The sequence below is a fragment of the Bordetella genomosp. 5 genome (assembly GCF_002261315.1).
Taxonomy (GTDB): domain Bacteria; phylum Pseudomonadota; class Gammaproteobacteria; order Burkholderiales; family Burkholderiaceae_B; genus Bordetella.
This window is the reverse complement of the sequence record NZ_NEVP01000017.1, coordinates 56,039-111,592: the sequence shown is the minus strand read 5'-3', so window position 1 is coordinate 111,592 and position 55,554 is coordinate 56,039. Positions and strand designations below refer to the sequence as shown.

General features: G+C 68.0%; 54 protein-coding genes and 1 tRNA gene (2 of these 55 only partly in view). 27 read left to right on the top strand and 28 right to left on the bottom strand.

The genetic code is table 11. The features are described from left to right. The 3 genes in view from CAL25_RS23600 to CAL25_RS23590 are tightly spaced (at most 16 nt apart) and all read right to left on the bottom strand, a layout consistent with a single transcriptional unit that may run on beyond the window. Positions 1 to 143, bottom strand: partial view of an HAD hydrolase-like protein gene (locus tag CAL25_RS23600; protein WP_094804626.1) — the start only. It extends 484 nt beyond the left edge of the window; the window shows 143 of its 627 coding nt (coding positions 1-143); its start codon is at positions 141 to 143; the stop codon falls past the left edge of the window. After that, the gene (locus CAL25_RS23595) at positions 140 to 724 is read right to left on the bottom strand and encodes a hypothetical protein (RefSeq protein WP_094804624.1); all 585 of its coding nucleotides are present in this window, start codon (positions 722 to 724) and stop codon (positions 140 to 142) included. The genes CAL25_RS23600 and CAL25_RS23595 overlap by 4 nt, the downstream gene beginning before the upstream one ends. 16 nt (positions 725 to 740) lie before the next feature. Beyond that, positions 741 to 1,328, bottom strand: coding sequence for a TIGR00730 family Rossman fold protein (locus CAL25_RS23590; RefSeq protein WP_094804622.1), 588 nt, complete (start codon positions 1,326 to 1,328; stop codon positions 741 to 743). Between the two features lie 244 nt (positions 1,329 to 1,572). Between CAL25_RS23590 and CAL25_RS23585 the strand changes: the two genes are divergently transcribed. Further along, positions 1,573 to 2,145, top strand: coding sequence for a ferritin-like domain-containing protein (locus CAL25_RS23585; protein ID WP_094804620.1), 573 nt, complete (start codon positions 1,573 to 1,575; stop codon positions 2,143 to 2,145). Positions 2,146 to 2,205: 60 nt separating this feature from the next. On the opposite strand, the gene rimO is transcribed toward CAL25_RS23585, so the two are convergent. The 3 genes from rimO to CAL25_RS23570 form a co-directional block, all read right to left on the bottom strand. Next, complete coding sequence (gene rimO, locus CAL25_RS23580) at positions 2,206 to 3,516, bottom strand: 30S ribosomal protein S12 methylthiotransferase RimO (protein ID WP_094804763.1); 1,311 nt, start codon at positions 3,514 to 3,516, stop codon at positions 2,206 to 2,208. 206 nt (positions 3,517 to 3,722) lie between these two features. Beyond that, entirely contained in the window at positions 3,723 to 3,974 is a 252-nt protein-coding gene (locus CAL25_RS23575; protein ID WP_094804618.1) for a helix-turn-helix domain-containing protein, read from the bottom strand. Positions 3,975 to 4,145: 171 nt separating this feature from the next. Continuing rightward, complete coding sequence (locus CAL25_RS23570; RefSeq protein WP_094804616.1) at positions 4,146 to 5,081, bottom strand: LysR substrate-binding domain-containing protein; 936 nt, start codon at positions 5,079 to 5,081, stop codon at positions 4,146 to 4,148. A gap of 130 nt (positions 5,082 to 5,211) precedes the next feature. Here CAL25_RS23570 and argH point away from each other — a divergent pair, with 130 nt between their 5' ends. Both argH and CAL25_RS23560 read left to right on the top strand, forming a co-directional pair. Further along, positions 5,212 to 6,735: an argininosuccinate lyase gene (argH, locus tag CAL25_RS23565; RefSeq protein ID WP_094804614.1), complete on the top strand. Its 1,524-nt coding sequence runs from the start codon at positions 5,212 to 5,214 to the stop codon at positions 6,733 to 6,735. Positions 6,736 to 6,805: 70 nt separating this feature from the next. Continuing rightward, the gene (locus CAL25_RS23560) at positions 6,806 to 7,768 is read left to right on the top strand and encodes a Bug family tripartite tricarboxylate transporter substrate binding protein (RefSeq protein WP_094804612.1); all 963 of its coding nucleotides are present in this window, start codon (positions 6,806 to 6,808) and stop codon (positions 7,766 to 7,768) included. Between the two features lie 15 nt (positions 7,769 to 7,783). Here the strand turns inward: CAL25_RS23560 and CAL25_RS23555 are convergent, their stop codons facing one another. Next, positions 7,784 to 8,413 carry a LysE family translocator gene (locus CAL25_RS23555; RefSeq protein ID WP_094804610.1) on the bottom strand — a complete coding sequence of 210 codons (630 nt, stop codon included), beginning with the start codon at positions 8,411 to 8,413 and terminating at the stop codon, positions 7,784 to 7,786. 299 nt (positions 8,414 to 8,712) lie between these two features. Here CAL25_RS23555 and rsmB point away from each other — a divergent pair, with 299 nt between their 5' ends. The 7 genes from rsmB to CAL25_RS23520 all read left to right on the top strand — a co-directional run bounded on the left by rsmB (position 8,713) and on the right by CAL25_RS23520 (position 18,222). Then, positions 8,713 to 10,053 carry a 16S rRNA (cytosine(967)-C(5))-methyltransferase RsmB gene (rsmB, locus tag CAL25_RS23550; RefSeq protein WP_094804608.1) on the top strand — a complete coding sequence of 447 codons (1,341 nt, stop codon included), beginning with the start codon at positions 8,713 to 8,715 and terminating at the stop codon, positions 10,051 to 10,053. Positions 10,054 to 10,081: 28 nt separating this feature from the next. Next, a complete protein-coding gene (locus CAL25_RS23545) occupies positions 10,082 to 10,657 on the top strand; it encodes a DUF4390 domain-containing protein (protein ID WP_094804606.1) in 576 nt (191 codons plus the stop codon). Next, the gene (locus CAL25_RS23540) at positions 10,654 to 12,948 is read left to right on the top strand and encodes a sensor histidine kinase (protein WP_094804604.1); all 2,295 of its coding nucleotides are present in this window, start codon (positions 10,654 to 10,656) and stop codon (positions 12,946 to 12,948) included. The genes CAL25_RS23545 and CAL25_RS23540 overlap by 4 nt, the downstream gene beginning before the upstream one ends. Positions 12,949 to 12,959: 11 nt before the next feature. Next, complete coding sequence (locus CAL25_RS23535) at positions 12,960 to 13,652, top strand: response regulator (RefSeq protein WP_094804602.1); 693 nt, start codon at positions 12,960 to 12,962, stop codon at positions 13,650 to 13,652. Continuing rightward, the gene (gene trkA / locus CAL25_RS23530; RefSeq protein WP_094804600.1) at positions 13,649 to 15,028 is read left to right on the top strand and encodes a Trk system potassium transporter TrkA; all 1,380 of its coding nucleotides are present in this window, start codon (positions 13,649 to 13,651) and stop codon (positions 15,026 to 15,028) included. Before CAL25_RS23535 ends, trkA begins: the two co-directional genes overlap by 4 nt. A 19-nt stretch (positions 15,029 to 15,047) precedes the next feature. After that, positions 15,048 to 16,517 (top strand): TrkH family potassium uptake protein, encoded by a 1,470-nt coding sequence (locus CAL25_RS23525; protein ID WP_094804599.1) that lies wholly within the window; start codon positions 15,048 to 15,050, stop codon positions 16,515 to 16,517. Positions 16,518 to 16,968: 451 nt separating this feature from the next. Continuing rightward, complete coding sequence (locus tag CAL25_RS23520; protein WP_094804597.1) at positions 16,969 to 18,222, top strand: YbdK family carboxylate-amine ligase; 1,254 nt, start codon at positions 16,969 to 16,971, stop codon at positions 18,220 to 18,222. 87 nt (positions 18,223 to 18,309) lie between these two features. Here the strand turns inward: CAL25_RS23520 and CAL25_RS23515 are convergent, their stop codons facing one another. Then, a complete protein-coding gene (locus tag CAL25_RS23515; protein WP_094804761.1) occupies positions 18,310 to 19,254 on the bottom strand; it encodes a methyltransferase domain-containing protein in 945 nt (314 codons plus the stop codon). A 495-nt stretch (positions 19,255 to 19,749) separates the two neighbouring features. On the opposite strand from CAL25_RS23515, the gene CAL25_RS23510 reads away from it, so the two are divergent. Continuing rightward, entirely contained in the window at positions 19,750 to 20,280 is a 531-nt protein-coding gene (locus CAL25_RS23510) for a ComF family protein (RefSeq protein WP_249279215.1), read from the top strand. Between the two features lie 158 nt (positions 20,281 to 20,438). Then, positions 20,439 to 20,909, top strand: coding sequence for a tRNA (cytidine(34)-2'-O)-methyltransferase (locus CAL25_RS23505; protein ID WP_094804595.1), 471 nt, complete (start codon positions 20,439 to 20,441; stop codon positions 20,907 to 20,909). Positions 20,910 to 20,981: 72 nt separating this feature from the next. On the opposite strand, the gene CAL25_RS23500 is transcribed toward CAL25_RS23505, so the two are convergent. From CAL25_RS23500 to CAL25_RS23480, 5 genes are all read right to left on the bottom strand, one after another. Beyond that, positions 20,982 to 21,959, bottom strand: a complete 978-nt coding sequence (locus CAL25_RS23500; protein WP_094804593.1) for a Bug family tripartite tricarboxylate transporter substrate binding protein — start codon at positions 21,957 to 21,959, stop codon at positions 20,982 to 20,984. An 80-nt stretch (positions 21,960 to 22,039) separates the two neighbouring features. After that, a complete protein-coding gene (locus CAL25_RS23495) occupies positions 22,040 to 23,095 on the bottom strand; it encodes an NAD(P)H-dependent glycerol-3-phosphate dehydrogenase (RefSeq protein WP_094804591.1) in 1,056 nt (351 codons plus the stop codon). Positions 23,096 to 23,099: 4 nt separating this feature from the next. Continuing rightward, the gene (gene secB, locus CAL25_RS23490; protein WP_094804589.1) at positions 23,100 to 23,624 is read right to left on the bottom strand and encodes a protein-export chaperone SecB; all 525 of its coding nucleotides are present in this window, start codon (positions 23,622 to 23,624) and stop codon (positions 23,100 to 23,102) included. A 52-nt stretch (positions 23,625 to 23,676) separates the two neighbouring features. Beyond that, on the bottom strand, positions 23,677 to 23,934 hold the full coding sequence (gene grxC / locus CAL25_RS23485) for a glutaredoxin 3 (protein ID WP_094804587.1): 258 nt from the start codon (positions 23,932 to 23,934) through the stop codon (positions 23,677 to 23,679). Between the two features lie 49 nt (positions 23,935 to 23,983). Continuing rightward, positions 23,984 to 24,406, bottom strand: coding sequence for a rhodanese-like domain-containing protein (locus CAL25_RS23480; RefSeq protein ID WP_170948586.1), 423 nt, complete (start codon positions 24,404 to 24,406; stop codon positions 23,984 to 23,986). Between the two features lie 206 nt (positions 24,407 to 24,612). On the opposite strand from CAL25_RS23480, the gene gpmA reads away from it, so the two are divergent. The 7 genes from gpmA (at position 24,613) to CAL25_RS23445 (ending at position 32,982) form a co-directional block, all read left to right on the top strand. Next, positions 24,613 to 25,365, top strand: coding sequence for a 2,3-diphosphoglycerate-dependent phosphoglycerate mutase (gene gpmA / locus CAL25_RS23475; protein ID WP_094804585.1), 753 nt, complete (start codon positions 24,613 to 24,615; stop codon positions 25,363 to 25,365). 4 nt (positions 25,366 to 25,369) lie between these two features. Further along, positions 25,370 to 26,956 carry a murein hydrolase activator EnvC family protein gene (locus CAL25_RS23470; protein WP_094804583.1) on the top strand — a complete coding sequence of 529 codons (1,587 nt, stop codon included), beginning with the start codon at positions 25,370 to 25,372 and terminating at the stop codon, positions 26,954 to 26,956. A gap of 27 nt (positions 26,957 to 26,983) precedes the next feature. Continuing rightward, positions 26,984 to 28,435 carry a S41 family peptidase gene (locus tag CAL25_RS23465; RefSeq protein ID WP_094804581.1) on the top strand — a complete coding sequence of 484 codons (1,452 nt, stop codon included), beginning with the start codon at positions 26,984 to 26,986 and terminating at the stop codon, positions 28,433 to 28,435. Further along, positions 28,432 to 29,184 carry a HesA/MoeB/ThiF family protein gene (locus CAL25_RS23460; protein ID WP_094804579.1) on the top strand — a complete coding sequence of 251 codons (753 nt, stop codon included), beginning with the start codon at positions 28,432 to 28,434 and terminating at the stop codon, positions 29,182 to 29,184. The genes CAL25_RS23465 and CAL25_RS23460 overlap by 4 nt, the downstream gene beginning before the upstream one ends. A 74-nt stretch (positions 29,185 to 29,258) precedes the next feature. Further along, on the top strand, positions 29,259 to 29,960 hold the full coding sequence (locus tag CAL25_RS23455) for a FadR/GntR family transcriptional regulator (protein ID WP_094804577.1): 702 nt from the start codon (positions 29,259 to 29,261) through the stop codon (positions 29,958 to 29,960). A gap of 43 nt (positions 29,961 to 30,003) precedes the next feature. Further along, entirely contained in the window at positions 30,004 to 31,416 is a 1,413-nt protein-coding gene (locus CAL25_RS23450; RefSeq protein WP_094804575.1) for an FAD-binding oxidoreductase, read from the top strand. A 135-nt stretch (positions 31,417 to 31,551) separates the two neighbouring features. Next, a complete protein-coding gene (locus tag CAL25_RS23445) occupies positions 31,552 to 32,982 on the top strand; it encodes an aldehyde dehydrogenase family protein (RefSeq protein WP_094804573.1) in 1,431 nt (476 codons plus the stop codon). Positions 32,983 to 33,062: 80 nt separating this feature from the next. Here CAL25_RS23445 and thiC read toward each other — a convergent pair whose 3' ends face one another. Next, complete coding sequence (gene thiC / locus CAL25_RS23440) at positions 33,063 to 34,976, bottom strand: phosphomethylpyrimidine synthase ThiC (RefSeq protein ID WP_094804571.1); 1,914 nt, start codon at positions 34,974 to 34,976, stop codon at positions 33,063 to 33,065. Positions 34,977 to 35,303: 327 nt separating this feature from the next. On the opposite strand from thiC, the gene CAL25_RS23435 reads away from it, so the two are divergent. Next, a complete protein-coding gene (locus tag CAL25_RS23435) occupies positions 35,304 to 35,924 on the top strand; it encodes a SecDF P1 head subdomain-containing protein (RefSeq protein ID WP_170948585.1) in 621 nt (206 codons plus the stop codon). Between the two features lie 185 nt (positions 35,925 to 36,109). Here the strand turns inward: CAL25_RS23435 and CAL25_RS23430 are convergent, their stop codons facing one another. Next, entirely contained in the window at positions 36,110 to 36,541 is a 432-nt protein-coding gene (locus CAL25_RS23430; RefSeq protein ID WP_094804569.1) for a helix-turn-helix domain-containing protein, read from the bottom strand. 165 nt (positions 36,542 to 36,706) lie between these two features. On the opposite strand from CAL25_RS23430, the gene CAL25_RS23425 reads away from it, so the two are divergent. Further along, on the top strand, positions 36,707 to 37,483 hold the full coding sequence (locus CAL25_RS23425; protein ID WP_094804567.1) for a response regulator transcription factor: 777 nt from the start codon (positions 36,707 to 36,709) through the stop codon (positions 37,481 to 37,483). A 77-nt stretch (positions 37,484 to 37,560) separates the two neighbouring features. Here CAL25_RS23425 and proB read toward each other — a convergent pair whose 3' ends face one another. From proB to CAL25_RS23400, 5 genes are all read right to left on the bottom strand, one after another. After that, positions 37,561 to 38,697 carry a glutamate 5-kinase gene (gene proB, locus CAL25_RS23420; protein WP_094804565.1) on the bottom strand — a complete coding sequence of 379 codons (1,137 nt, stop codon included), beginning with the start codon at positions 38,695 to 38,697 and terminating at the stop codon, positions 37,561 to 37,563. Between the two features lie 77 nt (positions 38,698 to 38,774). Continuing rightward, complete coding sequence (obgE, locus tag CAL25_RS23415; RefSeq protein ID WP_094804564.1) at positions 38,775 to 39,950, bottom strand: GTPase ObgE; 1,176 nt, start codon at positions 39,948 to 39,950, stop codon at positions 38,775 to 38,777. A gap of 310 nt (positions 39,951 to 40,260) precedes the next feature. Further along, positions 40,261 to 40,521: a 50S ribosomal protein L27 gene (gene rpmA / locus CAL25_RS23410; RefSeq protein ID WP_094804562.1), complete on the bottom strand. Its 261-nt coding sequence runs from the start codon at positions 40,519 to 40,521 to the stop codon at positions 40,261 to 40,263. Between the two features lie 23 nt (positions 40,522 to 40,544). Next, the gene (gene rplU / locus CAL25_RS23405) at positions 40,545 to 40,856 is read right to left on the bottom strand and encodes a 50S ribosomal protein L21 (RefSeq protein WP_094804560.1); all 312 of its coding nucleotides are present in this window, start codon (positions 40,854 to 40,856) and stop codon (positions 40,545 to 40,547) included. Between the two features lie 431 nt (positions 40,857 to 41,287). After that, positions 41,288 to 42,067, bottom strand: a complete 780-nt coding sequence (locus CAL25_RS23400; RefSeq protein WP_094804558.1) for an IclR family transcriptional regulator — start codon at positions 42,065 to 42,067, stop codon at positions 41,288 to 41,290. Between the two features lie 137 nt (positions 42,068 to 42,204). Between CAL25_RS23400 and CAL25_RS23395 the strand changes: the two genes are divergently transcribed. From CAL25_RS23395 to CAL25_RS23385, 3 genes are all read left to right on the top strand, one after another. Continuing rightward, positions 42,205 to 43,392: a fumarylacetoacetate hydrolase family protein gene (locus CAL25_RS23395; RefSeq protein ID WP_094804556.1), complete on the top strand. Its 1,188-nt coding sequence runs from the start codon at positions 42,205 to 42,207 to the stop codon at positions 43,390 to 43,392. A 131-nt stretch (positions 43,393 to 43,523) separates the two neighbouring features. Next, positions 43,524 to 44,489, top strand: coding sequence for an octaprenyl diphosphate synthase (ispB, locus tag CAL25_RS23390; RefSeq protein WP_094804554.1), 966 nt, complete (start codon positions 43,524 to 43,526; stop codon positions 44,487 to 44,489). 171 nt (positions 44,490 to 44,660) lie between these two features. Beyond that, a tRNA-Pro gene (locus CAL25_RS23385) sits at positions 44,661 to 44,737 on the top strand. 43 nt (positions 44,738 to 44,780) lie between these two features. Here the strand turns inward: CAL25_RS23385 and CAL25_RS24145 are convergent. Further along, the gene (locus CAL25_RS24145; protein WP_141217987.1) at positions 44,781 to 45,098 is read right to left on the bottom strand and encodes a hypothetical protein; all 318 of its coding nucleotides are present in this window, start codon (positions 45,096 to 45,098) and stop codon (positions 44,781 to 44,783) included. Between the two features lie 44 nt (positions 45,099 to 45,142). After that, positions 45,143 to 46,111 carry a LysR substrate-binding domain-containing protein gene (locus tag CAL25_RS23375; protein ID WP_094804550.1) on the bottom strand — a complete coding sequence of 323 codons (969 nt, stop codon included), beginning with the start codon at positions 46,109 to 46,111 and terminating at the stop codon, positions 45,143 to 45,145. A 106-nt stretch (positions 46,112 to 46,217) separates the two neighbouring features. On the opposite strand from CAL25_RS23375, the gene CAL25_RS23370 reads away from it, so the two are divergent. The 3 genes from CAL25_RS23370 to CAL25_RS23360 all read left to right on the top strand — a co-directional run bounded on the left by CAL25_RS23370 (position 46,218) and on the right by CAL25_RS23360 (position 49,642). Next, on the top strand, positions 46,218 to 48,050 hold the full coding sequence (locus CAL25_RS23370; RefSeq protein WP_094804548.1) for a gamma-glutamyltransferase family protein: 1,833 nt from the start codon (positions 46,218 to 46,220) through the stop codon (positions 48,048 to 48,050). Between the two features lie 114 nt (positions 48,051 to 48,164). Then, positions 48,165 to 49,136: a Bug family tripartite tricarboxylate transporter substrate binding protein gene (locus tag CAL25_RS23365; RefSeq protein ID WP_094804546.1), complete on the top strand. Its 972-nt coding sequence runs from the start codon at positions 48,165 to 48,167 to the stop codon at positions 49,134 to 49,136. Further along, positions 49,133 to 49,642: a GAF domain-containing protein gene (locus CAL25_RS23360; protein WP_094804544.1), complete on the top strand. Its 510-nt coding sequence runs from the start codon at positions 49,133 to 49,135 to the stop codon at positions 49,640 to 49,642. Before CAL25_RS23365 ends, CAL25_RS23360 begins: the two co-directional genes overlap by 4 nt. 42 nt (positions 49,643 to 49,684) lie before the next feature. Here CAL25_RS23360 and CAL25_RS23355 read toward each other — a convergent pair whose 3' ends face one another. The 6 genes from CAL25_RS23355 to CAL25_RS23330 form a co-directional block, all read right to left on the bottom strand. Further along, the gene (locus tag CAL25_RS23355; RefSeq protein WP_094804542.1) at positions 49,685 to 50,836 is read right to left on the bottom strand and encodes an NAD(P)H-dependent flavin oxidoreductase; all 1,152 of its coding nucleotides are present in this window, start codon (positions 50,834 to 50,836) and stop codon (positions 49,685 to 49,687) included. Positions 50,837 to 50,912: 76 nt separating this feature from the next. Further along, positions 50,913 to 51,608 carry an anaerobic ribonucleoside-triphosphate reductase activating protein gene (locus CAL25_RS23350; protein WP_094804540.1) on the bottom strand — a complete coding sequence of 232 codons (696 nt, stop codon included), beginning with the start codon at positions 51,606 to 51,608 and terminating at the stop codon, positions 50,913 to 50,915. Continuing rightward, a complete protein-coding gene (gene nrdD, locus CAL25_RS23345) occupies positions 51,574 to 51,759 on the bottom strand; it encodes an anaerobic ribonucleoside-triphosphate reductase (protein WP_094804538.1) in 186 nt (61 codons plus the stop codon). Before nrdD ends, CAL25_RS23350 begins: the two co-directional genes overlap by 35 nt. 54 nt (positions 51,760 to 51,813) lie before the next feature. Continuing rightward, the gene (locus CAL25_RS23340; protein WP_094804536.1) at positions 51,814 to 53,805 is read right to left on the bottom strand and encodes a ribonucleoside triphosphate reductase; all 1,992 of its coding nucleotides are present in this window, start codon (positions 53,803 to 53,805) and stop codon (positions 51,814 to 51,816) included. Between the two features lie 184 nt (positions 53,806 to 53,989). After that, the gene (locus tag CAL25_RS23335; protein WP_094804534.1) at positions 53,990 to 54,670 is read right to left on the bottom strand and encodes a response regulator; all 681 of its coding nucleotides are present in this window, start codon (positions 54,668 to 54,670) and stop codon (positions 53,990 to 53,992) included. Between the two features lie 8 nt (positions 54,671 to 54,678). Next, a protein-coding gene (locus CAL25_RS23330) for a type IV pili methyl-accepting chemotaxis transducer N-terminal domain-containing protein (protein WP_094804532.1) crosses the window boundary here: on the bottom strand, positions 54,679 to 55,554 show its 3' end. The gene runs 1,059 nt beyond the window's last position; only the last 876 of its 1,935 coding nucleotides appear in the window; the start codon falls outside the window, past its right edge — the gene reads right to left on this strand; the stop codon is at positions 54,679 to 54,681.

The following is a 55,554-nucleotide window of genomic DNA, read 5'->3' as shown; positions in this document are numbered from 1 at the left end:
TGCCGGCGCAGCGCGCGGCGTTCGGTGGCGGTGGTCTTGCGAAAGCCGTAGCGCTCGGCCACGTCATCCAGAATCGATTCGAACCAGGGCAGCGTGTCGGCCAATGTGCCATCGAAGTCGAAGGCGATCAGCGGGTATTTCATGCCGTGCCACCGTCGGGATGCCGGTCGCGTTCGCCGCGGCGCAGCCAGTGCATCACCGGCGCCAGCGCCTCCACCGGCGGGGCGCCCGAGACCACGCGCGCCGCGTCGGTCCAGGGATACGGCAGCGTGGTCAGCCAGCTCAGCACCGCTTCGGTGTGCTCGATGGGCAGCACTTCCATCGTGTCGATCGAAATCGTCAGGCGGCGCGCCAGGTAGGGTTCTGCCTGGAACTCCCAGTCGTAGCGGCCCGCGCCCACCCGCACGAGGCCGGTCGCCTTCTCGGTCATGCCGACGAACCAGTCGCAGCTATAGCGCTCCAGCCGCGCGTCGTCGGCGGGGCGGTCGAGATAGAAGGTGTAGACGTTGTCGTAGGTCTGGCCGAATTTGCGCACCAGGGTGTCGGTGATGGCTTCCAGGCCGCGCGCCTGCGGCGGGAAAGCGATCGCCTGCGTATTCAGACGCATGTCGAGCTGCGCGTTCGGCGCGAAGGTCCGGGCCATGTAATGCGGCCGGTTTTCGTCCTTGGCGTGGAAGTAATCGCGCAGGCGCGCAAGCGTGGTGGCAGGGCTGGCGGAGGTCATGGGGGCGCAGTGTAGGTCAGTGTTCGCCTTTGTCGATCCACTTGGATACGGTGGGAGGGACATAGGCCGAGAAATGGTCGAGCAGCACGGCGGGATCTCTGTCGATCGCCAGCATGGCGCGGTGCTCGGGCCGCATGAAGCGTTCGTCGACGGTATGGTCGAGGAAGGTGGCGAGCGCGTCGTAGTAGCCGGCAATGTTGAGCAGGCCGCAGGGTTTCTTGTGCATGCCGAGCTGGGCCCAGGTCCAGGTCTCGAAGATTTCTTCGAGGGTGCCGGCGCCGCCGGGCAGCGCGACGAAGGCGTCGGCGCGCTCGGCCATCATGGTCTTGCGCTCGTGCATCGACTGCACCACGTGCAGCTCGGTCAGGCCGCGGTGCGCGAGCTCTTTCTGCATGAGGCTCTCGGGAATCACGCCGATGGCGCGGCCGCCGGCCTCGAGCACGGCGTCGGCCACCGCGCCCATGATGCCCACGGCGGCGCCGCCATAGACCAGCGCGATGTCGCGGCGGACCATCTCCTGGGCGAGCGCCCGGGCCTGGGCTTCGTAGTCTGTCTGGCGGCCGCTATTGGAGCCGCAATACACGCAAAGAGTCTTCAGTGTCATGGATGCTTCAGGCGCCCCGCACGGGACGCGTGCCCCGGGAGGCGCGCCGCCCCTCGGGCGTGGTTACTTTTGGTCTTGGTAGCTAGTGTACGCAAAGTCCCCGGGGGCGTCGCCGCGCCCCGGGCACGGCGCTTGCTGAAAGGGTCGGGCACGGCGCGCGGCGCAGGCAGGTCGATCCCCGAGGTCCCTGCGCGCCCAGGGTCACAGGACGCCGTGCCGAACTCAACGAGAAGGAGCAAACGAAATGGAACAGTCCAATGTGAAGTCGTCCGCGCAGGGCGCCAACGGTCACGCGAAGTTTGACCTGGACATCGAGGCCATTCGTGCCCGCGCCCGCCGCGACATCGAGTCCGGCGCCGTCACCGACACCTATCGCGCCGATCGCGAGACCGTGCTGCGTCTGCTGAACGAAGCGCTGGCCACCGAACTGGTCTGTACGCTGCGCTACAAGCGCCATTTCTTCATGGCCCGCGGCCTGAACGCGGAGCCCGTGGCCGCCGAATTCGCCGAGCACGCCGCGGAAGAGCAGGCGCACGCCGACCGTCTGGCCGAGCGTATCGTGCAACTGGGCGGTGAGCCCGATTTCTCGCCGGACGGCCTGCAAAAGCGCAGCCACGCCGAGTACGTCGAAGGCGACACGCTGCAGGACATGATCCGCGAGAACCTCATCGCCGAACGCATCGCCATCGACAGCTATCGCCAGATGGTCGAGTACGTGGGCGATCAGGATCCCACCACGCGCCGTCTGCTCGAAGAAATCCTGGCCGCCGAAGAAGAGCACGCCGACGATCTGTCGGACTTCCTGGCCAAGAACTGACGAAAAAAAACCGCGAGGCACGCCTCGCGGTTTTTTTGCGGTCACGCGCGGAGCGATCGCTCAGATCTGCTCCGCGTACAGGTCGTATTCGTCGGAGTCGGTCACGCGCACGCGCACGATATCGCCCGGCTTCACGGCCTGATCGGTGGTGACGTACACGCAGCCGTCGATCTCGGGTGCGTCCGCGCTCGAGCGGCCGATCGCGCCTTCCTCTTCGACCTCATCGATGAGCACATCGATTTCGCGGCCCACGCGCTTGGCCAGCCGCGCGGTCGAGATCGCCTGCTGGTGCTCCATGAAGCGCTCCCAGCGGTCCTGCTTGACCTCGTCGGGCACCTGGTCGGCCAGCAGGTTGGCGGGCGCGCCCTCGACCGGCGAGTACTGGAAACAGCCCACGCGATCCAGCTGAGCCTCGCTCATCCAGTCGAGCAGATACTTGAAGTCGTCTTCGGTTTCGCCGGGGAAGCCCACGATGAACGTCGAACGCAGCGTCAGGTCGGGGCACTGTTCGCGCCACTTCTTGATGCGGGCGAGCGTCTTGTCCTCGAACGCGGGGCGCTTCATCAGCTTGAGCACGCGCGGGCTGGCATGCTGGAACGGGATGTCCAGATACGGCAGCACCTTGTTGTTGGCCATCAGGCCGATGATCTCGTCGACGTGGGGATACGGGTAGACGTAGTGCAGGCGCGTCCAGACGCCCAGCTCCGACAGGGCCTCACAGAGCTCGGTCATGCGCGTCCTGACGGGGCGGCCGTTCCAGAAGCCGCTGCGGAATTTCACGTCGACACCGTAGGCGCTGGTGTCCTGCGAGATCACCAGCAGCTCCTTGACACCGGCCTTCACCAGGCGCTCGGCTTCGCTCAGCACGTCGCCCACCGGGCGGCTCACCAGATCGCCGCGCATCGACGGGATGATGCAGAAGCTGCAGCGATGGTTGCAGCCTTCGGAGATCTTCAGGTACGCATAGTGGCGCGGCGTGAGCTTCACGCCTTGCGGCGGCACCAGGTCGAGATAGGGGTTGTGATCGGCGCGGGGCGGGGCGGCGCTATGCACGGCGCGCACCACTTCTTCGTATTGCTGCGGACCGGTCACCGACAGCACGCTCGGGTGCACCTTGCGGATCGCGGATTCTTCCACGCCCATACAGCCGGTCACGATGACCTTGCCGTTCTCGGCCAGCGCTTCGCCGATCACTTCGAGCGACTCGGCCTTGGCGCTGTCGATGAAGCCACAGGTATTGACCACGACCACGTCGGCGTCGGCGTACTCGGCCGTGACCTGATAGCCCTCGGTGCGCAGCTGGGTGAGGATGCGCTCGGAATCGACGAGCGCCTTCGGACAGCCCAGCGAGACGAAGCCCACGCGCGGGATGCGGCCGTCCGCGTTGGCGGCGGCGATGGTGTCGGCCAGCGTCGAGGCGGCGGACGCGTCTGCATTGGCGGGCTTGCCGGGGCCCTTGCCGGGCCGGGACGTTTCGAGAATTTCCAATCTAGTTCACCGTAGGTTCGCGCACCGATCGAGGTCGTGCGGCGGAATTTCGTGGGGCCGGGCCGGCGGGGCCGCGGCGCATTCGGGGTTCAGGCCGGTTCGTTGGCATGCCAGGGAGGCAGACCGCGCAGCGTTTCGGGGTGCAGCATGGCGACCTGCAACAGGGTCTTGGCCGCGCCCGACGGATTGCGCCGGCCTTGCTCCCAGTCTTGCAGGGTGCGCACGCTCACGCCCAGCAGTGCCGCGAAGTCGGCCTGAGGCAGGCCGACGCGGCTACGCGCTTCGCTGATATGCGCCGCCTGCCACCGGGCGGCATGCACCGGCGGGGGGGACTTGTTCATGGGTGGGTCGTTGTGCGGGAGAGCGTCGGGCCGGCGTGTGTCGATGCCGAGGCCCCGCGGCCGGCTCCCGTTCCGGATTCACGCCGCCATGGCGTCCATGGCGGCAGGGGATGGGGCGCCATTATACGGCATTGCCGTAGGAACGCGAGCCTGTCGTCGGGCCGGCCGGGCTCAGGCGCGGCGTGCCCGGCCGGCGCCGCCACGGCGGGTGCGCGGCGCGGCGGGCGGGGCCAGACTCTCGAACACCTGCCGCACGCAGAGCGCGAACTGTTTGGCCAGGTGGCTCATCGGAAAGTGTTCGGACGTGACCGCATAGGTGTGAAAGGGCACCTCCCCCGAGAAGGGGATTTCGCAGAGGTCGGGCAGCGCCAGAATGCGCGACACCACCGGACTCACGATCGAGACGCCCAGACCCTTGGCCACCATGGTGCAGATCGTGGGCGCGTAGGGGGTTTCGATGGCGGGGATGCGGGCGTCGTCGGAAAAATGCCGGTCGATCTCCAGCCGGTTGATGCTGCCGCCCGGCAGCGAGATAAAGGGCTCGCCCGTGAAGTCGGCGGGATGCAGGACGGCGCGTCCGGCCAGCCGGTGCTGGCGCCCGACGATCGCCACGCCTTGCGCCACGTTGATCGATTCGAATCGCAGACCGGGAGACTCGGTGCGCAGCGAGGCGTAGCCGATGTCGCAGTAGCCCGTGGCGGTCCACTTGGCCACCACGTCGGAGCGGCCCATCTGGATCTGCACCGGGATATCGGGATGGGCCTCGCGAAATCGCAGCAGGGCTTCGGGAATCACGCATTGCGTCATCGATCCCACGGCGCCGACGCGCAGCGTGCCGGTGCCGCGGCGGCGGATCGAGCTGGCGCTCTCGCCCAGGGATTCGAGGCCGATGAAGGCGCGTTCCACGTCCTCGTGAAAGGCTTCGGCCTCGGGCGTGGGGATGAGTTTCGTGCCGCTGCGCTGAAACAGCGTGAAGCCGACCGCGGCTTCGAGCAGCGCGATCCAGCGGCTGATGTTGGGCTGCGAGGTATGCAACAGGCCCGCCGCCGCCGTCATGGAACGGGTTTTCATGACGGCCCGGAAGGCCTCCATCTGCTTGAAATTCACGGCGCGGCTCGTTGCGGGAATGAGGTGTTCAGAGCATATCAAAATTGTATGGATAGCTGTAAACGCCTGATTTGACGCATATATCGCGCGCGCCGCACACTGACTTCACGATCACTCACCGCGACGAATCATGGAATCGAAAGTCAGCCGACGCTTGCGGCAAGCCCCCGCGCCCGAAGTCATTCAGTACCTGTTCCAGCCGCGCACCACGCGTGCGTTTTTCGCCAACAATTTCGAGGTGCTCACGCAGATCAACCTGGCGCATCTGCTCATGCTCGACCGCCAGGGTCTGCTCGAGAAGTCCATCGCTCGCACCTTGGCCGGCGCACTGCTGCGCATGCGCGAAGACGGGCCGGACGTCGTCGAGCTCGACCCGGCGCGCGAGGAAGCCTACTTCAACTACGAGGCTCACCTGATCAAGCTGGTCGGGGCCGACGCGGGAGGGCGTCTGCACACGGCGCGCAGCCGCAACGACATCGGCGCCACCAACGACCGCATCCGTGCCCGTGACTACGCGCTGAGCGTGGGGCAGGCGCTGCTGGCGCTCACGCGCACCGCGCTGGATCAGGCCGAGCGCTATGCCGAGCATGTGATGCCGGGCTACACGCATATGCAGGCCGCGCAGCCGATCACCTACGGCTATTACCTCGCGGCGCTGGCCGATGCCTGGCTGCGCGACCTAGACCGCATCCTGCATGGTCTGGTGACGCTCGATGGCTGCCCGCTCGGCGCCTGCGCGCTGGCCGGGACCTCGTTCGCGATCGATCGGGCCGACACGAGTGCCTTGCTGGGCTTTTCGCGGCCGCTGGCCAATGCGCTAGATGGCGTGGCGTCGCGCGACTTCGCGCTCGAGCTCAGCGCATCGCTCTCGATCATGATGATTACCTGCAGCCGCATGGTGCAGGACTTCTATATCTGGTCCACCCCGGAATTCGGCTATCTCACGTTCCCGGACAGCATCGCGAGCACCTCCAGCATCATGCCGCAGAAGAAAAACCCCGCCGTGCTGGAGTATCTGCGGGGCAAGACGGCGCACCTGATCGGACTGACCTCGGGCGCGTTCACCGTCGTGAAGTCCACCCATTTCACGCATTCGGGCGACAGCTCGCGCGAGAGCACGCGCAGTTGCTGGGAGAGCGCCGACGAGGCCCTCAAATGCCTGGCCCTGGTGCGCCTGCTGGTGGAACAGGTGGAGCCGGATGGCGCGCGCATGGCGGCGCGCGCGGCGCAGGACTTCTCCACCGTCACCGATCTGGCCGACCTGCTGGTGCGGCAGGCCGATCTTTCGTTCCGCGAGGCGCATCACATCATCGGCGCGGTCGTGCGTCAGGCGCTCGACGCCGGCCTGGGCGCCAGCGGCATCACGGTGGCCATGATCGACGCCGCCACCCGCGAGCAGCTCGGGCGCGACGCGGGCCTGGCTGCGGCGGATGTCGCCGCGTGTCTGGACCCCGCGCGCAATGTGGCCGGACGGTTATCCGCCGGCGGGCCGGCGCCGCAGGCCGTGCGCGCCCGCCTGGTGGCCCAGCGCGAGGCCGTGCGCGGCGCCGAGCGCGAGTTCGAGGCCATCCAGGAGCGGATCGATGCCGCCGCGCTGGAACTCGCGGAACGGGCGCGCGCGCTGAGCGCGATGCCGGCCGCCGCGGCGCATTGAGCGAGCACGACGCATGCCGGCGGGCGGCCATCGCCAAAACCGGTACAACAGCAGACAAGGGGAAATCAACATGAAGAAAGTCATCGTCGCCATGGCCTTTTGCGGCGCGCTCGCCGCCACCGCCCAGGCCCAGTCCTATCCGACCCGGCCGATCGACGTGGTGGTGCCGTTCGCGCCGGGCGGGACAGTCAACCTGACCGCGCGACTGTTCGCCACGCGCATGGCCGAGAAGTTGGGGCAACCGGTCATCGTGGACAACAAGCCCGGCGCCGGCGGCAACATCGGCGCGGCGTATGCTGCCAAGGCGGCGCCCGACGGCCATACGCTGCTGTATGCCACCATGGGCAATCAGGTCATCCAGCCGCTGCTGAGCAAGAACCTGCCGTACTCACCTTCCCGCGATTTCGTGCCCATCGCGCTGTTCGCCACCGTGCCCAACGTGCTGGCGGTGTCGGCCGATACGCCCGCGCGCAGCATCGAGGAGCTGGTGGCCTATGCGCGCGCCAATCCGGGCAAGCTCAACATGGGGTCGGCCGGCATCGGCTCGGTCAATCACATGCTGGGCGAGTTGTTCATGTACCGCGCCGGCGTCGAGTTCGCCCATGTGCCGTACAAGGGGGCGGGGCCCGCGGCGGCCGATCTGCTCTCGGGGCAGATCCAGGTCCTGTTCGTGAACCTGCCGACCGTGCAGGCGTATATGAAGTCCGGCAAGATCCGCATCCTGGGCGTGGCCAGCGCCGAGCGCAGCCCGGCGATTCCGGACGTGCCCACCTTCGCGCAGGCGGGGGTGAGCGGCGCCGAGACCGAGTCGTGGTCGGCGCTGATGGCGCCCGCCGCCACCCCACCCGCCGTGGTGCAGAAGCTCCAGGACACGGTGCTCGCCATTGCGCGCGAGCCGGCGATGGGAAATCTGCTGGCCGAGCAGGGCGCGCGTCCGTTGCCCGGCGATAGCGCCGAACTCAAGGCGTTGATCGAGTCCGATACCCGGCGCTGGGCCGACGTGATCGAGCACGCCAGAATCCAGCTCGATTGAGCCGGCGGCGGCGGGCTAGGGCGCCTGCCGCCGATACAGCGCCAGCAATGCCGCCAGCCCGATCAGAAGCCCGCCGCAGACCCGATTGAGCCAGCGCAGGGCCCCCGCCCGGAACAGCTGCACCAACCGGGCGCCGAGCACGGCGTAGGCCAGCATCGCGGCGAGGTTGAGCACCGCCAGGATCAGGGCCAGCGTGGCGTACTGCGGCAGCAGCGCCATGCGCGGGTCGATGAATTGCGGCAGAAACGCCGACATGAACAACAGGGCCTTGGGATTGGTGAGGGCCACCAGAAAGCTGCGCAGAAACAGCGCGCGGCGGTCCAGGGGCTGTGACGCGCCAGCGCCCGGCACCACCAGCGCGGCGTCGGCACGCAGAAGGCGCCAGCCCAGATAGGCCAGATACAGCGCGCCGGCCCATTTCAGGGCCTGGAAGGCCACCTCCGAGGCGGCCAGCACCACGCCCAGCCCGCAGGCCACGATGGTGATGAGCAGCAGGTCGGCGAGCAGCGCGCCCGCCATGCCCCAACCCGCGGCGCGCACGCCGTGGCGCGAGCCGTTCGACAGCGCCAGCAGCACGGTCGGGCCGGGGGTGGCGATCAGGACGCCGCTGGTGGCGACAAACAGGATGAGCGTGGCGTCGGTCATAGGGGTCGAAGGGAGGTTGCCTGGGGAGGGGGCGTTCGCGGCGGGACATTCGGCCCGCGCCCGTGGTCACAGTGTGAGCGGCGCGGGCCCCGCCGTCCATCGTGACGTAGCGCAGTCGGCGAGGCGCCGCCGGCGAGGTGCGGCCGGCGAGGTGCGGCCGGCCAGGCGCGGCCGGCGAGGCGCGGCCGGCGAGGTGCGGCCGGCCAGGCCTGCGCGGCCCGACCCGCCCCCACCACATGGGGGCGTCCGGCGGCGGGCTGTCCGCTACCATAGCGGTCTGATCTCTTTTCGGCCGTTTTATGTCCCAGAATCCTTCCGCCAGCCTGGCGCCGCCCCTGTCCTCCGTGCTGACGGCCGCTGCCCAGGCGGTCGCCGCCGTCCAGGCCGGGCGTTCGCTCACCGAGGCGCTCACCGAGGTCGAGCCGCGCCTGCGCCCGGCCACGCAGGCGGTGGCGTTTCACACGATGCGCTATCTGGGCTGGACCGAGGCCGTCGCCGCCAAGCTCGTGCCGCGCTCGCCCGGGCCCTTGCCCGACGCGCTGCTGTGCGTGGCGCTGGGTTTGCTGCGCACCGAAGACGCGCCGCTCGCCGGCATGCCCGTCTATTCGGCCCACACCGTGGTCGACCAGGCCGTGACCGCCGCGGGCGCGCACCGCAGGCTGATGTCCTATAAAGGTCTCATCAATGGCAGCCTGCGCCGGTTCCTGCGCGAGCGGGCCCAGCTCGAGGCCGAGGTGGCGCCGTTTCCGCAGGCCCGCTGGAATCACCCCAATTGGTGGATCTCGCTGCTCAAGCGCGACTATCCCGATCACTGGCAGGACCTGCTGGCCGCGGCCAACGTGCCCGCGCCGCTCACGCTGCGCGTGAATCGCCGGCGCGCCACGCGCGAACAGGTGCTGGCGGCCTTCGAGGCAGCGGGCATCGTGGCCGGCGCCGTCGGCGAGGCCGGCCTGGTGCTGCACCAGGCGCGCCCGGTTACGCAGCTGCCCGGCTTCCAGGAGGGCTGGTGGTCGGTGCAGGACGCCGGCGCACAGCTCGCGGGCGAGCTCTTGCCCGTCGCGGACGGCATGCGGGTGCTCGACGCCTGCGCCGCGCCCGGGGGCAAGACAGCTCACTTGCTGGAGCGTGCCGACGTCGATCTGCTCGCGCTGGACGCCGACGGCGAGCGCCTGCGCCGCGTCGGCGAAAATCTCGACCGGCTTGGCCTGTCCAGCCCACGCGTGCAGTTGCGGGCGGCCGATGCCGCCGATCTCGATGCCTGGTGGGACGGCGTGCCGTTCGACGCGGTGCTGGCCGACGTGCCCTGCACGGCCTCCGGCATCGTGCGGCGGCATCCGGACATCCGCTGGCTGCGCCGCGAAAAAGACATCGCGCGCACGGCCGCGCTGCAGACGCGCATCACGGACGCTCTCTGGCGCACGGTGAAGCCGGGCGGTCATCTGCTTTATGTCACCTGCTCGGTCTTTCCGGCCGAAGGGCGGGATCAGGCCGCGGCCTTCGCGGCCCGCCATGCCGATGCCCGGGCGCTGCCGGCGCCCGGCCAACTGCTGCCGGTTGCCATCGGCGCAACACCCGAAGCGCAACACGACGGTTTTTTCTACGCCTTGTTTGCCAAAGCGGCCCCGAATCGCCAAGAATAGAAAAACAGTGTCGCGTTGAAGCAAGTCGATGAAATTCCGTTCGTTTTCCGCCCTGTTGTTGTGCATTTCCCTGCTGTTCGGCATGGTTGGCGCCTCGATCGCGCAAGCCGCCGAGCCCGTCGTCACGCGGGTCGAACCCGTGATCCGCGACGGCAAGCTGGTGATCGACGCGGATATCGATTTCCCGCTCAACGAGCAGTTGCGTGACGCCGCCAGCCGCGGCGTGTCGCTCTATTTCACGGCCGATCTCACCATTACCCGGGCTCGCTGGTACTGGTTCGACGCGACGGTCGCCGACGAGCACATGACCTGGCGCATCACCTATAACGCGCTCACGCGCCAATGGCGCGCCGGCCGCGACGAGCTATCGCTGCCGGTGTCGTCGCTGGACGACGCGATGGATCTGGTGCGGCGCATCCGCGGCTGGGAAGTGGCCGACGCCAGCGCCTTCGAGGCCGGCGAGCGTTACCAGGGCCAGTTACGGGTCCGGCTCGACACCTCGCTGCTGCCGCGGCCGTTCCAGGTCAACGCGCTCAACAGCAGCTCCTGGTCGCCCACCACGTCGTGGACGCCGTTCTCCTTCACCCTGACCGACCCCTCATGAGACACCTGCTCCGCCTGGCGCTGATCATCGGCGCCATCAGCGGCCTGGGCCTGCTCGGGCTGCTCGTCTGGTCCACCGGCAACGCCTCCCGCTTCGCGCAGTATTACGACGCGCTGCTGGTCCTCAACGGCATCTTCGCGCTGGCCCTGTTCGTGTGGGTGGTCGCGCTCAGCGTGCGCCTGGTGCGCCAGATCCGCCGGCGTCAGTTCGGCGCGCGGCTGACCGCGCGCTTCGCGCTGGCCTTCGCCGTGATCGGCGTGCTGCCGGGCACCATGATCTACACCCTCTCGGTGCAGTTCATGTCGCGCTCGATCGAGTCGTGGTTCAACGTGCGGGTCGACAGCGCGCTGGAGTCCGGCCTCAACCTGGGCCGGGCCGCCCTCGATTCGCAGCTGGCCGACCTCGACGCCCGGGCCCGCGCGATGGCCGTCGAGCTCAACAACATGTCCGACCTCGAAATTCCTGCGTCGCTCACGCGGCTGCGCGAGAACAACGGCGTGCAGGAGGCGCTGGTGTTTACCGGCACGGGCCGCCCGGTCGGGTTTTCCACCAATAAATATGGGCAGTTGCTGCCGCCGGTGGTGCCGCCCGAGGTGCTCAACCAGCTGCGGCTGGCGCGCGGCTATTCGGCCGCCGAGGCCGACGACCCGGCGATTCCGGGTTCCGAAGGCGGGCTGCACCTGCGGGTGGTGATTCCGCTGTCGGCGCCGGTGCGTTTCGATGCGCCGCTGGGCATGTCGGTCGAGCCGCGCTGGCTGCAGCTGGTGCAGAACGTGCCCGAGCAGATCGCGCACAACGCCAACCGCGTGCAGCAGGGCTTTCGCGACTACCAGGAGCTGGCCCTGTCCCGGCTGGGCCTGCGCAAGCTCTATGGCATCACGCTGACCCTCGCGCTGCTGCTCGCCACCTTCGCGGCCATCGCGGTCGCGCTGTCGCTCTCCAAGCGTCTCGTGCGGCCGCTGCTGTCGCTGGCCGCCGGCACGCAGGCCGTGAGCGTGGGCGATTTCCGTCCGCTGCCCGAGCCGCCGGGCCGGGACGAGGTCGGCCAGCTGACGCGGTCGTTCAACGCCATGACGCGCCAGCTCGACGAAGCGCGCCAGATGGTCGAGAGCAACCGGCGCCAGCTCGAGCGTTCCAACGTCTACCTCGAAAGCGTGCTGGCCAATCTGTCTTCCGGCGTGATCGCCTTCGACGAGGGCTTTCGCGTCACCACCGTCAATCAGGGGGCGCAGGCCATCCTGCAGGCCGACCTGCGCTCGGTGATCGGCCGGCCCCTCGAAACCGCCGACGGCATGCTGGAGCTCGCCCACATCATCCGGCAGGCCTTCGCCAACCACGCCGCCGTGGGATCCGAGCGCCTGCACTGGCAGCAGCAGTTCGAGATCGCGCCCACGCAGGAGCCCAACGGATCGACGGTCACGCTGCTGGCGCGCGGCACGCATCTCAAGGTCGATGGCCGCGGCAATGGCTATCTCGTGGTGTTCGACGACATCACCGAGGTGATCTCGGCCAACCGCACCATGGCCTGGGGCGAGGTGGCGCGCCGCCTCGCGCACGAAATCAAGAATCCCCTCACGCCGATCCAGCTGTCGGCCGAGCGCCTCGCCATGAAGCTCGCCGACCGGCTCGAGCCGGCCGACGCGCAGATGCTGACCCGCGCGACCAACACCATCGTCAATCAGGTCGGCTCGCTCAAGCAGATGGTCGACGACTTCCGCGAATACGCGCGCACGCCGCCCGCGGTGATGCAGCCGATCGACTTCAACGGCCTGGTGGCCGACGTGCTGGCACTCTATGGCTGGGATCCCGAGGGCAAGAGCGCCGCGGCGTTCCAGCTCGACGTCGAGCTCGGGGCGGACGTGCCCCTAATCGAGGGCGATCCCACGCAGCTGCGTCAGGTGATCCATAACCTGCTCGCCAACGCGCGCGACGCCGTGGCAGAGCAGGGCCGCGAGGGCCGGGTGCGCGTCGGAACGCAGGCGATGCGCGTCGCCCAGGTCGATGGCAGCGAGCAGTGCACCGTGCGTTTTACGGTCGCCGATACGGGTCCGGGCTTCGCGCCGCAGGTCATGCAGCGGGCCTTCGAGCCCTATGTCACGACCAAGGCCCACGGGACTGGGTTAGGATTAGCCATCGTGCGCAAGATCGTGGAGGAGCACGGCGGACGCATCGATCTCGCTAACCGCAAGGAAGGCGGGGCGCGGGTTTCCATTCTGTTGACCCGTTTGTCGCCCGCGGCCGATACTATGGACGCGACCTTGCAAGAAAAGCATAATGCGGCTACGCAATAGGTGAGAGGTTTATGGCCAGAATTCTGGTGGTCGACGACGAAGTTGGCATTCGCGAGCTGTTGTCAGAGATCCTTTACGACGAGGGACATACGGTCGAACTCGCGGAAAACGCCGCGCAGGCACGCGCCGCGCGCTTGCGTTCGCGCCCGGACCTGGTCCTGCTCGACATCTGGATGCCCGATACCGATGGCGTGAGCCTGCTCAAAGAGTGGGCTTCGCAAGGCATGCTCGACATGCCGGTCATCATGATGAGTGGCCATGCCACCATCGATACCGCGGTCGAGGCCACGCGTATCGGCGCGATGGATTTCCTCGAAAAGCCCATCACGCTGCAGCGTCTGCTCAAGACCATCGCAGCCGGTCTGGCGCGCGGCCGCGTGCCGCATCCGGCCGCCCCGGCATTGAGCGCCGCGGCGCCCATGCCGATCGTGGCGCTCGAAGACGAGCTCGATCCCGCACCGGTCGCGCCGGTGGTCAATGGCGAAGCGCCGGTGGCCAACACCGGCCAGCTCGGCAGCATCTCGCTCGACCAGCCGCTGCGCGAGGCCCGCGACGAATTCGAACGCATCTACTTCGAATACCACCTGGTCCGCGAAAACCACAGCATGACCCGCGTCTCCGAACGCACCGGCCTCGAACGCACCCACCTCTATCGCAAGCTCAAGCAACTCGGCATCGAATCCGCGCGCAAACGAGGAACATGAAGATCCTCATCGTGGGCGCCGGCCGCGTGGGTACCAGCGTGGCCGAAAACCTGGTGTCCGAGCAAAACGACATCACGGTGATCGATTCCGATCCGGCCCAGCTGCGTTATCTGCAGGAGCGCTACGACCTGCGGGTCGTGGCGGGCGACGCCACCCAGGTCTCGGTGCTGGCCGCCGCGGGCGCCGAAGACACCGATCTGCTGATCGCCTGTGCCGCCTCCGATTCGGCCAACATGGTCACCTGCAAGATCGCGCGCCAGCTCTTCAATGTGCCGCGCCGCATCGCGCGCATCCGCATGGCCGAGTTTCCCGACCATCCCGAGCTGATGGGCGAAGACGGCTTCTGTATCGACGCGCTCATCAGCCCCGAGCGCAGCGTCACCACCTACCTCCACAGCCTGATCGAATTCCCCGAAGCCCTGCAGGTGGTCGAGTTCGCCGATGGCCGTGTCAGCGTGGTGACGGTCCGTGTCGGTAGCGGCAGTCCCATGGCGCACCACTCGATCGAGCGGCTGCGCGAGGTCTGGCCCGACGTGAAGGCGCGCGTGGTCGACGTGCTGCGCGATGGCCGGCCGCTCCATGCCGGCGAAGGCACCGTGATCGCCCCGGGCGACGAGGTGGTGCTGGTGGTCGACACCCGCCATGCGCGCCGCGCCGTGCGCCAGCTGCGCGAGGCCGAGCGCAGCGTGCGCCGCGTGATGATCGCGGGCGGCGGCAATATCGGCCTGCGGCTGGCGCGCCAGCTCGCCGAAGAGAATTACAGCGTCCGCATCATCGAGCGCAGCGCCCAGCGCTGCGAGTTTCTTGCGGCCGAGCTGCCGAGCAGCGTGCTGGTGCTGCATGGCAGCGGCACCGACGAAGCCTTGCTCGAAAGCGAAAACATCGAAGACATGGACACCTGGCTCGCGCTGACGAGCGACGACGAAGACAACATCATGTCGTCGCTGCTGGCCAAGCGCATGGGCGCCCGCAAGGTGATCGCGCTGATCAATCGCGCCGCCTATGGCGAGCTGATGCAGGGCAGCCATATCGACATTGCCGTGTCGCCGTCGCAGGCCACCATGAGCGAATTGCTGCGCCACGTGCGCCGCGGCGACGTCGTCGCGGTGCACCGGCTGCGCCAGGGCGTGGCCGAGGCGCTCGAGGCGATCGCCCATGGCGACAAAAACACCTCGCGCGTGGTGGGCCGCAAGGTCGGCGACATCCGTCTGCCCAAGGGCGCCAGCATCGGCGCGATGGTGCGCGGCGACGAAATCATCCTGCCCGATGGCGAGACCATGATCGAGTCCGACGACCACGTCATCGTGTTCGTGCCGAGCCGTCAGCAGATGCCGCGCGTCGAAAAACTGTTCCAGGTCTCCGCGTCGTTCTTCTGAATCCCGGAATCCGCCACTCATGAAGCGCCTGCTGGCCACCCTGTACGTGCTGGGCCTCACCATGGTGGTGTTCGCCCTGACCATGCTGATTCCATTGGGTCTGGCCTGGTTCGGCGACGACGCCGGTTTCATGGCCTTCCTGGAGGGCTTTCTGCTGGCGCTGGGTATCGGGGGCGCGGTGTGGCTGTTCACGCACCGCTGGCGCCGCGAGCTGCACGCGCGCGACGGCTTCCTGCTGGTGGCCACCGTATGGGCCGGCCTGCCGCTGCTGGCGTCGATTCCGCTGCTGCTGTATTTCCACGACGTCGGCACGCCACTGTCCTTCACCGATGCGTATTTCGAGGCCATGTCGGGCCTCACCACCACCGGCGCCACCGTCTTGTCCGGCCTGGACCACCTGCCGCGCTCCATCAATCTCTGGCGAGCCACGCTGGTATGGATCGGCGGCATGGGCATTCTCGTGCTGGCGGTGGCGATCCTGCCGCTGCTGGGCGTGGGCGGCCATCAGGTGGTGCGGGCCGAGCAGCCCGGCCCGATGAAAGACGAGCGCCTCACGCCGCGCATCGCCGGGACGGCCAAGGCGCTGTACGCCGTGTATTTCGGCTTTTCGATTCTGTGCCTGCTGGCCTACCGTGCCGTCGGCCTGTCGTGGTTCGACGCGTGGTGCCACATGGCCACCACCATGGGCCTGGGCGGATTCTCCACCTACGACGACGGCTTCCTGCACTTCGATTCGGTGCCGGTCGAGATCGTCGCCATCGTGTTCATGGTGATTTCGGGCATCAACTTCGCCACCCACTTCAACGCGCTGCGCAGCCGCAGCCTGCGGCCTTACCTCGATTGTCCGCAGACGGTGCCGTATCTGGTCGTGATCCTGGGCGCGGGGCTGGTGATTTCGCTGTTCCTGCTGTTCGAGCGGGTCTATGACGATCCCCTGACCGCCCTGCGCTACGGCATGTTCAACACGATCTCGGTCGCGACGACCACCGGCTATGCCAACGTGGATTACACCGCCTGGCCCCTTTTCGCCCCCCTGACGATGCTGCTGCTCGCCGCCTTCGCGACGTCGGCGGGCTCCACCGGCGGCGGCATCAAGATGATCCGGGTCATTCTGCTGGTCAAACAGGCGCGCAACGAGCTGGTGACGATGCTGCACCCCCATGCCGTCAGCCCGGTGCGCATCGGACAGCGCATCGTCGACTCGCGGGTGATGTTCTCCGTCCTGGCGTTCATGCTGGTGTACGGGCTCTCGGTCGCGGTGATGTGCAGCCTGCTGCTGCTGTCCGGCATGGATCTCACCCTGGCCTTCTCCGTGGTCATGGCCATGATCAACAACACGGGGCCCGCGCTCGGCGCGTTCGGGCCGGTCGGCAACTTCGGCGGCCTCACCGATTTCCAGACCTGGGTCTGCACGTTCGGCATGCTGATCGGGCGGCTCGAGCTGTTGACCGTGCTGGTGCTGTTCACTCCCTGGTTCTGGCGCAAGTAAGCCCGGGGCCCTTCGGGGACACGCTCGCCGTCCCCCCTCCTCCTCGAATGTGACTGCTAAGCATTCGTTACCCGTACGGCGTCCTGTTACAGCACCTCAGGCTATCAATCGCTTCGGGGACGGGTTGCAGTGCAATTGGGGCCGTGTCGAATGCGGCGCCGCATTCCATTTCAGTCGGTTTCGAAACCCGCGCCAATCAAGGCTCTGCGGCTCTGGCCCCGCCACGACCCGCGCCATTGCTTGATTGTGAGTGCTTACTTACTTTTTGCGCTCTAAGAGAAACTCGCGTGTAAGGCCGTTGCGCATAAATGTCACGATTTCACGGCTTTTTGCCACAAAGTAGCGGCTATCATGCATTCAACAGTCGCCCGTTCATGCACCCCGGGAGGTTTCCGGGCTTCAAGGCTCAACGGCGCACCCCACACAACATGAAAGATGCAAGGAGTCGGACATGGACCAGATCCCGTTCGTTTCGTCGGCCCCCAATACCCTGGGCATTGAACTCGAATTGCAATTGATCGATCCGCGGAGCTTCGACCTGACCGCCGCGTCGGACGAACTGCTCGCCCAACTGGCCAACCATCCCATTGCCGACCGGGTCAAACCCGAGATCACCCGGTCCATGATCGAGCTGAATTCCTCGGTGCACGAGCACCCCGTCGGCCTGCTGGCCGAGATGCGTGAAATGCGCGACGCCCTTTGCGAAGCCGCCGACGCGGTCGGTGTGGGCGTGGCGGGCGGCGGCGCCCACCCGTTCATGCGCTGGCAGGAGCGTTCTATCTCCGACACGCCGCGCTTCCAGTATCTGGCCGAGATGTACGGCTACCTGGCGCGCCAGTTCACCGTGTTCGGTCAACACATCCACCTGGGCGTGAAGTCCGGCGACGATGCGATCCGCCTGGTGCAGGGCATCTCGCCCTACGTGCCGCACTTCATCGCCATGTCGGCGTCCTCGCCCTACTGCGAGGGCGTGGACACGCTGTTCTCGTGCTGCCGCCTGAATGCGGTCAACAGCTTCCCGCTGGCGGGCCACATGCCGGCCGAGGTGACCGACTGGTACCGCTTCGAAGCCCATCTGGCCCAGCTGCGCGACAGCGGTCTGGCCGACAGCATCAAGGATTTGTACTGGGATATCCGGCCCAAGCCCGAGTTCGGCACCGTCGAGATCCGGGTGTGCGACACCCCGCTGACCGTCGAGCGCGCCTGCCAGATGGCGGCCTTCGCCCAGGCGCTGGCCGTGCTCGTCGCCCGTGATCCGCAGCCGGATCCCAAGGCCTGGCTGGCCTACCGCAGCAATCACTTCCAGGCCTGCCGTTTCGGCCTGCACGGCAACTACGTCACGCCGGATGGCGAGCGGGTGCGCCTGGCCGACCATCTGCGGGCGCTGTTCACCCGCCTGATGCCGATTGCCGAAGAAATGGGCACGACCGACATGCTGACGGGCCTGCGCGACGAGATCCTGCGCACCGGCAACGACGCGCGCTGGCTGCGCAACCAGTTCCATCGTGTGCGGGAGCTGCCGTTGATGGTCGAGTCGATGACGCGCGCCTGGCGCGGCGAGCGTGCCGGCGTGCAGGGCGCGGAGCAGGGCGCCGTGCGCCGCCGTATCCGCGCCACGTCCGAACCGCTGCAGGCCGCCCTGGCGTCGCCCATGACGCCGGCCCAGGCGGAGGCCACCTCGCCCTGGCCGCCGCGTCTGCACTGAGTGCCCGAGGGCGCGCCCGTTCCGGGTGCGTCTCGCAACAAGCCCGGCTTCGTGCCGGGCTTGTCGTTTGTGGAGCGAGCGGGGCGGCTAGGGCGTGCGGCCGCCGCCGTCGCCGCGACGCCCGCCGATGGCGCTCACCGACAGCAGGGTCTCGTTGGAGGCCGCGCGGCGGGTGGCCGCGCGCCAGGCGTGGCCATAGGCGACTTCGATGGTGAGCGAGATGCGGCCTTCCGGACCGCGCCGCGCCTCGAGCGCGGCGCACAGGCGGTCGCGCCATTCGCGGCCGACCAGGCCGGCACGGCGTCCGCGCGCCGGGTTGCCGCCGAGCGCGCGCACGTCATCGAGCAGGCGTTCGGGGGTGGCGTAGGTGAGCGTGAGCGTCTCCTGGTCCATCACCGGATCCGAAAATCCGTTTTCGACCAGCAGATCGCCGAAGTCGTGCATGTCGACGAAGGCCGGGGTGGCGGTGTGCAGCCCGGCGTCGGCCAGCGCATCGCGCAGCTCGCGCAGCGTGCCCGGCCCCAGACAGGAAAACATCGCCGGCGCGCCCACCTTGAGGATGCGGCGCCACTCGGCCAGCACCGCGTGGGGCTCGGGGTGCCAGTGCAGGGCGAGGTTGGACCACACCAGATCGAGCGATTCGGGGTCCAGGCCGGTCTGGGCAAGGTCGGCCTGCACAAAGCGCGTCGCGGGCTTGCCGCGCCCCGTGAGGCGTCCCAGCAGGTTGCCCAGGCCCGCGGGCATATGGCGGTCACGGGCGATCGCGAGCAAGGGCGCACAGGCGTCCAGCCCGGTGTAACCCACCTCGGGATAGCGCTCGCGCAGCAGCGGCAGATTCGCGCCGGCGCCACAGCCGGCATCGAGCAGCGCGGTGGGCGCCAGCCGGATGTAGCGCAGCCGGTCCATCATGCGGCGCGCCACCTCGCCATACAGGAACTGGGCATCGGCGAGATCGCCGCGGCGGGCGAACTGCCGCACGACGTCGGCCGGAACGAGCGGCAGGGTGGGAAGGGTGGATTGCGGCTGGGACATATCGGCGGCGGGCCGGCTGCGCACGGCAGGGCGGCATGGTGCAATCGGTGCGAACGGTGGCCTCCGTAGCGGCCGCCGGCGCATGGGCACGGAGGATCGATGAGACCGGACATTATGGCGCATCTGCGCCGGGCGACCGCCGTGGCCCGGCGGGGCGCAGGGGCTTTCAGGCGTGTCTCACGAGGCGCGGCAGGGCTGACAGCCAGGGCCCGCGCCGCTGTCGGGCACTTTTCCACCCGGTTCTCCACCGGGTTGTTCACCGGGTTTTCCAAGCGCTTATCCAAAAACTTATCCACAGGCTGCCCCTTGTGCGACATGCCCGCGCACGCCGGTCGGCTGTGCCCCGGCTGCGCGGAAGAGCTGCTGTGCCAGGGCGCCGATGCCGCCCGCTGTCCCCGTTGCGCACTGCCTCTTCCGGCGCCACGCCTGGCTGCGGTCGGCACCGCGGGCCCCGGCCCGGCAGCGCCCGGGCTCTGTGGCGGCTGCGTCAGGCGCTTGCCCGCATTCGAACGCGTGCTTGCGGCTTTCGATTACGCGCCGCCCGCCGACTTCCTGATACGGCGCTTCAAGGATGGGCGGCTGGCCGATGGCAGGGCGCTGGCCGATCTGATGGCGCGCCGCTGGAGGGCCGGCGCGGGGTTCGGGCGCGACGGCGCCGCCTGCGTGATGGTGTCGGTGCCGGCCTCGCGGCAGGGCGTGCGCGAGCGCGGCTTCTGTCCGCCCGCGGAGCTCGCGCGCCTGCTGGCGCCGCGCTGCCACATGGCGCGCGCGCCCTGGGCGCTGCGCCGTCTGCGCGAAGTGCCGCGGCAGCGCGGGCGCGGCGCACGGGGCCGGCGGCGCGCGCTCGCGGGCGTGTTCGGCGCCGATCCGCGTGCCGTGGCGGGACGGCACGTCGTGCTGATCGACGATGTGCTCACCACCGGCGCCACGGCCCATGCCTGCGCCCTCGCGCTGCGCCGTGCCGGGGCGGTGGGCGTCACGGTGCTCGTGGCCGCGCGGACGCCCGCACGCCGGCCCCCTCCCTGACGAGAACAGCTGGGCAGGCCGCCGCTGTGGCCGGTCGCGGGGCGGCCGACCGGACCGCCGGGATGGCGACGGCGGGCAAGGCTTCGACGACGGGCGGCACGCTGCGTCCTGCCGCGTCGCTGGCACAATAGCGGCTGTCCCGCTGAGCCTCCGTTCCCATGTTTCACGTCGTTCTCGTCTGCCCCGAAATCCCGCCCAACACCGGCAATGCGATCCGGCTGTGCGCCAATACCGGTGCCCAGCTGCATCTCGTGCGGCCCCTGGGCTTCGAGCTAGACGACACCCGTCTGAAGCGCGCGGGCCTCGATTACCACGAGTGGCAGCCCATGCAGGTGCACGACAGCCTGCCGCAGGCGCTGGCGGCCACGGGCGCGGCGCCCGACCGGATCTATGCGCTCACCACGCAAGGCGCGCGCGGCATCCAGGGCCTGGCGTTCCAGCCGGGCGATGTCTTCGTGTTCGGCCGCGAGACCGCGGGGCTGTCCGACGAGCATCTGGCGCTCTTCGGGCCCGGGCAACGCCTGCGTTTGCCCATGTTGCCCGGGCAGCGCAGCCTCAACCTGTCCAATGCGGTGGCCGTGACCGTGTTCGAGGCCTGGCGCCAGCAGGGTTACGCAGGCAGCGTGTGAGCGGCGTTCCGCACGCGCCATGCAAAACGGCCGCCCGAGGGGCGGCCGTGTCGTTTTCACGCAGCGACGGAATCAGTCGAGCGTGAGATTCAGGCGTTCGATCACGGCGTCCCAGCGCGCCTTCTCGGCCACGATGCGCTGGGTGAGCGCCGCCGGCGTCGAGGGGGCGGGGGTGAAGTACTGCAGCGCGAGCTGCTTTTTCACGGCGTCGCTGTTGATGATGCGCGCGAGCTCGCTGTTCAGGCGCTCGACGATCGGCGCGGGCGTGCCCGCGGGCGCGAGCACCGCGTTCCACGAAATCGCCTCGAATCCCGGGTAGCCCTGGGAGGCCATCGTGGGGATGCCGGGCAGCAGCGGGCTGGGCTCGAGACTGGTCACGGCCAGCGTCTTGACCTTGCCGTCGCGCGCCTGCGGCAGGGCGATGGCGGGCACCATGAAGCCGGCCTGCACGTCGCCGCCGATGATGGCCGAGATCACTTGCGGAAAGCCCTGGTACGGGATGTGGGCCAGATCGACCTTGGCCTCGCCCTTGAACATTTCCATGGCGAGGTGGGCCGAGCTGCCCGGGCCGACCGAGCCGTAGTTCAGTGCGCCGGCGCGTTCGCGCGCCAGCTTGACCAGACCCTGCACATCATCGACCGCCAGATTGCCCGGCACGGTCAGCACGTTGGGGCTGGTGGCCACCAGCGTGATCGGCGCGAGATCCTTGAGGGGGTCGTAGCCGAGCGTGCGCTTGTAGAGCGTGGGGGCGGTGACCAGCGGGCCGTTGATCGTGTAGAGCAGGGTGTAGCCGTCGGGCTTGGCCTGGGCCACCACGCGCGTGCCGATGTTGCCGCCCGCGCCGGGCTTGTTGTCGACCACGATGGGCTGCTTCAACGCCTGCGACAGCGGCTCGGCGATGGTGCGCGCCAGAATGTCGGGCGACGAGCCCGGCGGAAACGGCACCACGAGATGGATCGGACGGTCGGGCCAGTCGGCGTGGGCGGCGGCCATGGGCATCAGCGCGGTCAGCACGACGGCGCCCAGATGGCGCAGACGGTTGCGGAACATGGAGGGTCTCCTCGGGCGTGCGGGGTATGTTGTTTTATGGGTAGACGTTGCCGCGCGCAAACGGCGCGGCCGGCGCGATTTTAGTCTTCCGCGGCCTCGGCGCGTGCATCCCGGGCCAGCAGGGCCGACACCGCGGTCATGGGCGCGACACCGTCGAACAGCACGGCGCAGACGGCCTCGGTGATGGGAAGCTCGACGCCCAGTCGTTGTCCGCGCGCCAGCGCGGCCCGCGCGCAGCGCACGCCCTCGGCGGTGATGCCGCTGGCGAGAATGTCGTCGAGCTTGCGGCCCGCGCCGATCTCGAGGCCCACGCGGCGGTTGCGCGAGAGCTCGCCGGTGGCCGTGAGGACGAGGTCGCCCAGGCCGGTGAGGCCCGAGAACGTGGCGGCCTGGGCGCCCAGCGCGACGCCGAAGCGGCTCATTTCGGCCAGACCGCGTGTGATCAGCGCGGCGCGGGCGTTGGTGCCCAGCGCGAGGCCATCGGCAATGCCGCAGGCCACCGCGATCACGTTTTTCAGGGCGCCGCCCACCTCCACGCCGACGACGTCGGCGCTGGCGTAGACGCGCACCGCGCCGCCGTGCAGGGCATCGGTGGTGGCCTGGCGCACGCCGGGGCGGTCGCTCGCGATCGTGAGGGCCACGGGCAAGCCGCGCGCCACTTCGCGCGCGAACGACGGGCCGGACAGCACGCCGCCCGCGAACGACGGCAGGCCCGCCATGGCTTCGGCGACGATCTCGTGCGGCAGGCGCGCGGTGTCGGCCTCGAAGCCCTTGCAGGTCCAGACGATGGGCGTGTCGTGCAGGCCCAGCGCCGGCAGGCGGTGGGCCAGTTCGGTGCAGATCGGAGCGAGCCCGGCGACGGGCGCTCCGAGAATGATCAGTGCGGGATCGGTGCCGGCCGCGAGGAACGCCAATGTGCGTTCCAGGTCGGCACCGATCTCGAGCCCGGCGGGCAGGGCCACGCCAGGCAGGTAGCGCTCGTTTTCGCGGGTGCGGGCCATGGCCTGCGCCTGCGCGGCATCACGCGCCCAGAGCTGAGTCGGGTGACGCCGGCTGGCCGCGGCAGCCAGGGCCGTGCCCCAGCTTCCCGCGCCCAGCACGGCGACGCGTAAACGCCGTGCCGCGATCGAGCTCACGGTCTTACTGACGCGTGGCGCCGGCGGGCAGGATGATGCCCGAGTCGCCGCCCTGCTGCTGTTGCTGCTGCTGGGTCATTTCGGCGATGCGCTGCTCGTACAGGGCCTGGAAGTTGACTTCGGCCAGGTGCAGGGCGGGCATCGACGTGCGGGTGATCGCGTCGGCGATGTTGGCGCGCAGGTACGGATACAGCATGGTCGGGCACACGATGCCCAGCAGCGGATCCATCTGCTCTTCGGGGATGTTGGCCAGTTCGAAGATGCCGGCTTGCGTGCCTTCGACGAGGTACAGCGTCTTGTCGTTGATGCGCGTCGTGACGGTGACGGTCACGGTGGATTCGAACACGGTTTCGGCCAGGCGCTGGCCGCCGACGTTGATCGAGACCTCGACCTGAGGTGCTTCCTGCTCGAGGAACACGTGAGGCGCGTTGGGCATTTCCAGCGACAGGTCCTTGAGGTAGACGCGCTGCAGATTGAACGAGGGCGCGTCCGAGCCCGCTTGCTGGTTGGTTTGGTCCTGATCAGCCATGAGAGTTTCCGGGTGTAGTAATTGCTGGGGGGAGGCGTGGGCGCGGGCGCCGTCAGCCGTTGAGCAGGGGAGCCAGGCCGCCGGAGCGGTCCAGCGCCTGCAGGTCATCGCAACCGCCGACGTGCGTGTCACCGATGAAAATCTGCGGCACGGTGCGGCGGCCCGTGCGCTCGATCATGACGTCGCGTTGGGCCGGGTCCTGGTCGATCTGGATTTTTTCCAGGTCGGTGACACCACGGTCGCGCAACAGCTTTTCGGCACGCGAGCAATAAGGGCAATAGTCCTTGCTGTACATGACGACTTTATTCATGAGGATCGCTCCGGCTAGGGTTTTCGGACAGGTAGGGCCTGATCCGTGATTACTTCTGCGTCACGGGCAGGTTGGCGGCGTACCAGGCGCGCATGCCACCTTCCAGGGTATACACATCCGCGAAACCTTGCGAGCGCAGGCGCTGCGCGATGCGCGGCGCCGAGCGGCCTTGTTCGCAGACGAGGATCAGCGGTTTGTTCTTGGGCAGGTTGCCGGCCTTGGATTCGAGATCCTGGGCGGGCAGGCTGCGGGCCTGGGCGATGTGGCCGGCCTGATACTGCTCGGCCGCGCGCACGTCGACCCAGACGGCCTGGCTCTTGTTCACGAGCTGGGTCGCCTGGGCGATGTCGACCGCATGGGCGCCGCCGCGGCCCTTGCGCAGGCCAGGCAGGCACAGCATGACGCCCGACACGACCGCCACGGCGAGAATGAAGATATTGTTCTGGTCGAGCAAGAATTGCATTAAATCCACGGGACATCCTGAAGTGCGGCCGGGTGGGCGCGGTTCGTGGCCGGTCCCGGCAGGCCGGGGGAGAGAGGGCGACGGACCCGCCCTGGCCTGATGACGATGGCCCGGTCGCACGAGTGCGCCGGGAGGGCTAAGCCTGGGGCAAAATCGCTCAATTATAAAATGACCCGATTGTTCAACTTCAATCCGCTGATTTTGCGGCCGATACCATGCACAAACTTGTCCTGATGCGCCACGGCGAAAGCCAATGGAACCTCGAAAACCGCTTCACCGGCTGGACCGACGTGGACCTCACCGAAACCGGCCGTGAACAGGCCCGCAAGGCGGGCGAACTGCTCAAGCAGGAAGGCTTTGTTTTCGACCTGGCCTACACCTCCGTGCTCAAGCGCGCCATCCGCACCCTGTGGATCGCGCTCGACGCCATGGACGCCATGTACACCCCCGTGGGCATCAACTGGCGCCTGAACGAGCGTCACTATGGCGACCTGCAGGGCCTGAACAAGGCCGAGACCGCCGCCAAGTTCGGCGACGAGCAGGTCCTGGTGTGGCGCCGCGCCTACGCGATCGCGCCCGAGCCGCTCGCGCTGGACGACGAGCGCCACCCGCGCTTCGATTCGCGCTACGCCAAGATCCCGGCCGACCAGCTGCCCGCCACCGAGTGCCTGAAAGACACGGTCGACCGCGTGCTGCCGTTCTGGAACGAATCGATCGCCCCGGCCATCCGCTCCGGCCGCCGCGTGCTGATCGCCGCGCACGGTAACAGCTTGCGCGCGCTGATCAAGCACCTCGACGGTATCTCGGACGACGACATCGTCAACCTCAACATCCCGACCGGCCAGCCGCTGGTCTACGAGCTCGACGATGACCTGCGCCCGATTCGCCACTATTATCTTGGCGATGCCGCCGAGATCGAGGCGGCCATGGCGGCCGTGGCCGCCCAGGGCAAGGCTAAGAAGGACTGATTCCATGCGGGTCGCGGCGGGTTTGCTGTTGTTGGGCATGTGGGTGGGAACACCGGCGGCCTGGGCGGTGTCGACCGATCTGGCGGGCCGCCAGTCGGAAGCCGAACGGCAGCAAGCCGCGCTGCGCGACCGCATCGGGTCGCTGCAAAAAGACATCGATGAGCGCGAGGCCGCCCGCAAGGAAGCGGCCGATGCGCTCAAGACGTCCGAATCGGCCATCTCCGCGATCAATCGCCGGCTGCGCGAGCTCGGTGATGCCTCGCATCAGGCCGATCTCGACATCGCCAACCTCGACAAACAGATCGCCAACCAGAGCGCCGTGCTGGCCAAGCGCCGCGCCGAGCTGGCCGACCAGCTGCGCACGCAATACACCAGCGGCCTGTCTCCCTGGACCGAGCTGCTGTCCGGCGGCGATCCCCAGCAGCTGGGCCGCAACCTCGGTTACCTCGACTACGTCTCGCGCGCCCGCGCCGACGCGGTCACCGAAGTGCGCCAGGAAATCGAGCGGCTGGCCAATCTGCAGGGTCAGGCGGACGCCCGCCGCGCCGAGGCGCGCCGGCTGGTCGAAGAAACCACCCGTCAAAAGGCCGAGCTGGTCACGCAGCAGAAAGAGCGGGCCAGCCTGCTGGCCAAGCTCGAAGGCCAGATCAATGCGCAACGCGCCGAGGCCAACCGCCTCGGCCGGGACGATCAGCGCCTGTCGCGCCTGATCGGCGACCTCGACGTGGCGATCGCCAAGCAGGTCGAAGAAGAAGCCCGCCGGCGCGCGGCCGAAGAGGCCCGGCGCAAGGCCGAGGCGGCGCGCCGTGCCGAAGAGGCCCGCAAAGCCGAAGAGGCGCGCAAGGCCGAGGCCGCGCGGCAGGCCGAAGCGGCGCGCCAGGCGCAGCGTCAGGCCGAGGCCGACCGCCAGAAGGCAAAGCAGCAGGCGCGCGAGAAAGACCGCGAGGACCAGGCCCGTGACGCGGCCCAGGCCCGCGAGCAGGCCGAACGGGCCGCCCGCGGGCCGGTGGTCGTGGCCGATCCCGACGCGGCCGGCCTGCGTCCCGTGCCCGGCACCCAGGGACGTCTGACCGGCAATACGCCGGTCGCGCCGCCGCCGAAGACCACGCCGCCTGAACCTGTGCCCGAAAAACCGGTCCAACCCGAAACCCGTACCGCCGCGGCCCAGCCTTCCGAGCCGGCCCGGCCGCTGGTGGGCGGAGGCAATGGCCTGCGCAAGGGTCTGCCGGTGCCGGTGCGCGGCAATGTGCAGGGCCGTTTCGGCGTCGACCGCCCGGATGGCGGCGTGTGGCGCGGCATCGTGCTCCGCACGGCCGAAGGCACGCCGGTCAAGGCCGTCGCCCCCGGCACAGTGGTCTACTCCGAATGGCTCAGGGGTTTTGGCAATCTCATCATCGTGGACCATGGACAGCAATATCTGACCGTCTACGCTTATAACCAGAGTCTGCTCAAGCGGGTAGGCGACAGGGTGGCAACGGGCGATACTATTGCTACCGTGGGGGCGACGGGCGGTCAGGTGGAATCGGGCCTATACTTTGAAATTCGCCATCGTGGCGCTCCGGTGGATCCAGCCCAGTGGCTGGCGCTGTAATCCCGGTATCAAAATCAGGATGTGTGCATGAGCACTCGCAAGTTTCGCGGTTTCGGTCTGGTAACGATCGGCGTGGTGGCCGGCGTATTGCTGAGCGTGGGCGTCACTGCCGTGGCGCAACGCGGCAGTCCGCTGCCGCTCGACGAGCTGCGGCAATTGAGCAATGTGTTTGCCGCCATCAAGAACAACTACGTCGAGCCCGTCGATGACAAGACACTGATCAGCAATGCCATCTCCGGCATGGTGTCCAATCTCGACCCGCACTCGGCCTATCTCGATGCCGAAGCCTTCCGCGACATGCAGACCGCCACGCAGGGCGAGTTCGGCGGCCTGGGCATCGAAGTCGGCGCCGAAGACGGCTTCGTCAAGGTGATCTCGCCGATCGAAGACACCCCGGCCGCGCGCGCCGGCATCATGGCGGGCGACCTCATCATCAAGATCGACGACACCCCCACCAAGGGCATGTCGCTCAACGACGCCGTCAAGCTCATGCGCGGTGCGCCCAAGTCGCCCATCACGCTCACCATCATGCGTGGCGACCGGGCGCAGCCCATCGTCATCAAGATCGTGCGCGACATCATCAAGGTGCGCAGCGTGCGCAGCAAGATGCTCGACGATGGCGTGGCCTATGTGCGTATCGCCCAGTTCCAGGAAAAGACCGGTTCCGACCTCGCCCGCCAGCTCAAGGAGCTGGGTGCCAAGGCCGCGCCCAAGGGTCTGGTGCTCGATCTGCGCAACGACCCGGGTGGTCTGCTGACCAGCGCCATCGGCGTGTCCGGCGCGTTCCTGCCGCCGGATGCCATGGTGGTCTCGACCGACGGCCGCACCCCGGATTCGCGCCACAAGTATCACGCCACGCCTTCCGAGTACGCTCGTGGCGAAGGCAACTACCTGGCCGATCTGCCTGCCTGGACCAAGACCGTGCCGATGGTGGTGCTGGTCAACGTCGGTTCGGCTTCGGCCTCCGAGATCGTGGCCGGCGCGCTGCAGGATCACAAGCGCGCCAAGGTCATGGGCAACCGCACGTTCGGCAAGGGCTCGGTGCAGGTGATTCTGCCGCTGTCCGAAACCACCGCGGTCAAGCTCACCACCTCGCGCTATTTCACGCCGAGCGGCCGTTCGATCCAGGCAACCGGCATCGAGCCCGACTACGTCGTGGCCGACACCGCCGACGGCGATCTGTTCCGCCTGCCGCGCGAAGCCGATCTGCAGCGTCACCTGTCGAACAAGCAAGACCCGGCTTCCGAGGTCAAGTCCGACCCCAACGCGGCCGAGCCGCCGCTGGGCAAGATCTTTGAATTCGGCGGCAAAGACGACTTCCAGCTCCAGCAGGCGCTCAACCTGCTGGCCGGCAAGCCGGTGCAGAAGGGTTCGGCGCGTGCGCAGGCCAAGGCCGATATCAAGCCCAACGCCAGCGGCACGGCCACCCAGCGCATGACGATCACGCCGTCCGGAGTCGAGCCCGCCAAGAGCAAATGAACGACCAGCAGTTATTGCGTTACGCCCGCCACATCCTGCTCGACGATCTCGGTATCGAAGGGCAGGAGCAACTCCTGGGGGCGCGTGTGTTGATCGTGGGGGCGGGCGGCCTGGGCTGTCCCGCCGCGCTCTACCTCGCCACGGCCGGCACCGGCCACATCACGCTGGCCGACGACGACGTCGTCGAGCTGAGCAACCTCCAGCGCCAGATCCTGCACACCACCGCCAGCGTCGGCCAGCCCAAGGCCGAGTCCGGGCGGGACATGCTCGCGCGCTTCAATCCCGAGGTTCAGGTCGTGCCGCTGGTCGCGCGGCTCGAAGGCGATGCGCTGCTCGAGGCCGTGCGCGCGGCCGACGTGGTGCTCGACTGCTGCGACAACTTCGCCACCCGTCACGCCATCAACCGCGCCTGTGTCGCCGCGCGCAAGCCGCTGGTTTCGGGCGCCGCGATCCGCTACGACGGACAGATCGGCGTTTACGATCTGCGCCGCGACGACGCGCCCTGCTACCACTGCCTGTTTCCCGAGGCGGACGAAGCTGAAGAACTCAGCTGTGCCACCACAGGCGTGTTCGCGCCGCTGGTGGGCATCATCGGCGCCATGCAGGCGGCCGAAGCCATGAAACTCATCACCGGTCTGGGCCAGCCCCTGGTGGGCCGTCTGCTGCAGCTCGACGTCCGCACCATGCAGTGGCATAGCGTCAACGTCGGCCGCGACCCCGGCTGCGAGGTCTGCGGCCAGCGGCACTGAGATGCGCGTTCCTGTCGCGCCCTCGCACGGCCAAAGTTATCAGATAACCTGAACAATGATGCTATGATCGCCGCATGCTGACCCATTCCCTCACGCTGACCGACCGCGTCGCCGGCCGCATCGCCGAGCAGATCGCCCACGGCACCTATGCCGTCGGCGCGAAGCTGCCCGCCGGGCGCGACCTGGCGCGCGAGTTCGGCGTGAGCGCCGCCGTGATACGCGAGGCCACCGAGCGCCTGCGGGCGCAGGGCCTGGTGCGCAGCCGTCAGGGCTCGGGCTGCGTGGTGCTGTCGCGCACCGGCAGCCAGGGCTTTCGGGTGCCGGCCGAGGCCGGCATGGATCGCACGCAACTGGCCGAGGTCATCGAGCTGCGCATGGAAGTAGAGGGTGGGGCGGCCGCGCTGGCCGCACGCCGCCGCACCGATGCCGACCTGGCCGCGCTGCGTGGCGCGCTGGCCGAACTGGGCCGGCACCTGGACGACCCCGAGCGCGGCGTCGAGCACGATCTGGCGTTTCATCGTGCGATCGGCCAGGCCACGCACAACCCGTCGTACCAGCAGCTGCTGCAATACCTCAATCTGCAGCTGCGGCAGGCGGTGCACACGGCGCGCAGCAACACGCAGCGTCAGCCCGGCCTGTCGGCGCTGGTGCACCAGGAGCACGAGGCCATTCTGGCCGCTATCGAGGCCGCCGACGAGGCCGGCGCACGGGAGGCGGTGCATCGCCATCTGCGCAACGCCGCGGCGCGGCTGCAATTGCAAGAGGCCGGCGGCTGAGCGCCGCGGCCCGTTTTCGAATTCCACTTCACCGAACCTGATCATGAGCGACACCGACTTTTCCCTGCAGTTGCGCAACGCCCTCGGGCCCGACGTCGTGCTCACCGAGGCCGCCGCTATCGAACCCTGGCTGTCCGACTGGCGTGGCCTGTACCGCGGCCACGCCCAGGCCGTGCTGCGTCCGCGCACCACCGCCGAGGTGGCGCAGGCGCTCGCGCTGTGCCAGGCCGCCGGCGTGCCGGTGGTGCCGCGTGGCGGCAACACGGGGCTGTGCGGGGGCGCCACGCCCGACGGCGGCGCGGCCAACGTCGTGCTGAGTCTGGACCGCATGACGGCCGTGCGCTCGATCGACACCATCGCCAACACCATGGTGGCCGAGGCCGGCTGCATTCTGGGCAATCTGCGCCGCGCCGCGCAGGAGGCCGGACGGCTGCTGCCGCTCAGCCTCGCGGCCGAAGACTCGAGCCAGATCGGTGGCAACCTCGCCACCAATGCCGGCGGCGTCAACGTGGTCCGCTACGGCATGGCGCGGGAGCTCGTGCTGGGCATCGAGGCCGTGCTGCCGACCGGCGAAATCTTCAACGGCCTGCGCACGCTGCGCAAGGACAACACCGGCTACGACCTGAAGCAGCTGCTGATCGGCTCCGAAGGCACGCTGGGCGTGATCACGGCGGTGGCGCTGCGCCTGTATCCGCGCACCGACGTGCGCTCGGTCGTGCTCGCGGCCGTCGAGTCGCCCAAGCAGGCGCTCGAGCTGTACGAGCTGCTGTTCCAGCGCTGCGGCGCCCGCCTGCAGGCGTACGAGTTCTTCACCGGCGATTGCGTCGATCTGGTGCTGGCCCACGCGCAGGGCGTGCAGGAGCCGTTCGCGCAGCGCTATCCGGCCTACGTGCTGATGGAGCTTGCCGATACCAGCGACGAGGCCGCGCTCAACCAGCTGCTCGAAACGGTCGTGGGCGAGGCGCTCGAGCGCGAGCTCTGCCTCGACGCCGCGGTGTCGGCGTCGCTGGCGCAGCTGCAGGCGCTCTGGAAGCTGCGCGAGGAAATCTCCGAGGCGCAGCGCGCCGATGGGCCGCACCTCAAGCACGACGTGTCGCTGCCGATCGAACGCATCCCCGAATTCATGGTGACGGCCGAGGCGCGCCTGCGCGAGCTCGATCCCTCGGTGCGCCCGTTCATCTTCGGGCATTTCGGTGACGGCAACCTGCACTACAACCTGTCGCGCCCCGCCGGCGCGCCGCGCGAATGGGCCGCCGAGAAGGGCGCGGCCGTCACCGATATCGTGCTCGACGAAGTGCACCGCTACGGCGGCAGCATCAGCGCCGAGCACGGCATCGGCCAGCTCAAGCGCGAGCATTTTCTGCATACCAAAGACCCGCTCGAGCTGCGCCTGATGCGTGACATCAAGCGGGTGTTCGACCCCGCGGGGATCATGAATCCCGGAAAGTTGCTATAACAGCGGGCAAGCAAGGGAAGACCGCGGCCGCGCCCAGCGTGGCCAGCACATGCACCGCTCCACAGAAAGAGCGGAAGTGAACGTCAGTCCGCCGCGCGGATTTCCCGCGTGGCTCTTGCACATGGAATTGAGACAATGCACGCGAACTTTATCGGGGGCGCCTGGGTCGACGGCGTCGACGCTCGTCCCAACATCAACCCCTCCAACCTTGCCGATGTGATCGGTCAGTACGCCCAGGCCGACGCGGCCCAGGCGCAGCAAGCGATCGCGGCCGCCGTGTCGGCGTCGCACGAATGGGCGCATTCGACCGGCCAGCGCCGCTTCGACGTGCTCGACGCCGTCGGCACCGAGCTGCTGGCGCGCAAGGAAGAGCTCGGCCGCCTGCTGTCGCGCGAAGAGGGCAAGACGCTGCCCGAGGGTATCGGCGAGGTGACCCGCGCCGGCTACATCTTCAAGTTCTTCGCTGGCGAGGCGCTGCGCATCCAGGGCGAAAAGCTGCCCATGACGCGTCCCAACATCGAAGCCGACATCACGCGCGAACCCGTCGGCGTGGTCGGCATCATCGCGCCCTGGAACTTCCCGATCGCGATTCCGGCCTGGAAGATCGCCCCGGCCCTGGCTTATGGCAACACCGTGGTGTTCAAGCCGGCCGATCTGGTGCCGGGCAGCGCCTGGGCGCTGTCCGAGATCCTGAGCCGCGCGGGCCTGCCGGCCGGTGCGTTCAATCTGGTGATGGGCCGTGGCACCGTCGTGGGCCAGGCCTTCCTGTCCGACAAGCGCGTCAACGCCATCAGCTTCACGGGTTCGGTCGGCACCGGCCGCCGCGTGCTCGAGGCCGCCATGGGCCGCATGGCCAAGGTGCAGCTCGAGATGGGCGGCAAGAATCCCCTGGTCGTGCTCGACGACGCCGACCTCAAGACGGCCGTCGAATGCGCGGTCAACGGCGCATTCTTCTCGACAGGTCAGCGTTGCACGGCGTCGAGCCGCCTGATCGTCCAGAAGGGCATCTATCCGAAGTTCCTCGAGGCCGTGCAGGCTCGCCTCGAAGGCCTGAAGATCGACGACGCGCTGCTGGCCGGCACCGACATCGGCCCCGTGGTCGACCAGAGCCAGCTCGAGCAGGACCTGAGCTATGTGGCGATCGGCCGCGACGAAGGCGCCCGCCTGGTCACCGGCGGCGAACAGGTCAAGCGTGCCACCGAAGGCTTCTACCTGACGCCCGCGCTGTTCGCCGATTGCGACAACAACATGCGCATCAGCCGCGAAGAAATCTTCGGGCCGGTGGCGTCCGTGATTCCGGTCGACAGCTACGAGCAGGCGCTGGAGCTCGCCAACGACACCGAGTTCGGTCTGTCGTCGGGGATCTGCACCACCTCGCTCAAGCATGCCACGCACTTCAAGCGCGAAGCGCAGGCCGGCATGGTGATGGTCAACTGCCCGACGGCGGGTGTCGACTATCACGTGCCGTTCGGCGGCCGCAAGGGCTCGAGCTACGGTCCGCGCGAGCAGGGCCGTCATGCCGCCGAGTTCTACACCACCGTCAAGACCTCGTACACCGCATCCTGATGCGGCAGGCACGATAAAAATCCCCGGCCATCGGCCGGGGATTTTTCGTTGCGCGCGCAACCGATGGGACGGATGGCGCGTCAGGTGCGGTGATACACCTCGGCGCCCTTCTTGACGAACTCGACCGCCTTCTCCTGCATGCCTTGCTGCAGCGCCTGCTGGTCCGACACGCCCTGCGACGCGGCATAGTCGCGCACGTCCTGGGTGATCTTCATGCTGCAGAAGTGCGGGCCGCACATCGAGCAGAAGTGGGCCACCTTCATCGAGTCTTTCGGCAGCGTCTCGTCGTGGAACTCCTTGGCCGTGTCGGGGTCCAGTCCCAGGTTGAACTGGTCATCCCAGCGGAACTCGAAGCGGGCCTTCGAGAGCGCGTTGTCGCGGATGGCGGCGCCCGGATGGCCCTTGGCCAGATCGGCGGCGTGGGCCGCGATCTTGTACGTGATGATGCCGTCCTTCACGTCCTTCTTGTTGGGCAGGCCCAGGTGTTCCTTCGGCGTGACGTAGCACAGCATCGCGGTGCCGTACCAGCCGATCAGCGCGGCGCCGATGCCCGAGGTGATGTGGTCGTAGCCCGGCGCGATGTCGGTCGTCAGCGGTCCCAGCGTGTAGAACGGCGCTTCCTGGCAATGCTCGAGCTGCAGCTCCATGTTTTCTTTGATCATCTGCATCGGCACGTGGCCGGGGCCTTCGATCATGACCTGCACGTCGTGCTTCCAGGCCACCTGCGTGAGCTCGCCCAGCGTCTTCAGCTCGGCGAACTGCGCCTCGTCGTTGGCATCGTAGCCCGAGCCGGGACGCAGGCCGTCGCCGAGCGAGAAGCTCACGTCGTAGGCCTTCATGATCTCGCAGATGTCTTCGAAGCGTTCGTACAGGAAGCTCTCTCTGTGATGCGCCAGACACCACTTGGCCATGATCGAGCCGCCGCGCGACACGATGCCGGTCATGCGATCGGCGGTCATGGGAATGAAGGGCAGGCGCACGCCGGCATGGATGGTGAAGTAATCGACGCCCTGTTCGGCCTGTTCGATGAGCGTGTCGCGGAAGATCTCCCAGGTGAGGTCTTCGGCCTTGCCATCGACCTTCTCGAGCGCCTGGTAGATCGGCACCGTGCCGATGGGCACGGGCGAATTGCGGATGATCCATTCGCGCGTTTCGTGGATGTGCTTGCCGGTGGACAGGTCCATCACGGTGTCGCCGCCCCAGCGGATCGCCCAGGTCATCTTCTCGACTTCTTCCCCGATCCCGGAGCTCACGGCCGAGTTGCCGATGTTGGCGTTGATCTTCACCAGGAAGTTGCGGCCGATGATCATCGGTTCGATTTCGGGGTGATTGATGTTGGCCGGAATGATGGCGCGGCCGCGCGCGATTTCGTCGCGCACGAACTCGGGCGTGATCGCGCTGGGCAGCGCGGCGCCGAACGACTGACCGGGATGCTGGCGCAGCAGGCGGCGCGCCAGCTTCTCGCCATCGGGCCCGCTGGCGCGCAAGGTCTCGATGTACTGCTCGCGGCGCAGGTTCTCGCGTATGGCCACGAATTCCATCTCGGGCGTCACGAGGCCGCGGCGCGCATAGTGCATCTGCGTGACATTGGCGCCGGCGCGGGCCCGGCGCGGCGGACGGCGCAGGTCGAAGCGCATGGCGGTCAGCTTGGGATCGGCGAGGCGCGCCTGGCCGTATTCGCTGGTCGGGCCGTCGAGCACCTCGACGTCGCCCCGCTCATCGATCCAGGCGCGGCGCAGTTCGGGCAGGCCGGCGCGGATGTCGATGCGTGCCGCCGGATCGGTGTAGGGCCCGCTGGTGTCGTACACCGTGAGCGGCGGGTTCTGCTCGCCGCCGAACATCGTGGGTGTATCGGCCTGGCTGATCTCGCGAAAGGGCACGCGCAGATCGGGGCGGCTGCCGGTCTGGTAGACCTTGCGCGATTGCGGCAAGGGGGCCACGGCCGCGGCGTCGACTTCGGCGGTGGCGGCCAGAAACTTGGGATTGGCGTTCATTGAAAAGCTCCAAGAGAAAATGTTGGAGCCGAATCGGGAGATTCCGCGTGCGCGCGCGAGCCGGCCTGAGCCGGTGGGCATTGCGGAAATCGCTCCCAGCATCGGCATTATCCGTACTGGTACGAAGGGACTCTCTCAACACGTGTGCCGTTGCCGGACACGAGTACCCCTGCGAGCCCGCAGTATAGGCGGTATTGGCTATTTACATCTGGAAGCAGTCGGCACTAACAGGTGGCGGATTGCCCCTGTACACTTTTTTCAATGCCAGGATGCGACCCGCCCTCCTGGCTCGTCATCACTGTCTGCAACCTAAGAAGGAAATCCATCATGCAACTGACTGTGCGTAAATTGGCACCCGCCGTGGCGCTCATGGCTCTGGTGCTGGCGGGTTGTACAACTCCCTCCAAGACGGGCGACAAGAGCGCCGCCACGCCCGCCACGACGCAGCCGGCACAGCCCGCGACCGCGTCCTCCGTCGAGTTCTACATCGCCCAGACGCAACCGGGCGCCGGCCTGGCCGAGGTCAAGGTGCCGGACGGCTCGCTGTACATGCAGCGCCAGCCGGTTCTGACGCGCGCCGATCTCACCGAAGCCGCCGCGCTGGTCGATCGCCAGGGCCAGAACTTCGTGGGCTTGCGTTTCACCGAAGCCGGTGCACGCAAGCTCAACGACGTGAGCTCGCAGAACGTCGGCAAGATGCTGGCGCTGGTGCTCGACCGTGAACTGGTCGCCGCCCCGAAGATCGCCGAGCCGCTGAACCGCGGCGTGCTGGCCTTCGGCGTGCCGTCCGAGCAGGCCGCCGCCGCCATCGCCGCCAAGATCCGTGGAGATGCGCCGGGCGCCGCTGCGCCGGGAGCCGCCGCTCCGGGCGCCGCTGCGCCGAACGGTCGTACGCCGGCTCAACAGGCCGAGCCGTCGAACTCGACCAACCAGCCCGCGCGCCCCTGATCGCGCAGGCCAAGGTGCAAACCCCCGGCTGCTTCGGCATCCGGGGGTTTTTTTATTGCGGCGTCATGTTCGGCGCGATGCGCACGGGCGGGTCGCCAGGACACGAGCGCGCGCGCGACGAGGGTGCGTACCCGCGCGCGGCGGTACCGCCATCCATCAGGCGGTTGGGGATACGCAGGAGGGATTCAGCGCCCGCGCCGTGGCGCGGGCGGTGCCGGGGAAGCGGGCAGACTCGCGGCCTGAAACTCACGCAGCATCGTGCGCAACACCGAGTCGATCAGACGCTGCTGTTCGGCGCTCAGGGCGTGATACTCGGCGGCGGTCATGCCACTGAACGGCCAGGGGTGGATGTCGGAGGCAACGTCGGACGAGGGCTCTCGCAGCGTCGTCGTGGTTTGCGGCACCACGGGCGTCATCGAGCCCGTCCCGGTGTCGAGCCAGACCGGATCGATCTTCAGGGCATGCGCGAGTTGTTGCGCCGAGCGACTGAATCGGCGCTGACCGCTTTCGTAGCTGGCGATGGCGCTTTGCGACACGCCGCTGACCCGCGAAAGCTGGTGCTGGGTGTAGCCGCGCACACGTCGTGCATGCTTCAGTCGGTCTGAGAAAGTGTTCACCCCGGAATTGAAGCTTGGTTCAGTATTACAGTGGTGATACCGACTATCACATTGTGATAATGTGCGACGCCCCGGGGTGTCGCGTTGGTTCATCCGGCAGTGGTCGTCTGCCCTGGCAAGGCAGCGGGTCTCCGGTCCTCGGCCCTTTGGTTGCGCGGTGTCCCCATGAACATATCCGAACCACTCCCGTCCGGCTCCGAACCTTTCTCATACGGCCAGCCGGCCCCGCTCCCCGGCACGACGCCGCTGTCTCCGGACATCGCGGCATCGGCGCAGGGCGGTGGCGTCATTCTGCACGTCCAGTGCCGGCCGCCCGGCTTCTTCCCGGACGCCCTCGAAGACAACCTGCGGCGTTCCGGGTGGCGCGTGCACGGGCTGCTCGCGCACGCGCTGACCGACGCGGCCGTGAGCGAGCAGGCGCCCGATGTGGTGCTGCTCAGTGGCGACGCGGAACACGCGGACAGCGTGATCGCATTGCTGCGCCATCTGCAGGCCCATCACTGGCCGGCCTTGCGTGTCGCGCTGTTGGGCGGCGCGTCGGCGTTTCTGCGGATTCAGGCCTTGCAGGCCGGCGCCGACCTCTGCTGCTCCCCCGAGGGTTCGGACGACTGGACGGCGGCCGAGCTGATCGCGATCTTCGAACGTTGGCGCAGCGCTTCAGCGGCGCGGGCGAGGCCGTCGCGCTGGCGGATCTGCGCATCGAGCCGTTATCTGTACGGGCCCGGCGCGGTGCGGGTGCCGCTCACGGCGGCCGAGGGGCTGTTCATGAGCCGGTTGCTGGCTGCGCCCAATCAACGCCTGGCGCGCACCGGCGGCGCCGAAGGGTCGCGAGGCGACGACGTCACCGTGGCGCGTCTGCGCAACAAGGCCCGGCAGCTCGGCGTCGATCTGCCGGTCTGCGCGGTGCGTAACTGGGGTTATCTGTTTCTCGACGAGGCATGAGGCGCGCGGCGATGCCGCGCGTCATGGTCGGATGTGTTTCGCGGGCCCGGGTCGCCCCTGATGCCCGCTGCCCGCGATCAGGTGATCACGAGGTTGTCGCGGTGCACGAGCTCGGGGTCGGTCATGCTGCCCAGGATGAACGCGATCTGCGATGAGGGCTGGCGCATGATGCGGCGCGTGTCGGCCGCTGAGTAATTCACCAAGCCGCGCGCGCATTCGCGCCCCTGCGCATCGACGCAGGCGACCACATCGCCACGCTCGAACTCGCCCTCGACCGCCGTGACGCCGATCGGCAGCAGGCTCTTGCCCTCGTGCAGCAGGGCGCGCACGGCGCCTTCGTCGAGTTGCACCCGGCCGCGCAGGCGCAGGTGGTCGGCCAGCCACTGCTTGCGCGCCGACCACACCGGCAGCACGGCTTGCAGCTCGGTGCCGATGCACTCGCCTTCCGAGAGGCGGATCAGTACGTTGCGCTCGCGGCCCGAGGCGATCACGGTGTGCGCGCCGCTGTGAGCCGCGCGCTTGGCAGCCAGAATCTTGGTCAGCATGCCGCCGGTACCCACGCCGCTGCCGGCGCCGCCCGCCATGGCTTCGAGCGTGGCGTCGCCCGCCTGCGCGTGCTGCACGAATTTCGCATCGGGCTGCTTGCGCGGGTCGGCTTCGTAGAGGCCGCGTTGGTCCGTGAGGATGATGAGCGTGTCGGCTTCGATCAGATTGGTGACCAGCGCACCGAGCGTGTCGTTGTCGCCGAAGCGGATCTCGTCGGTCACGACGGTGTCGTTTTCGTTCACGATCGGCACCACGCCCATGCGCAGCAGCGCAAACAGCGTGGAGCGGGCGTTGAGATAGCGATGGCGATCGGCCAGATCCTCGTGCGTGAGCAGGATCTGCGCGGTGCGCAGGCCGAACTCCGCGAACGCCGCTTCGTAAGCCTGGCACAGGCCCATCTGACCCACGGCGGCGGCGGCCTGCAGCTCGTGCATGACCGACGGCCGCTTGCGCCATCCCAGACGCGCCATGCCTTCGGCGATGGCGCCACTGGATACCAGCACGACCTGCTTGCCCTGCTTGTGCAGGGCGGCGATCTGCGCGGCCCAGTGAGCGACCGCGGCGCGATCGAGGCCACGGCCTTCGTTGGTGACGAGCGAGGATCCGACCTTGGCGACCAGGCGCTGAGCCTGCGCGACGACGGAAACGGTTTCAGTGTGGGCAGTCATGGCGATGACCGGGCGAGACGTTGACGAAAGACCGCCCGGACGAACCGGGCGGCGCGGTGACGGACTGCGATTATGGCTTATTCGTCACCGTCACGCGGCTCGGTCTGCGCCGCGCCGGTCTGCACCGCGCCGGCCGGCGCCGCACTGGCCTGCACTGAACCGCGCGTCGTATCGAAACGCGGGTCGTCGTGCACATACGTGCCTTCGGCCTGGTCCTGGGCGATCAGGTCTTTTTGCTTCTCGGCGTCGAGGTAGTCTTGCAGCGCCCAGATCAGATCCTGCGTGCCCTCGCCGCTGATGGCGGCGATCGCGAACACCGGGCCGTTCCATTCGAAGGCTTCGCAGAAGCGCTTGCGGGCGGATTCGGGGTCCTGGACCATGTCGAGCTTGTTGAGCACGAGCCAGCGCGGCTTGGCGGCGAGCTCGGGATCGTAGCGGCGCAGCTCTTCGACGATCGCGCGCGCACCGTCCACGGCGGCGTCGATGGGATCCGTGTCGGGATCCTGGCTCGAGACATCCACGAGATGCAGCAGCACGCGCGTGCGCGCCAGATGGCGCAGGAACAGATGGCCCAGGCCGGCGCCTTCGGAGGCGCCTTCGATGAGGCCGGGGATGTCGGCGACCACGAAGCTGCGTGCGGCGGAGGTACGCACCACGCCCAGATTGGGATGCAGCGTGGTGAAGGGGTAGTCGGCGATCTTGGGGCGCGCATTCGAAATGCGGCTGATCAGCGTGGACTTGCCCGCGTTGGGCAGGCCCAGCAGGCCCACGTCGGCCAGCACCTTGAGCTCGAGGCGCAGGCGGCGTTGTTCGCCTTCCTTGCCCGGCGTCCATTGGCGCGGCGCGCGGTTGGTGCTCGACTTGAAATGCAGGTTGCCCAGGCCGCCCGAGCCGCCGGCGGCGAGCGTGACCTGTTCTTCGTGGCGGTCGAGGTCGAACAGCACTTCGCCGGTGTCGGCGTCGTGCACGACGGTGCCGACCGGCACGCGCAGCGTGATGTCGGGCGCGGCCGCGCCGTATTGGTCGGAGCCGCGGCCGTTTTCGCCGTTTTTGGCGCGGTGCAGGCGAGCGTAGCGGAAATCGATCAGCGTGTTGATGTTGCGATCGGCCACGGCATAGATGCTGCCGCCGCGACCGCCATCACCGCCATCAGGGCCACCCCTGGGGATGAATTTCTCGCGGCGAAAGCTCGCCACGCCATTGCCGCCTTTGCCGGCGATGACCTCGATGGTGGCTTCGTCTACGAATTTCATGTGCGTGTCTGGTCAGTGAGCGGGGCCGTGTCGCTCGCGCGCCCGAAGGCGCCGCGGTGGCGGCCGGTGATGCCGTGCGTGGCGTTGCGAGGTCGTATGCGAGGCCATGGCGGGCCGTGTTGCCCTGTGTCATGTGCCGCGTCGCTGATCGCGCATCTCGCCCGCGTGCTTGCCCGCAGGGGTATATGAAGTCCGGGATTCCTCGGCAGACGCGCTGCCGGGCAGGGATCCTGTGCCGGATATTTTGCCTTAAAACAAAAAGCCCCGCCGCGTGCGGCAGGGCTTTTTGCCGTGCGTGTGACGCGACCGATTACTCGGCGGCGACGACCGACACGATGGCCTTGTTCAGAGCACCCTTGGTGCCGAACTGGACCTTGCCGTCGGTCAGTGCGAACAGGGTGTGATCCTTGCCCACGCCGACGTTCACGCCCGGGTGAAAGCGGGTACCGCGCTGACGCACGATGATGCCGCCTGCCGAAATTTGTTGGCCGCCATAAACCTTGACGCCCAGTCGCTTCGATTCGGAATCGCGACCGTTACGCGTAGAGCCGCCGCCCTTTTTCTGTGCCATGTTTTAGCTCCTGAATACCGGGATCAAGCCGTGATGGCTTCGATGCGGATCTCGGTGTAGTTCTGACGGTGGCCCTGACGCTTCTGATAGTGCTTGCGACGGCGCATCTTGAAGATCTTGACCTTGTCGTGCCGGCCATGCGCAAGAACCGTAGCCTTGATCACGGCGCCAGCGACGAGGGGCGTACCAACTTTGAGTTGGTCGCCTTCGCCCACGGACAGCACTTGATCCAGGGTGATTTCTTGCCCGATGTCAGCAGGTATCTGTTCTACCTTGAGTTTTTCGCCAGCGGCAACGCGATACTGCTTGCCACCGGTTTTTACGACCGCGTACATGGGATATATCCTTGGAAAGATGTGGGGCTCGTGGTGCAGGGACGATCCGTGATCGGGCGGACGTTCAGGGCGCGGCTTCCGAAGAAGTGCGCCGGGGGTCTGTGCCTGATAGGTTCGATCCACCGGGGTGGAGTATCCGGACGTGAAGATCGTAGCGGTAACCGCGCGATGCTTCTTGCCGTGGATAGCCGGGGTCGTGGTCTCCAGATCCGTGGATTTACAACTGCGGATCCGGCACGACGAGGCATTCCTGCGCCACGTGCTTTTTTCGGCCAATAAGCCGAATCGAGGATTCTAGCCGGGGGCTGTGGAAAAGTCAAAAAGGCGTTGCGCTAGAAGGGCTTAGCGTGTGGCGTGGGCGTCACGGTCGGCTGCCCCTGACGTGCGGCCACCTGACATTCGGCCACCATGCCATTCAGCCACCCTGACGTTCAGCCGCCCGGACGGTCGCCCACCGTCACCCGCGCCGCGATCTGGCGGGCGGCGTCCAGCAGCCCGGCGCGCACGGCGTCCGCATGGCGCGGGTCGAGGCGGTCCGCCGGCAGCGAGGTGCTGATCGCCACCCGGCGCCCCAGCGCCGTCTGGCCCACGTAGGCGGCATAGCAGCTCAGGCCGGCGCTCACTTCCTCGAGGTCCAGGGCCACCCCGGTACGCCGCGCGGTGGCGAGCTCGGCGAGCAGTGCCGCGGGGTCGGTGACCGTGCGCTCGGTCAGGGCGGGCAGGGGCGAGGGCAGACGCGCGAGCACGTCGGCATCGCTGAAGCTGGCCAGCAGGGCCTTGCCCAGGGCGCAGGCATGAGCCGGCAGGCGCGAGCCCGGGTCGGTCACGAGCCGCACGGGGCGGCGTGCGTCTTCACGGGCGAGGTAGGCCACGTCGGTGCCGTCCAGCATGGCGAGCTGCATGACCTCGTTGTGACGCGCCACGAACGCGGCCGCCGCGTCGCGAAACGCGGGTTCGAGGCTGTCATGACGCAGATAGGCGGACCCCAGCGAGAGCAGGGCCAGGCCGATCACATAGCCTTCGCCCGTCCGCTCGATCCAGCGCCGCGCCTCCAGCGTCTCGAGCAGCAGGTACAGCGAGCTGCGCGGCATGCCGCAGTCCCGCGCCAGGTCGGCCGGACGCACCGGCGACCCGCGTTCGGCGAGACGCCGCAGGATCTCGTCGGCCCGCGCGATGGCGGGGACTTCGTAGGGCGCGGCGCGCTCGCTCATGATCTGTCCAATATATTGGATAAGACGCCATTATATTGGACGAGTGGCGTGCTCGCCTCCTAGACTGATTCCAGGCTTTCCCACCCCGATCGTCATTCAGAACGCCGCCCCGCGCGGCGCACGCCAGGAGACTCGCCATGACTTCCCCCGCTTCGGCCTACGCCGACTTCGCGCTCGACGCCGCCCACGATCTGCCCGAGGACCTGGACCAGGCCCTCCTGATCGGGCGCGTCTGGCTGGGCGCCCCGGCCAACGGGCCGGCCGTGGTGGTGGTGCGCCGCGGCGAGGTGTTCGACATCACGGCGGCCGTGCCGACCGTGTCGGATCTGCTGGAGCGGCCCGATCGTGTCGCGCTGGCGCGTGAGGCGGACGGCCCCTCGCTGGGCCCGGTCGCGGACCTGCTGGCGCGCTCGGGCCAGGCCGGCCAGCCGCGCCTGCTGGCGCCGTGCGATCTGCAGCCGGTCAAGGCCGCGGGCGTGACGTTCGCGGTGAGCCTGCTCGAGCGCCTGATCGAGGAGCAGGCGGGTGGCGACGCGAGCCAGGCCGAGACGATCCGCGCGCGGCTGCACGAACTGATCGGCACGGACCTGTCGCAACTGGTGCCCGGCTCGGAGCAGGCCATGCGCCTGAAGGCCGAGCTGCAGGCCCGCGGACAGTGGTCGCAATATCTCGAAGTGGGAATCGGGCCCGACGCGGAGGTGTTTTCCAAGACGCCGCCGATGGCGTCGGTGGGATCCGGGGCCTGGATCGGGCTGCATCCGGTGTCGGAGTGGAATAACCCGGAGCCCGAGATCGTGCTGGCCGTGACCTCGCGCGGCGAGATCGCCGGCGCGGCGTTGGGCAACGACGTGAACCTGCGCGACATCGAGGGCCGCAGCGCGCTGCTGCTGACCAAGGCCAAAGACAACAACGGCTCGTGCGCGATCGGCCCGTTCATCCGCCTGATCGACGAACACTACACGCTGGACGACGTGCGCCATGCCGACGTGTCGCTGCGCATCGACGGGACCGATGGCTTCGTGATCGACGGCGTGAGCCACATGGCCGAGATCAGCCGCGACCCCGCCGACCTGGTGCGCCAGACCTGCGGCACGCACCATCAGTATCCCGATGGCTTCATGCTGTTTCTCGGCACGATGTTCTCGCCGACCCAGGACCGCGCGGGTCCGGGCACCGGCTTTACCCATCGCGAGGGGGATGTGGTCAGGATCGGTTCGCCGCGCCTGGGCGCCCTGGTCAATCGGGTGGCCCGCTCCGACCAGATTGCGCCCTGGACCTTCGGTGTCCGCGCCCTTTACGCCAACTTGCGCGAACGCGGGCTGTAACAACCCGGCGTCCATCCGGAGGGGGCGGGGCGCAGCACGTATAATTCCGCCGACCCCGGCCTGGCGGCGCAGTCCGCCGGCCCCAAGCAACGAGCCGTGGGTCGGCTCGCATCATCTCCCCCGGAAACGCTTTGAATCTCTCCGAGCTGATCGCCCCCATTGCCGACGACATGAAGGCCGTCGACGCGGTTATCCGCGAGCGCCTGAACTCCGAGGTCGTGCTCATTCGAACCATCGGTGACTACATCATCGGCGCGGGCGGCAAGCGCATGCGGCCGGCCATGGTGCTGATGGTGGCGCGGGCGCTGGGCTATCAAGGCACGCATCATCAGCTGCTGGCCGCGGTGGTGGAATTCATCCACACCGCCACGCTGTTGCACGACGATGTGGTCGATGAATCCGACAAGCGCCGTGGCCGCGACACCGCGAACGCGGTGTTCGGCAATGCCGCCAGCGTGCTGGTCGGCGACTACCTGTATTCGCGCTCGTTCGAGATGATGGTCGAGGCCGACTCGATGCGCATCATGCAGATCCTCTCGCAGGCCACCACGGTGATCGCCGAGGGTGAGGTGCTGCAATTGCTGAACGTGCATGATCCCGAGGTGTCGCAAGAGCGCTACCTCCAGGTCGTGCGCTACAAGACCGCCAAGCTGTTCGAAGCCGCGGCCCAGGTGGGCGCGGTGCTGGCCGGCGCCACCCCCGAACAGGAAGAAGCCGCCGCGGCCTATGGCCGCCACGTCGGCACGGCGTTCCAGTTGATCGACGACGTGCTGGACTACAGCGGCGACGCGCTCGCGCTGGGCAAGAACGTCGGCGACGATCTGCGCGAGGGCAAGCCCACGCTGCCGCTCATCCGCGTGATGGAAGTCGGCACGCCCGAGCAGCAGCAATTGATCCGTGACGCCATCACCACCGGTGACGCCGACTTCGCCGCGGTGGCCCAGGCCATCCAGCAGACCGACGCGCTCCAGCACGCCCGCGAGGCCGCCGAAGCCGAGGCACAACGGGCTCGCGATGCTCTCGCGAACTACCCCGTTTCCACTTTTAAAAATTCTCTGGTAGAATTCTGCGCTTTCGCGGTGAACAGAGATCGCTAACGTTTTTCGGCGGTTTTTGGTCAGGCTGAATGTGGCTGAAAAGCGAAAAGCGTGTGGCTGAAAAGCCAAAAGCGTGTGGCTGAAAAGCCAAAAGCAAGTGGCTGCAAAGCCAAAGCAAGTGGCTGAAAAGCCGAAGCAGGTGGCTGCAAAGCCAAAGCAGTTGTAGAGAATCGGGGCGTAGCTCAGTCTGGTAGAGTACTGCGTTCGGGACGCAGGAGTCGGAGGTTCGAATCCTCTCGCCCCGACCACTTACACTGTGGTTGAATTTTTGACGATGTTCCCGAAGCATCGTCAGTGGTGTTGAAAAAACACCGTCGGCAAGAGCCGGTAGCGCGCAAGCACTGCCGGCTTTTTTGCGTCTGCCTTATCTGTGTAGTCAAGATGCGTCGCCCACGATGGCGCCAGGCAGTGATCGCGCGCTCGCGTCACGACTACGATCGGGTCGACGCTTCGATTGCCCTGCGGGCGCCCTTTGCCGTCATAAAGAGCTTCAGCGGGCTGACGTCCGGCAGTGAGACAAACCCCATACTTGCGATAGAAGGCTGCCGCGCCCTCATCCTTGGCGTCGACCAGTGCAACCGTCACAGCAAGCGGGCCCGCGACGGCCATGCCCAGTGCCTCGGCTAACAGTAGTCCGCCCAAGCGAGGTTGCCTTATCGTTTGCCGCCGTTGTTGTCGGCCGGCATGCGGGCGCAGTATTCCCTGAGGATGTCTTCGAGCGCCGCCTCGGCGGCCGGGGTGCGTTCGTCGCTGCGGACGCGGCGGATCAGGTTGATGGGGGGCAGGTTCCAGCCCCAGTCCCAGTCGATGCGCCCGATGCGGCCGCGGGCGGCGAGTTCCTGGGCGATCTCCTCGGGCACCACCGATATCAGCGTGTCGTCGTTGCCGAGCAGGCCTTCGATCACATCCGTGGAATACGCCTCCACGATCGGGGTGGGCGGCGGCAGGCCTTGTCGGATGAAGTGTTCGGCGATGAGGTGGCGGGTGGGCGTTTTCACTTCCGGCAAAACCCAGCGCATGGCGGCGACCCCGGCCCAGTCGGGCGCGCGCGCCTGCAGGCGGCGCGCGAGTTGCGCATGGGCGATCAGGCAGGGGCGCTGGTGATACAGCACCTCGTGCGCGAGGCCGTCGAGTTCGGTGAAGGCGGAGACCCGCCCGATCATGCAGTCGAGCTCGTGCCGGCGCAGCATCGGCAGCAGGTGGTCGGTGGTGGCGCGGTGCAGGGTGAGGGTGACGCCGTGGCGCGCGTGCAGGGTGGCGATGGCCGCCGACAGCAGGGCGCTCGAAACGTAGGGCACCGCGCCCACATGCAGGTGCGCTGCGTGGCCCTGTTGCAAAGCCTGCACCTCACGCGCCCAGAGCGAGAGGTCGTTGTGCATGCGGCGCGCGCGGGCGATGGCCAGTTCGCCCAGCGGCGTGGCCTGCAGGCCACGGCCGGTGCGCAGGAACAGCGGCGCCTCGAAGATGTCTTCGATCTCGAGCAGGGCCTTGGTGGCCGCCGGCTGGCTGATGCCTGCCTGCGCGGCCACGCGCGTGAGCGAGCCGTGATGGGCGATGGCGATCAGCAGCTCGAGGTGGCGATGCTTGAGGCGGCGGGCCAGGTTGGGCAGGGAGGGGCTCATGCCGTGATATTCCTGAATGGTTATGCAGCTATTCGAATATAGCCAAATTCAGTTATTTCAGGCTTCTATACTGAGCGCCATCAACCCGACCCAGGATCGCCGCTCCATGTCCGACTTCACCACCCGCCCTGAAATCCAAGGCACGTTCGGCGCGGTGTCGTCCACGCACTGGCTGGCCTCGCAGGTGGCGATGGGCGTGCTGGAGCGCGGCGGCAATGCCTACGACGCCGCCGTGGCGGGCGGCTTCACGCTGCAGATCGTCGAGCCGCATCTGAACGGGCCGGGGGGCGAGGTGCCCATCCTGTTCTGGAGCGAGCAGGAGGGCCGCATGCGCGCCCTGTGCGGGCAGGGGCCCGCGCCGGCGCTGGCGGATCCGGCCTACTTCCGCAACATGGGACTCGATCTGGTGCCCGGCATCGGGCTGCTGCCCGCGACGGTGCCGGGGGCGTTCGGCGCGTGGCTCACGATGTTGCGCGACTACGGCACGTGGGAGCTGGCGGATGTGCTGGCGCCCGCCATCGCTTATGCACGCGACGGCTTTCCGCTGGTGCCGCGTATTTCGCAGGCCATCCTGGCCGTGCAGGCACTGTTCCGTGCGGAATGGACGTCGTCGGCCGAGGTCTGGCTGCCGGACGGCAAGGTGCCCGCGCCCGGCACGCTCATGCGCACACCGGCCATCGCCGACACCTACGAACGCATTCTCGACGAGGCGCACGCGCGCGCCACGGATCGGCGTGGCCGTATCGATGCCGCGCTCGACATCTGGTATCGCGGCTTCGTGGCCGACGCCATCGACGATTTCTACACCCACGCGCAGATCCGCGACACGACGGGCGAGCGCAACCGCGGCCTGCTGCGCAAGGCCGATCTGGCCGATTGGCAGGCGAGCTACGACGAGCCGGTGACGCTGGACTACGGGCGTTACACGGTGGCCAAGTGCGGCGCATGGTCGCAAGGGCCCGTGCATCTGCAGCAGCTTGCCATCCTGCGCGAACTCGATATGTCCGGCCTGGCGCCGGATTCGTTCGAGTTCGTGCACCGCGTGGCGGAGGCCGCGAAGCTCGCCTTCGCGGACCGCTGCGCCTGGTATGGCGACCCCGACTTCGTCGACGTGCCGGTGCAGGAGCTGCTCTCCACCGACTACGCGCGCAGCCGCGCCGCGCAGATCGGCCGGCAGGCGAGCACGATGCTGCGGCCGGGCAATCCGGGTGGGCGGGTACCCCGCCTGCCGGACCTGCAGGCCGCCACGCGCACGCTGGCGCAGGCGGACACGCGCTACGGCGTCGGTGAGCCGACCTTCGCGGCGCTGCCGCCCGTGACCGAGTGGGCCGCGCGCGAGATCTTCGTCGGCGATACCTGCCAGATCGACGTGGTGGATCGCCACGGCAACATGGTGGCCGCCACGCCGTCGGGCGGCTGGCTGTCGTCGAGTCCGGTGGTGCCGGGCCTGGGTTTCTCGCTGACCACGCGCCTGCAGATGACCTGGCTGGACCACGGACTGCCGGGCACTCTGGCGCCCGGCAAGCGCCCCTCGACCACGCTGTCGCCGGGTCTGGCGCTGCGTGACGGCCAGCCCTACATGGCGTTCGGCACGCCGGGCGGCGATCAGCAGGATCAATGGACGGTGTCGTTCCTGCTGCGTCACGCCGCGGGGCTCAATCTGCAGGCGGCGATCGATGCGCCGTCGTGGCACATCGATCATTTTCCGGGATCGTTCTGGCCGCGTGCCATCACCCTCAATCGCCTCACCGTCGAATCGCGCCTGCCTGCGGCCACGCAGGAGGCGTTGCGCGCGGCGGGTCACGAGCTGGTGGTGGGGGCGTCCTGGTCCGAAGGCCGCATCAGCGCGTGCACGCGCGAAACGCGCGCCGGCGGCGGCTGGCTGCTCAAGGCCGGCGCGAATCCGCGCGGCATGCAGGGGTACGCGGTAGGCCGCTGAGATCGGCGGGTCGGCCGGCACATCAGGCCGGCGCCACCGCGTCTTCAGCATCACCGATTCACGATTTCAATTCAGCCGGCGCGACGACCGGTCCACACACAAGGGGTAAACACCATGCCATTGCCGTTCAAGAAACTTTTCGCCGGAGCCGTGCTGGGCTTCGCGCTCGCCGCACCCGCCGCTCAGGCCGCCTGGCCCGAGAAGCCCATCACCATCATCGTGCCGTGGGCCGCGGGCGGATCCACCGACATCCTGGCGCGCATGCTGTCCGAAGGCCTGACCCAATCGCTCGGGCAGCCGGTGGTGGTGGAAAACCGCTCGGGCGCCTCGGGCAATATCGGTTCGACCTATGTGGCCCGCGCCAAGCCGGACGGCTACACCCTGCTGGTGGGCTCGATGAGCACCCACACCATGAACCAGGCGCTCTACAACAACATGCCGTTCGATGGCGTGAAGGATTTCACGCCGATCGCGGAGCTGGCGCTGGTGACCAACACGATGGTGGTGCACCCCGACGTGCCCGCCAAGACGGTCAAGGAGCTCGTTGCCTACGCCAAGGCCAATCCCGACGCCATCGCGTACGCCTCCGCGGGTCAGGGCTCGACCAATCACCTGAGCGCGGTGCTGTTCGAGAAGGCCGCTGGCGTGAAGATGATGCACGTGCCGTATCGCGGCGGCGCGCCGGCCGTGCTCGATACCGTGGCGGGCCGCACGCAGCTGCTCTTCAGCGCCGGCACCCAGACCCTGCCTCACGTGCAGAGCGGCAAGCTGAGGCTGCTGGCCGTGACCGAAGGCGAGCGCTCGCCGCTGCTGCCCGAGGTGCCGACCGTCGCCGAGACGCTGCCGGGTTACGAGCTCGCGGTCTGGTACGGCGCGTTCGGTCCGGCCGGCATGCCCGCCGAGCTCACGCAGCGCCTGAACCAGGAGATCAACCGCATCCTGAAGCGCCCGGACGTGATCAAGAAGATGAATGACATGGGCGTCGTGCTCATGGACACCACGCCGGAGCAATTCGGCAAGCTGCTCGCGGCCGATGCCGACAAGTACGGCAAGCTCATCAAAGAACTCGGGATCACCGCGGAATGAGCCAGGTCGCGCTGCTCGACTCGCCGGCGGCGCTCGCCGCGCTGGACCGCCTCACCGCGGCCCACGCGGCGGCCGACATGGCGGCCGTGTTCGCCGCCGTGGACGCCTATGCCGGCACGGTGCTCGCGCACCGGCTGTGCACGGCGAACCGCGTGGACGTGGACGCCATGCGGGTGGTGCGCCTGTACAGCTCCAACCCGCAGGCGTATCCGCCGGGCGGCAGCAAAGAGAAGGCCGGCACGCCGTGGGGACAGCGCGTGCTGCGGGATCACGAGATCTTCGTGGGGGAGGGCGTGGACGCGATCCGTGCCTTCTTCGACGACCACGACGCCATCGCCCGGCTCGGGCTGCAATCGGTGATCAATGTGCCGGTCGTCCAGGGCGGGCGCTGCGTGGGCACGCTCAATTTCCTGATGGCGCACGAGACCGTGCAGGCATCGCACGTACACATGGCGCGGCTCGCCGCCGCCATGTGCGTGCCCGCCTATCTCGCGGCACAGGGCTGATCCCGTGTCGTTGCGTGCGCAACGACAGGGGGTCGTCGTGGATCAGGCCGGCACGTGGCCGTGCAGCAGATAGTCCATCAGCTCGCGTACCGAGCGCACCGCGTTACCGAACGGCAGGCGCGAGGCGCCGCGGAAGAATAGCCCCTTGCTGACTTCGCCGCGCAGGGCTGCGGCCAGCTTCAGGTCGATGCAGAACTGGCCGAAGCGCGCGATGCCGTCGCGCAGGCCGCATTGCGTCAGGCAGTCCATGCGCTGGCTGCAGCGGCGCGGATCGTTGCGCGTGTTGGCCTGCAGCGTTTCCTCCTGCTTGAGGTAGCGGGTGAGCCACGGTGTGCCGACGGCGCGCGCGGGCAGGCCGGCCACGCTGGTGAACTCCAGCAGCTGCTCGGGCTCCGCGTCGATCAGCACGCGCTTGAAATTCTCGTGCGCATCGCACTCTTCGGTGACGGCGAATGCCGTGCCGACCTGAATGCCGTCGGCGCCCTCGCCGAGCCAGTGGCGCACCTGCTCATGGCTGCCCACGCCGCCGGCCAGGATGATCTTGGGCGCGTCGCGGCCCAGTTGCAGGTCGGCGAACACCTGCCGGCAGCCGGCAAGCACCTTGCCGAAATCGAAGCGTTCGTCATGCAGATCATCGATCCGTGCCGCGCCCAGGTGGCCGCCGGCGTGGCCCGGATGTTCGATCACCACGGCGGCTGCCATGCGGCCTTTCTTCATCCATTTTTTGAGCACGGCCGAGACCCCGCGCGCTTCGGACAGGATCGGAACGAGCGCCACGTCGGGGTGGTCGGCCGTCATTTCGGGCAGGTCCATCGGCAGGCCCGCGCCCATCACGATCGCGTGGGCGCCGCTTTCGCAGGCCTGGCGCACCAGGCCGGGATGGTCGCGCACGGCTTTCATGACGTTCACGGCGATCAGTCCACGGCCTTGCGCCAGCGCGAGCGCGGCGCGCACCTCACGGTCGAGCGCTTCGCGGTTGGCGGCGTCGATGAGCTCGCGGTCGCGGCTGCGTTCGGTGCGCTCGACGAGATCGGGGTGATGGTGGCGCAGGTCGACGCTGGCGATCGTGCCGACGCCGTTCTGGCCGGCCACGGCGCCGGCGAGGCGATGCGCCGAGATGCCCACCCCCATGCCTCCCTGGACGATGGGCAGCAGGTCGCGACCTGCAAGGACGAGCGGTTTCAACCAAGTCATGATGTGCCTTCCCTGGAAAGGGGTAGCGGACGCGAGGCGTCCGGAAAGGAAACGAGCGAGGCGTGTCGATGCGGTGTCATCGCACGCTGAAAGAATCGAACAGTGGATGCAGGGCCGCTTCGGTGGCGCTGCTCAGGCGCGACACGGGCCGATGCTGGGCATCGTGGCGCGCGTTCTGGACGGCGAACCGGCGCACGCCACGCTGCGAAAGCGAGGCAGCCAGGGCCAGCAGCCGGGTTTCGGGCAGCCAGTCCGGATGCCAGGTGATGCGGCATTCGAATGCCGTGTCGAAAGCGAGGAGCCGGTCCAGGCAGTCCCGCGCGGGCCGGGCGGAGCCGCGCCGGCCGGTGATGCTGTCGTATCCGGCGTCGTCGGCCTTGATGTCGAACCCGACCCAGTCGAGCCGCGGCAGCAGTTCGGCGAAACGGCGCGGGTAGATGCCTGCCGTGTGCAGCCCCAGGCGAAAGCCCAGCGCGCGGGTCTCGCCCGCCAGCTCGCCCAGGCGGGGCTCGGAGAGCGGCTCGCCGCCGCTGAACACCACCCCGTCGAGCAGGCCGCGCCGCGTGCCCAGAAAGGCCCTCACGTCGTCCCACGCATAGGGGGCGGCGCGCTGTTGCAGCTCGGCGTTGTGGCAGTAGTGGCAGCGCCAGGGGCAGCCGGAAATGAAGACGACGGCCGCGAGCGTGCCGGGCCAGTCGACCGTGGAGAAGCGCGTGAGCCCGCCCACGGCGGGCGGATCAGCCGCGCTGTTCGGTGAAGAAGCGGCGCTCATTGAACTCGCCTTGCTTGCCGGTGTTGAACGACGTGACGGGACGGTGATAGCCCATGACGCGGGTCCAGACTTCGCAGCGCACGCGCTGGCTGTCGTCGAGCACGGGCGCATTGCCGGTGCCGGCCGGGATGAGGGTGGTGAGGGTCTGCATGTCATGACTCCTTGCGGATGAAGGCGGGCGGCCTGCCCGCGCGGGGGGGGGCGCTCAGGCGGCGCAGCACGCCGATTGGCGGGCCAGCAATTCGCCGTCGCACTTGGGGCAGAACTCGTGATGGCCCGGCAGATAGCCGTGCACCGGGCAGATCGAGAAGGTCGGCGTGACGGTGATGTAGGGCAGGCGGAAGTTGGTGAGCGCCCGCCGCACCAGCTCGCGGCAGGCGTCGGCGGAAGACACGGCTTCGTTCATGTAGAGGTGCAGCACCGTGCCGCCGGTGTACTTGCCTTGCAGCTCTTCCTGCAACGCCAGCGCTTCGAACGGATCGTCGGTATGCCCGACCGGAAGCTGGCTGGAGTTGGTGTAGTAGGGCTGCGCGGGCGTGCCGGCCTGCAGGATGGCCGGATAGCGCTTGCGGTCTTCGCGTGCGAAACGGTAGGTCGTGCCTTCGGCGGGCGTGGCCTCGAGGTTGTATAAATGCCCCGTCTCTTCCTGGAACTCGGTCATGCGCAGGCGCACGTGGTCGAGCAGCCGTACTGCGAGGGCGTGACCCGCGGGCGTGGTGAGGTCGTCGGCGTCGCTCGTGAAGTTGCGCACCATTTCGTTGATGCCGTTCATGCCGAGGGTGCTGAAGTGATTGCGCAGCGTGCCGAGATAGCGGCGGGTATAGGGATACAAGCCCTGATCGATGTAGCGCTGCACGACTTTGCGCTTGGTCTCGAGCACGTCGCGGCCCAGCATCATCAGGTGGTCGAGACGCGCCAGCAGGGCGGGTTCGTCGCCACGATGCAGATAGCCGAGCCGCGCGCAGTTGATGGTGACCACACCGACCGAGCCGGTCTGCTCGGCCGAGCCGAACAGGCCGTTGCCGCGCTTGAGCAGCTCGCGCAGATCGAGCTGCAGACGGCAGCACATCGAGCGCACCATGTGCGGCTCGAGATCCGAGTTCAAGAAATTCTGGAAGTACGGCAGACCGTAGCGCGCGGTCATTTCGAACAGCAGCGTGGTGTTGGGATGGTCCCAGTCGAAATCCGGCGTGATGTTGTAGGTCGGGATCGGGAAGGTGAATACGCGGCCCTTGGCGTCGCCCTGCATCATGACCTCGATGTAGGCGCGATTGATCATGTCCATCTCGGCCTGCAGATCGCCGTAGGCGAACGGCATCTCCTCGCCGCCCACGTACGGAATCTGCTCGCGCAGGTCGGCCGGGCAGGTCCAGTCGAAGGTCAGGTTGGTGAAGGGCGTCTGGGTGCCCCAGCGGCTCGGGACGTTGAGGTTGTAGATGAGCTCCTGCATGCACTGGCGCACCGCCTCATAGCTCATCGCATCGCGTCGCACGAACGGGGCCATGTAGGTATCGAAGGAGCTGAATGCCTGCGCGCCGGCCCATTCGTTCTGCAGGGTGCCCAGGAAATTCACAATCTGCCCGATCGCGGCCGACATATGGCGTGCGGGGCGTGACTCGACCTTGCCCGGTATGCCGTTGAAGCCCTCGACCAGCAGCTGACGCAGCGACCAGCCGGCGCAATAGCCGCTCAGCATGTCGAGGTCGTGAATGTGCAGATCGCCGTCGCGATGCGCCTGGCCGGCTTCCGGGGCATACACGCTCGAGAGCCAGTAGTTGGCCGTGACCTTGCCCGCGACATTGAGGATCAGACCGCCCAGGCTGTAGCCCTGGTTGGCATTGGCGTTGACGCGCCAGTCGCGCTGATCGAGATATTCCTCCATCGCGCTCTCGACATCGACCAGCGTGTGCCGCAGCGAACGCAGCCTGGCGTGTTGCTCGCGATACACGATGTAGGCGCGCGCCGTGCGCCAGTGACCCGCGCGCACGAGTGCTTCTTCGACGTGATTCTGGATGGTTTCGACATCGGGCAGCGGCGTGTCCGCCAGCCGGGCCACCACGTGCCCGGCCAGTCGCTGCGCGGTGTCCTGATCGAACTCATCGGTGCTGCGGCCGGCGGCGGCAATGGCGGCGGCGATCTTGCCGGGTTCGAACGCGGCATTGCGGCCATCGCGCTTGCGGATATGCTCGATCTTCATTGCGCCACCAGATGTAGTTGGTTCGAAGAACTCTATCACTACATATGGTGATCAAGACCCCTGCCGACGCGCCGTTGCACGCGCCAGGTTGACCTGCATCAAAGGGCGTCGATACGGTCATCGCGAACGCGGCAGGCCGTTGTGCTGGTCCGCCGGTGCGCCGGTCCGCCGGTGCGCCGCCGCGTCAGCCCTCGCCGTTCAGCCCGTGCTCCACGGCATACACCGCGACCTGCACGCGGCTGGTGAGGTTGAGCTTCTTGAGCACGTTCTGCACGTGGATCTTGACGGTGCTTTCGCTCACATCGAGTTCGCGAGCGATGGTCTTGTTGCTGTCGCCCCGAGCCAGGTACTGGATGATCTGCATCTCGCGAGCGGTGAGGCGATGCCGGCCCACGGGCGCGGCGGCCGTGCCGGCCGGTGCATGAGCGCCGGCGGCGCTCGCCTGTACGCGGAACTGATCGACGAGCTTGCCGGTCATGCTCGGCGCGATGACCGATTCGCCGGCCGCCGCACGCCGGATCGCGGTGGTGAGCGCCTCCGCGTCGATGTTTTTCACGAGAAAGCCGCGAGCGCCGTCGCGCAAGGCCTGGGCCAGCTCTTCGCCTTCTTCCGACACCGTGAGAATGATCACCGCACAGGTGGGCAGATCCTGAGCCAGCAACTGCAGGGTTTCGAGACCCGACAGGCCGGGCAGATTCAGGTCGAGCAGAATGACATCGGGCTGCAGCTCCTTGGCGCGCTTGAGGCCTTCGACGCCATCGCCGGCCTCGGCCACCACCACGAAATCGGGCTGGCGCTGCAGCAGCAGGCGCACGCCGGAGCGGAACAGGGTGTGGTCGTCGACGAGGAGAATGCGGATCGGCATAAACGGGATCAGAGGGGAGCGCGCTCGCTGCCGGGCAGCGTCACGGTGATGCGGGTGCCCTGGCCGGGCCGGGAGTCGAGTTTTATCACGGCGTTCATGCGCGCCGAGCGCTCATGCATGATGTGCAGCCCGATGTGCGCGTCGCCGCGGCCGGCCACGTCGCCGGTGTCGAAGCCGATGCCGTCGTCCGCGATCTCGAGCGTGAAGTCGCGATCGTTTACCACGGTAACCGACACGCGGCTCGCCTCGGCGTGTTTGCGCACGTTCGACAGGGCCTCCTGCAGGATGAACAGAATCTGCAGCTGCGAATCGGGTGAGAGCGGCGCGCTGCGTGCCGGGCCGATGTCGAGCGTCGTCTCGATGCCTGTCTGGCGGCGAAAGCGCGCCACGGTGTCCTTGATCGCCGCCTGCAGGTCGCCACCCGTGAGGCGCGTGCGAAAGTTGCTGAGCAACTCGCGCACGTCTTTGTAGCTTTCGTCCAGACCGGTGTGCAGCAGTGGCAGGATCTCGTCCACTTCGGCGGTGTCGCCGCGCCGCACGGCGTCGTCGAGCATCTGCAACTGCAGATTCATGAAGTTCAGGCCCTGGGCCAGGCTGTCATGCAGGCCCTGCGCCATGAGCCCGCGCTCCTGTACCACGGCGAGCTGGCTGGCCTGCGCGCCAAGCCGCCGGTTTTCCAGTGCGACGCCGAGATGCTGCCCGAGCGTTTCGAGCAAGCGGCGCTCCGAGTCGGCCAACGTGCGTGGCGTGTCGAAGTGCAGCGAGTAAGAGCCGAACACGGTGGCGCCCGCTTCGATGCGAAAGACGGCCACGCTGGCAAAGCCCGCCTGCCGGCAGTCGGGGCCGCTGGCGGGCGGCGCGTAGCGGAAGTCGTGTACGACGCT

Coding starts and splice junctions, on each gene's coding strand:
- CAL25_RS23555 (WP_094804610.1), bottom strand. CDS start 8,413: ATGACCGACGCCACGCTCATCCTGTTTGTCGCCACCAGCGGCGTCCTG.
- CAL25_RS23360 (WP_094804544.1), top strand. CDS start 49,133: ATGAGCCAGGTCGCGCTGCTCGACTCGCCGGCGGCGCTCGCCGCGCTG.
- gpmA (WP_094804585.1), top strand. CDS start 24,613: ATGCACAAACTTGTCCTGATGCGCCACGGCGAAAGCCAATGGAACCTC.
- CAL25_RS23465 (WP_094804581.1), top strand. CDS start 26,984: ATGAGCACTCGCAAGTTTCGCGGTTTCGGTCTGGTAACGATCGGCGTG.
- CAL25_RS23525 (WP_094804599.1), top strand. CDS start 15,048: ATGAAGCGCCTGCTGGCCACCCTGTACGTGCTGGGCCTCACCATGGTG.
- grxC (WP_094804587.1), bottom strand. CDS start 23,934: ATGAATAAAGTCGTCATGTACAGCAAGGACTATTGCCCTTATTGCTCG.
- CAL25_RS23540 (WP_094804604.1), top strand. CDS start 10,654: ATGAGACACCTGCTCCGCCTGGCGCTGATCATCGGCGCCATCAGCGGC.
- CAL25_RS23370 (WP_094804548.1), top strand. CDS start 46,218: ATGTCCGACTTCACCACCCGCCCTGAAATCCAAGGCACGTTCGGCGCG.
- CAL25_RS23505 (WP_094804595.1), top strand. CDS start 20,439: ATGTTTCACGTCGTTCTCGTCTGCCCCGAAATCCCGCCCAACACCGGC.
- argH (WP_094804614.1), top strand. CDS start 5,212: ATGGAATCGAAAGTCAGCCGACGCTTGCGGCAAGCCCCCGCGCCCGAA.
- CAL25_RS23520 (WP_094804597.1), top strand. CDS start 16,969: ATGGACCAGATCCCGTTCGTTTCGTCGGCCCCCAATACCCTGGGCATT.
- rplU (WP_094804560.1), bottom strand. CDS start 40,856: ATGTACGCGGTCGTAAAAACCGGTGGCAAGCAGTATCGCGTTGCCGCT.
- CAL25_RS23395 (WP_094804556.1), top strand. CDS start 42,205: ATGACTTCCCCCGCTTCGGCCTACGCCGACTTCGCGCTCGACGCCGCC.
- CAL25_RS23400 (WP_094804558.1), bottom strand. CDS start 42,067: ATGAGCGAGCGCGCCGCGCCCTACGAAGTCCCCGCCATCGCGCGGGCC.
- CAL25_RS23455 (WP_094804577.1), top strand. CDS start 29,259: ATGCTGACCCATTCCCTCACGCTGACCGACCGCGTCGCCGGCCGCATC.
- CAL25_RS23355 (WP_094804542.1), bottom strand. CDS start 50,836: ATGACTTGGTTGAAACCGCTCGTCCTTGCAGGTCGCGACCTGCTGCCC.
- obgE (WP_094804564.1), bottom strand. CDS start 39,950: ATGAAATTCGTAGACGAAGCCACCATCGAGGTCATCGCCGGCAAAGGC.
- CAL25_RS23340 (WP_094804536.1), bottom strand. CDS start 53,805: ATGAAGATCGAGCATATCCGCAAGCGCGATGGCCGCAATGCCGCGTTC.
- rsmB (WP_094804608.1), top strand. CDS start 8,713: ATGTCCCAGAATCCTTCCGCCAGCCTGGCGCCGCCCCTGTCCTCCGTG.
- CAL25_RS23575 (WP_094804618.1), bottom strand. CDS start 3,974: ATGAACAAGTCCCCCCCGCCGGTGCATGCCGCCCGGTGGCAGGCGGCG.
- CAL25_RS23590 (WP_094804622.1), bottom strand. CDS start 1,328: ATGACACTGAAGACTCTTTGCGTGTATTGCGGCTCCAATAGCGGCCGC.
- secB (WP_094804589.1), bottom strand. CDS start 23,624: ATGGCTGATCAGGACCAAACCAACCAGCAAGCGGGCTCGGACGCGCCC.
- CAL25_RS24145 (WP_141217987.1), bottom strand. CDS start 45,098: ATGGCCGTCGCGGGCCCGCTTGCTGTGACGGTTGCACTGGTCGACGCC.
- CAL25_RS23515 (WP_094804761.1), bottom strand. CDS start 19,254: ATGTCCCAGCCGCAATCCACCCTTCCCACCCTGCCGCTCGTTCCGGCC.
- CAL25_RS23595 (WP_094804624.1), bottom strand. CDS start 724: ATGACCTCCGCCAGCCCTGCCACCACGCTTGCGCGCCTGCGCGATTAC.
- CAL25_RS23585 (WP_094804620.1), top strand. CDS start 1,573: ATGGAACAGTCCAATGTGAAGTCGTCCGCGCAGGGCGCCAACGGTCAC.
- CAL25_RS23460 (WP_094804579.1), top strand. CDS start 28,432: ATGAACGACCAGCAGTTATTGCGTTACGCCCGCCACATCCTGCTCGAC.
- proB (WP_094804565.1), bottom strand. CDS start 38,697: ATGACTGCCCACACTGAAACCGTTTCCGTCGTCGCGCAGGCTCAGCGC.
- CAL25_RS23365 (WP_094804546.1), top strand. CDS start 48,165: ATGCCATTGCCGTTCAAGAAACTTTTCGCCGGAGCCGTGCTGGGCTTC.
- CAL25_RS23545 (WP_094804606.1), top strand. CDS start 10,082: ATGAAATTCCGTTCGTTTTCCGCCCTGTTGTTGTGCATTTCCCTGCTG.
- trkA (WP_094804600.1), top strand. CDS start 13,649: ATGAAGATCCTCATCGTGGGCGCCGGCCGCGTGGGTACCAGCGTGGCC.
- CAL25_RS23375 (WP_094804550.1), bottom strand. CDS start 46,111: ATGAGCCCCTCCCTGCCCAACCTGGCCCGCCGCCTCAAGCATCGCCAC.
- CAL25_RS23450 (WP_094804575.1), top strand. CDS start 30,004: ATGAGCGACACCGACTTTTCCCTGCAGTTGCGCAACGCCCTCGGGCCC.
- CAL25_RS23350 (WP_094804540.1), bottom strand. CDS start 51,608: ATGAGCGCCGCTTCTTCACCGAACAGCGCGGCTGATCCGCCCGCCGTG.
- CAL25_RS23470 (WP_094804583.1), top strand. CDS start 25,370: ATGCGGGTCGCGGCGGGTTTGCTGTTGTTGGGCATGTGGGTGGGAACA.
- CAL25_RS23500 (WP_094804593.1), bottom strand. CDS start 21,959: ATGTTCCGCAACCGTCTGCGCCATCTGGGCGCCGTCGTGCTGACCGCG.
- rpmA (WP_094804562.1), bottom strand. CDS start 40,521: ATGGCACAGAAAAAGGGCGGCGGCTCTACGCGTAACGGTCGCGATTCC.
- thiC (WP_094804571.1), bottom strand. CDS start 34,976: ATGAACGCCAATCCCAAGTTTCTGGCCGCCACCGCCGAAGTCGACGCC.
- CAL25_RS23335 (WP_094804534.1), bottom strand. CDS start 54,670: ATGCCGATCCGCATTCTCCTCGTCGACGACCACACCCTGTTCCGCTCC.
- CAL25_RS23535 (WP_094804602.1), top strand. CDS start 12,960: ATGGCCAGAATTCTGGTGGTCGACGACGAAGTTGGCATTCGCGAGCTG.
- CAL25_RS23445 (WP_094804573.1), top strand. CDS start 31,552: ATGCACGCGAACTTTATCGGGGGCGCCTGGGTCGACGGCGTCGACGCT.
- CAL25_RS23425 (WP_094804567.1), top strand. CDS start 36,707: ATGAACATATCCGAACCACTCCCGTCCGGCTCCGAACCTTTCTCATAC.
- nrdD (WP_094804538.1), bottom strand. CDS start 51,759: ATGCAGACCCTCACCACCCTCATCCCGGCCGGCACCGGCAATGCGCCC.
- CAL25_RS23560 (WP_094804612.1), top strand. CDS start 6,806: ATGAAGAAAGTCATCGTCGCCATGGCCTTTTGCGGCGCGCTCGCCGCC.
- CAL25_RS23435 (WP_170948585.1), top strand. CDS start 35,304: ATGCAACTGACTGTGCGTAAATTGGCACCCGCCGTGGCGCTCATGGCT.